Genomic DNA, 54,680 nt, shown 5'->3' with positions numbered 1-54,680 from the left:
CCCCGGGCGGCCGACCGAAACAGGGCCCCGACCTCCGCGAGCGCGGCCGTTGAACCGCGCCGTACCCGAACCGCGTTCTCCCATCAGGAGGGTCCGACACATGACCGAGCAGAGCGAGAGATTTCCGGGCTGGGACTGGGACGACCCTGACGGGCTGGCCCCCCGGCTGGACGCCTTCAGCGCGCGGGTCGCCACCTGCGACAAGCTGCAGGCGCACCCCGGCGGCCTGCCGCGCGACCACGCGGGCCTCCGGGAACTCGGCATCACCGGCATCGAGTTCGCCGCCTTCCGGACCGCCCACCCGGAGGGCCTCGGCACCGACCTCGCAACCCTGCGCAGCCCCGACACCGCGACCGAGCCCGGCACCCTCTACCGGGTCGACGGCGACCGCTGGTTCACCCGGCTCGACATCGCCGAACCACTGCCCTTCGCCGACGACAGCGTCGACTGGGTGTACGCCGAGCACCTGATCGAGCACGTCACCATGCCCGTCGCCGTCAACTGGCTGCGCGAGGCCCGCCGGGTGCTGCGCCCCGGCGGCGTCCTGCGCCTGACCACCCCCGACCTCGCCCGCTACCTGGTCGGCTACGCCACCGGCGACGGCTTCCTGGCCAGGCACCGGCGCCGGCTGACCACCCTCGGCTTCGGCCCGCCGATGCCCGCACGCCCGGCCTTCCTGGTCAACCAGATCTTCCGGTACTTCGGGCACCAGTGGATCTACGATGTGGACGAGCTGCGGCACGTCCTCACCCAGGCCGGCTTCGAGCCCGACCGGATCCGCCAGTGCGCCTACCGGCAGGGCACCCGTCCGGACGTCGCCGACCTCGACACGGCCTTCCGCACCGACGAGACCATCTACGTCGAGGCGGACAGCTGACACCCCCGCACCGAACGGACCCGCCCATGCCCCTGCACCCCCAGGCCGAGGCGCTGCGCGCCCGGCGCGCCGGCAGCGGTACCCCGCCGCTCTACACCCTGACCCTCGCCGAGGCCCGGGCCGCCGACCTCGCGGACATCCGCGCGGCGGCCGGCACGCCTGAACCGGTCGCCGCCGTCGAGGAGCACCGCATCCCCGGCCCCGGCGGCGAACTCGCCCTGCGGCTCTACCGCCCCGAGGCGTCCGGCCGCCGACTGCCCGCCCTGCTCTACCTGTTCGGCGGCGGCTGGACGCTCGGCTCGCCCGACACCAGCGACGCGATCTGCCGCCGGCTCACCAACGCCGTCGGCTGCGTCACCGCCTCCGTCGGCTACCGGCTCGCCCCCGAACACCCCTTCCCGGCGGCGCTGCACGACTGCCGCGCCGCCCTGCTCCAACTGGTCGAACGCGCGGAGGAGTTCGGCATCGACCCGGACCGGCTGGCGGTCGGCGGCGACAGCGCCGGCGGCAACCTCACCGCCGCGCTCACCCTCCTGCTGCGCGCCGAGGGCGGCCCCGTCCTGCGCCACCAGCTGCTGGTCTACCCCAACACCGACCACGGCGCCGACACCCCGTCGCTGCGCGCCCACGACGACCCGGCGCTGTTCAACCGCCGCTCGGTGGCCTGGTACTGGGGCCACTACCTGGCCGACCAGGGGGACGGCGCCAGCCCGTACGCCTCCCCGCTGCGCGCCGCCACCCTGGCCGGACTGCCGCCCGCGACCGTCCTGACCGCCGAGTACGACCCGCTGCGGGACGAGGGCGAGCAGTACGCCGAGGCGCTGCGCGCCGCCGGGGTCCCGGTGGAGCTGCGCCGCTACGCGGGCATGCCGCACGGCTTCTTCGCGATGACCGGCACCCTGGACGCGGCGGCCGAGGCCCAGGCCTTCGCGGCCGACCGCCTCCGGAGGGCGCTGCGGTGAAGCTCTCCCTGGACGACCTGCACGCCTCCCTGGCCGATCCGCTGCTGGACGCGATGACCTTCCTCAACGAGGTCACCACCCGCTATCCGGACGCCGTGTCCTTCGCCCCCGGCCGCCCCTACGAGGGCTTCTTCGAGCCCGAGGACGTCGCGGGCCACCTGGAGACCTACCTCGCCCACCTGGCGGACCGCGGCCTCGGCCGGGACGCGGTGCGCACCGCGCTGTTCCAGTACGGCCCGACCAAGGGCGTCATCAACGAGCTGGTCGCCCGCTCGCTGGCCAACGACGAGGGCCTGGCCGTCGACCCGGAGGCCCTGGTGGTCACGGTCGGCGCCCAGGAGGGCATGCTGCTGACGCTGCGCGCCCTGTGCGCCGGACCGGACGACGTCCTGCTGGTCAGCTCGCCCTGCTACGTCGGCGTGACCGGCGCCGCCCGGCTGCTCGACCTGACCGTCCGCCCCGTCCCCGAGGGCGGGGACGGCGGCCCCGACCCGGCGGCGGTCCGGGAGGCCGCCCGCGCGGTGCGGGCCGAGGGGCGCCGTCCGCGCGCCCTCTACGTCGTCCCGGACTTCGCCAACCCCTCCGGCGCCAGCATGCCGGTCGCGGCCCGCACCGCGCTGCTGGCGGCGGCGGCCGAGGAGGGCGTGCTCGTCATCGAGGACAACCCGTACGGCTTCTTCTCCCGCACCCCGGGACTGCGGCCCACCCTCAAGGCGCTGGACCGCCGCCGCCAGGTCGTCTACCTGGGCTCGTTCGCCAAGACCTGCTTCCCCGGGGCCCGGGTCGGCTACCTGGTCGCCGACCAGGAGGTGGCCGGCCCCGACGGCCGGCGCGGCCTGCTCGCGGACGAGCTGGCCAGGCTGAAGAGCATGACGACGGTCAACACGCCCGCGCTCAGCCAAGCCGTCATCGGCGGCATGCTGCTGGCCCACGACTGCAACCTGCGGGCCGCCAACGCCCGTGCCACCGCCCACTACGCGGCCGGCATGGACACCCTGCTGCGGGAGCTGGACCGGCACTTCCCGGCCTCCGTGCGGCGCCGGCTGGGCATCTCCTGGACCCGGCCGGACGGCGGCTTCTTCGCCGTGCTGACGGTGCCGTTCCTCGCCGACGAGGCGGCCATGGAGCGCTGCGCCCGCGACTTCGGCGTGCTCTGGACACCGATGGCGCCGTTCTACCCGGCGGGCGGCGGCGAGCGGCGGCTGCGGCTGTCGGTCAGCTCGCTGACCCAGGCGCAGATCATCGACGGTGTGGGGAAGCTGGCGGCGTTCGTGGCGGCCTGAGCCCACGAAGACGGCCGAGGGGCCCGGCTCATCGCGAGCCGGGCCCCTCAGCCGTGTGTCTGCGCGGTGTTCCTGCGCCGTTCCGTCTGTCAGCGCACCCGGGTGGAGAACAGCCGGGCCGACCAGTACACCGCCAGGACGGTCATCACCGCGACCACCAGCAGCCCCTGCCAGACCGCGCTGTCCCCGGCGTGCCCGGAGAACAGCGCGCGCATGCCCTCCACGGCCCAGTAGAAGGGGTTCCACCTGGCCGCCTGCTGCAGCCACTCCGGTGCCAGGGTGAGCGGCAGCAGCACCCCGGAGAGCAGCGCGATCGGCTGCGCGATGGTGTTGACCACCGGCGACATCGCCGCGTCGGTCGGCACCATCAGCGCGATGCCGAAGGAGATCGCCGAGGTCATCAGCGCCAGCAGGCCCAGCAGCAGGTAGGCGAGCAGGAGGTTCAGCGGGCTCACCCGCAGCCCGAACGGCAGCGCGATCAGGGTGATCAGGACGGCCTGCACCAGCAGCGCCACCATCTCCCGCATCGCCCGTCCGAGCAGTAGCGCCAGTCGGCTCACCGGGGTCACCCGGGAGCGCTCGATGATGCCGGCCTTGAGCTCGCCGAGCAGGCTGAACCCGGTGAACAGCCCGCCGAAGATGCACAGCACCGCCAACAGGCCCGGCACGTACACCTGGTAGGCGTCGGCGTAGCTGCTCGCGCCCTCCGGGGCGAGCACCTTCTTCAGCAGCGGGGCGAACAGCAGCAGGTAGAACACCGGCTGGATGATGCCGACGGCGATCCAGATCGGGGTGCGGATCATGAGCAGCAGCTGGCGCTGGAAGACCAGCCAGGTGTCGCGGGCGAGCTTCACGGTCTCCCCAGGGATGTGTGCGGGTCCGGGTGGTTCGGAGGGATCAGGACTGCCGGAGCGAGCGGCCGGTGCGGGCCAGGAACACGTCGTCCAGACTGGGCCGTTGGAGCTGCACCGTGCCGGGCGTCAGGCCCGCCGCGTCCAGGGCGCGCAGCAGCCGCGGGATCGCGGCGGCGCCGTCCTCCAGGTACAGCCGCAGCCCCTCGTCGCCGTTCTGCTCCAGCCGGTGCAGGTACGGCTGCGGGCGCAGCACCTCGGCCGCGCGCTCGAAGGCGGCCTCCCCGCCGTCCAGTCCGACCAGGACGACGTCGCCGGAGATCTCGCGCTTGAGCACCTCGGGGGTGCCCTCGGCCACCACCCGGCCGTGGTCGACGATGGCGACCCGGTCGCAGAGCGCGTCGGCCTCGTCCAGGTAGTGGGTGGTGACGACGACCGTCATGCCCTCGGTGCGCAGCCGGCGGATCTCCTCCCAGACGTACGCCCGGCTGGCCGGGTCCAGCCCGACCGTGGGCTCGTCCAGGAACAGCACCCGCGGCTGGTGGATCACCCCGAGTGCGATGTCCACCCGGCGGCGCTGGCCGCCGGAGTAGGTGGCGCACGGGCGGTCGCCGAACTCGGTGAGGTCGAAGGCCTTGAGCGCGTCCGCGGCCGCCTGGACGGCCTGGGCCTTGGCCGCGCCGTACATCCGGGCCTGGAGCACCAGTTCCTCGCGGCCGCTGACGTTGTCGGTGGTGCCGCCGCCCTGGGCGACGTAGCCGATCCGCCGCCGGACCCCGGCGGGGTCGGTGAACAGGTCGGCCCCGGCGATGACGGCCTGTCCGCCGTCCGGGCGGATCAGGGTGGCCAGCATGCGCAGGGTGGTGGTCTTCCCGGCGCCGTTGGGGCCGAGGAAGCCGTAGATCTCGCCGGCGGCGACCGACAGGTCGATGCCGCGGACGGCGTCGACGGTGGGGTCCCCGCCGCTGCGGCGGGAGGTCTTCTTGCGGTAGGACTTGCGCAGTCCCGTGGTCTCGATCAACCGGAACTCCCGTGCGGGGATGGGCTGCCACGGCACCTGGGAAGGCGGGGCTCGGCACCTGCGGAGGGCGGTGCTGCTGCGACACCCTAGGGCGAACCCCGCCCCGGAAACAATGGCCTAGACCAATGGACGTGCGCTCCGCCGGTCTGCTAAGGGGCGGGGCCGAGGGGCGGGTCCGGGCCGGTCGGAGGCCGGTCCGAGGAGGGGGAGCGTCGGTCCGGGGAGGAAGGCCGACCGGGCCCGGTCAGCCGAGTGCCTCCAGGCGGTCCGCCGCGGCTGCCGCACCGCCCCCGGCCAGCAGCTCCCGCCCGACCTGAACCGCCCGCTCCCGGTACCCCGTGGTGTCGAGTACGGCCCGCAGCGCGTCCCCCAGCCGTTCCGGCGTGACGCGCGCGAACGGCACCTGCGGCCCCGCGCCCGCCGCCGCCACCTGGCGGGCGACGATCGGCTGGTCGTGCCGGATCGGCGCGGTGACCAGCGGCAGGCCGTGCGCCAGCGCCTCGCCCACGGTGTTCATCCCCCCGTGGCAGAGCACGGCGTCCAGCTCGCCGCGCGCCATCAGCTCCAGCACCGGCGCCCGGTCCACCGCCACGGCCCGCGCGGGCAGTTCGGGCAGCAGCTCGCGCGGCCCGGCGAACACCGGCTGCACGTCCTCGCCGGACAGCTCCAGCGCCCGCACGGACCGGGCCAGGAAGTCCGCGCCCAGATCGCCGGCCAGCGTGCCCATGGTGACCAGCACCCGCCGCCGGCCGGGCAGCAGCCGCTGCCACGGGAAGTCCGGATCGTGCGGCCGGGCCGGGATCACCGGCCCGACGAGCGCGTGCCCCGGCGGCGGGGCCGAGCCGGTCAGCGCCGGGCCGGTCGTCGCCAGCAGCAGGTGCGGGGAGAAACGCGGGTCCAGGTACTCCGCGGCGGGCAGTGCGGCGCGCTCCCACAGCCCGCGCAGCAGCCCGGTCATCCACGCCTCGACCTGCGGCAACGCTCGGTAGGGGCGGCCCAGTTCCATCGCCCCGGGGGCGAAGGACGCCCACGGCAGCGCGTGCCGGTGGGCGACCAGCGCTCCCGCCGGGGTGTGCTGGTCGACCAGCAGCACGTCCGGCCGCCACTCCCGCACGATCGCGTCCAGCGGCTTCAGGGTGAAGCGGGTGTACGGGACGATGAAGCCCTCCCAGAGCGAGCGCAGCGCGGCCAGCCCGTGCCCGCCCTGGGCCCGGAACGCCCGGGTGCCGGTGCCGAGCACCTCGGCGCGCGGGCCGAGCAGCGGGCGCAGCACCGACTCGGTGCCGGTCCAGGCCACCTGGTGTCCGCGGGCGGTCAGTTCGGCCGCGATGCCCGCGGCCGGGTTGATGTGTCCGGTCAGGGGTGGCACCACCAGCAGGTACCTGGTCATCGGGTGTCCTCCTCGGGGAGCAGTCGCTGCACGTCGGCGACGGTCAGGGTCTCCAGGGCGGCCAGGTCCAGCCCGGCACGCAGCGCGGCGAGGTCGGCCCGCGGGCCGAACCGCTCGCGCAGCCGCTCGGCCAGGTCGGCGAGTTCGTCCTCGTCCAGCAGCAGGTCGCCGTCCAGCCGGGCGTCCGGGGTGACGTGGCGCGCCCAGCCGGGCGGCGCACCGGCCACCTCGACCAGCAGGGCCACCAGCTCCTGGTTCAACGGGGCTCCGGGGTTGGGGGGTTCAGGGTTCGGCATGAGAGATCTCCCACCTGCTCGACGGCACGGGGGTGAACGCGGCCGCTCCGGAAGGCGGTTGACGGCTTCCGGGGAGCGGCGGCGACGGAGGAGGGCCCAGAGATCACTTGTGCGACCCGGCGGGCGTCGGAATACTAGCCCGCGTGACCGCACTGGAGGCAGTGGCCGTTCACCTCCCCCCGCACGCCGTTCCCATCGAGGCTGCGGGCGAGCGCATCGGCCTGACCCCACGTCAACTCCGTCTCTTCCGCCGCTTCCACGGCCTGGACCAGCTGCGCCTGGACCCGGCCGGGACGCTGCCCGACCTGCTCGACGCCGCCCTGGACGACCTGCCGGAGCTGCGCGGGCGCGAACACGACGTCCGCTTCGTGATCCACGCCCGCAGCATGCCGGTGGCGGTGCCCCATCCGCTCAACCCTCTGCACGACCTGCTCGACACCCGTGGGCTGGCGCACGCCAACGCCTTCACGGTGACCCACCACGCCTGCGCGGTGGGCCTGCTGGCCATCGACCTGGCCGGCCGGCTGCTCGCGTCCGACCCCGACCCGGCGGCGCTCGCCCTGGTGCTGACCGGCGAGAAGACCTTCACCAGGGACGCCCAGGTGGTGCCCGAGACCGGCATCTTCGCCGAGGGCGCGGCCGCCTGCCTGGTCAGCGCCGGTGGCGAGCGCCACCGGATGCTCTCATCCGTGGTGCGCCAGCGTCCGGAGTTCGACGGCCGGCTGGCCGCGGACCCGGACCTGCTCGCCCGCTACCAGCGCGAGTACCCGAACGTGATGGTGGAGACCATCGAGGCCGCCCTGGACCAGGCCGGTCTGGACCTCTCCGACCTGGCCGCGATCCTGCCGCACAACGTCAACCAGGCCTCCTGGCGGATGATCGCGCGCCGGATCGGCTACCCGGTCGAGAAAGTCGTGCTGGACAACGTGCGGTCGGTCGGGCACAGTTTCGCCTCGGACAGCCTCATCAATCTCCACACCGCCATCACACGGGGGCTGCTCCGCCGCGGCGACCACTACCTGATCGCCGCCGCCGGTGTCGGAGCGACCTTCTCCGCGATGGCGATGCGGTACTGACGGCCCGCCGGTCGCGTCGGCGGCCGCCGTCCGCACCGCGACGTCGGATCCCCGCACCACCCCAGAGCCCCCGGGGCGCCCGAAAGCCCCGGAGCACACATCCCACGTACGACGGGACGGGACACCCATGTCAGAAGCCGTGGTCCAGACCACTGACCCCGAACTGCGCGAGCGCGTCCTGCACGGCATCGGCGAGCTCCTGCCGCGCGTGCTCAAGCGCGAACTGCCCGAGATCCCGCAGGACGCCTGCCTGTTCGACGACCTCGGGCTCACCTCGGCCGGCACCATCGAGCTGATCCTGGAGCTGGAGGAGACGCTCGACATCCAGGTCGACGTCGAGCAGATCACCGAGGACGACCTGCGGTCGGTCACCAGGCTGGCCGACTACGTCGCCGGGCACGTCATCCCCGAGGACTGACCGGGTGGCCCCCGGCCCCACCGGCCTGCGGATCACCCGGGCGCTGGCCCGCCGCTCCGACGGCCGTTCGGAGACCTCGCTCGACCCGGACCTGCGGGTCTTCGTGTCCGACCTGGTCCGCCCCTACGGTCTGCCGCTGCGCGAGGACCTGCTGGGCGAGGGCGTCGGCCACTCCTACGAGGAACTGGCCGCCGGACCGCTGCGCGACGCGCTCGCCGAGGACGAGCCGGCGGACCTGCTAGTCCTCGCCTTCGACACCCCGGACGTACGGCCCGGCGCGCCGTCCTCGCTGGCGCTCAGCCGGTCCGTACCTGGGAGCCCGCTCGCCTTCGCGGTCTGCGACCAGGGCGGCGCGGCGGCCTTCACAGCCCTGCGGCTGGCCGCCGGCCACCAGCGCACCGGCGGCTGCCGCCGGGCCGTGGTGGTGCTCGCCGAGCAGACCGCCCTGCACTACGAACCACCCGGGCCGGTGCCCTTGCCGCAACGGCACGCGGTGGTGGTGCTGGTCTGCGAGGAGGCTCCCGGCGACGGTCTGGTCGTCCGGCAGACCCGGGGGGCGACCTCCCCGGCGGAGACGGTCCGGGCCGAGGCCGAGGAGCTCGGGCCCGAGGCGGCGCTGCTGCTCGGCCCCGGCTTCGAGGCGGGGGAACCGGCGCCGGCCCAGCCGTTCACCGGACTCTGGGCGGAGCTGGCCGACCACCTGCCGCGCTGGCGGGCGGACGGCCGGCCCGCACTGCTGGCCGGGTACGACCGGCGGCTCGGCGTGCTCAGCACGCTGACCCTGCCGTGACGGCGGTCGACCTCTGGCTGATCGATACGCGTCAACCATCCGCTGTGGCCGCCGAGTTGTGGCGGCTGCTGGCGCCTGACGAACGCGCCCGGGCGGAGCGGATGGCCCGGGAAGCGCGCCAACGCTTCACCGTGGTGCGCGGCGCCGTCCGGCAACTGGTCGCCGCCCGGCTCGGCGTGCGCCCGGCCGAGCTGGCCTGGCGGTACGGGTCGCACGGCAAGCCCGAGCCGGCGGAGGGCGGGGGACTGCGGGTCAACTGGTCGGCCTCGGAGGCGTTCGCGGTGCTGGCCGTCGCCGAGGGGCGGGCGGTCGGCGTCGACGTCGAGCGGCTCCACGATCCCCGGACGGCCGAGCGGATGGCCGCCCGCTGGTTCCCCGCCGAGGAGGCGCGGTTCGTCGCCGAGCCCGTCGAACCGGCCGAGCGGGCGGAGCGGTTCACCGCGCTGTGGTGCCGCCGCGAGGCCTGCGTCAAGGCGTACGGCGGGCGGCTCGCGCAGTCCTTCGGCGTGCCCGTGTCAGGTCCGTCGCCGGTGCTGGTGGCCGATCCGGGTGGGCTCGGCACCGGCCCGGCCCGGCTCTGCGACGTCCCCGTCGCCGAGCCGTTCCGGGCTGCCGTCGCCGCCCTCGGGGATTCGCCGATGCATGTCAAATCTCTTGCGTGGAAACCGAGTTGAGTCCCTGCCCAAGCTTCCGTAGTTGGTCTGGACCAGTTCGCGAGGGCGCTGGTAGCGTCTTGATCACCCCCCCCGCCGAGCCCTCCCGGGCGAGCCGAAAGGCGCGTACGACGTGACACCGCACGACGCCACCCCATGCGACGCCACCGCCGCCGACGCCACGGCGGATGCCGCCGCCCCGCACGAGCCGGCGTCACTCGCCGCGACCCCGGGCGGCCCGCGGCGGACCGCCCGGCGGGTCACCGTCCGGTTCGCCGCCGAGGGCGGCGGGTCCGGCCCGCTCACCCGCGGCCAGGACAACATGGTCCGCTGCATCCGGTCGAGCGCCCCCGAGCAGATCAACCGGGAGTCCGTCTGGCCGGTGCCCCACGGCACCTCGGTCCCCGCCGGACTGGCCGCCCTGCGCCTGCTGGTCGAGCGGCACGAGTCGCTGCGGACGTCCTTCCCCGCTGGCCCGGGGGCGGACGGCTTCCCGGAGCGACAGGTGGTGCACCGGGACGGCCGGTTCACCGTGGCCGTGGTCGAGGCCGGCGACCGCTCGGAAGAAGAACTGGACGCCCTGGCCGAGGAGTTGGGTCGCGTCGACGTCGCCGTCCCGGTGGCCCTCGACGCGCCGCCGAGAGTCCGGTTCACCCTGGTCGCCGCCGGTGACCGGCTGCTGCGGCTGGTCGCCGTGGTCTGCCACGCGGGGGCCGACGGCGCCGCCACCGCGGTGCTGATCGAGGACTGGCACGCCCTCGCCGCCGGGAAGGTGCTGCCGCCGGTCACCGCGCCGACCCCGCTGGAGATCGCCGTCGCGGAGCAGAGCCCGCAAGGCCGCCGCAGGGCCGCCGCCGCGCTGCGGCACTGGGCCCGCATCCTGACCACCGGCCCGCAGACCGTCTTCTCCGACGCGCGGGTCACCGGCCCGCCCCGCGGCCACGGCGCCCTGCTGGTCCGCTCGCGCACCGCCGCCGACCATCTCGCCGCGGTCTGCCGGCGCACCGGCGCCAGTCCCTCGGTCGTGCTGCTCGCCGCCTTCGCCGCGCTGGTCGCCCACCGTGCAGGCCGGCGCGGACTGGTGCTCTCGGCGCTCTCCGCCAACCGCCAGCGCGCCGCGCTGGTCGACCACGTCGGGACCCTCGCGCAGGACGCGCTGATCCTCCTCGACACCGGCGCGGCCGACCTCGACCAGCTGATCGGCCGGGCGAAGTCCGCTTCGCTGAACGCCTACTGGCACAGCACCCTGGACGCCGAGAAGGTCTGGCAGCTGGTCGAGGACGCGGCCCACCTGCGCGGAGCCCGGTTCGGCCGCCAGGTGGTCGTCAACGACCTGAGCCTGACCGTCCCGGCCACCGTCGCCGACACCAGGCCGCTCCCGGCCGTCGACCCCGAACTCACCGTGCTGCCCGCCCCGCCGCTGCCGGTGCGGCTGATGTTCACCGTCCTGCGGATCACCGGCAGCCTGGACTTCGTCCTGATCGCCTGCCCCCAGGTGCTCGACGCCGAGGAGGCCGAGATGTTCGCCAGGGCGCTGCCGGCCCTGCTCGCCGCCGCGGCCGAAGGCCCGGTGCTGCTCGCCGACCTGCCTGCGGTGCTCGGCCCGCCGGGTGGCGGCCGGGACGGCGAGTGGCTGCTGATCGACGACTCCTGGATCGACCTCGCGGCCGTCCGCGACCTCCTGCGCACCGCCCTCGGGGACCACCGACTGTCCGTGGTGGAAGGGAGGTTGGTGGCCGAGGTGGCGGCGTCCGACCCCGCCTTCGGCCCCGTCGAAGCGCACCGCGCGGTGGTCGCCGCCCTGCCCGGCCGCGACACCGCGATGGCACCGCACCACTACGTCGTCCGGCACGCCACCCCGGCGGGGGAACGGACCGAGTCCGGGAGCGGACGGGACCCGGCCGTCGTCGCCGCGCTGTCCGCGCTCACCTGAAGGGATGATCACGGCAGCCTGCGGGGCCCTCACCCCCACGGGTCGTCGTGATCGTCCGCCGCTCCGCGGCGAAGGTCCTCCCAGGAGCAGGCGGAGGTCGCCCCCGAGGTGAGCCCCCACGGGCTCGGCACCTCCTCCTCGTCGCCGTCCTGCACCGGCAGCCGGTCGACCACCGCGACCAGCGCCGGTGGCAGCCGCGGGGCCAGCCCCCGGTGCACCCGGGACAGGATGTCCCGCCGTACGCTGTCCGGCAGCAGCGGCCGGTCCATCCGCAACGCCCTTGGCCCGGGCGGGCGTTCGGCCGTCGCCAGCTGCTCCGACCAGGCCCGCCAGTAGTCGGCGTCGTCGGTCTCGCCGAGCATCAGGTGATGCAGGTGCAGGCAGTACGCGGCCGTTCCGCTGCCCGAGCCGGCCGCGAAGCGCCACCAGAACTCGGCGCCCTCCTCCTTGCCGGTGGCGTACAGCAGCGCGCCGAACACCTCGGCCCCCTCCGGCTCGATCCGGCGCGCGTTCACCAGCAGGTCGAGTCCGCGCGAGGCGTCCGGCGTGCCCAGCACCAGGGCCACCACCAGGCCGAGTTCGAAGGCGGCCTGCTGGTGCTCCGAGGGCAGGTGGGCGGGCGCGGCGGTCAGCCGGGCCTGGCGTACGGCGGCGATCCGCTCGGCATGGGGTCGTTCGGGCCGCGGTACGCGGAACGCCGTGCGGCCGCCGTCGGACGGGGCGCCGTCCTCCCGCCCCGCCGTCACAGATCGCCTCCGCCGTCCGGGAGTTCACCCACCCCGAGCCGGCGGGCCAGCCGCTCCCGGGCGTGCCGGAGGTTGGAGTGCACCGTCGCCACCGGCCGCCCCAGGTAGGCCGCGATCACCTTGACGTGCAGGCCGAGCAGGTACCGCAGGATGACCACGTCCCGCTGGCGGTCCGGCAGTTCGAGGATCGCCGCGTACAGCCGGACCTCGTCCGCCTCGCTGTGCAGCAGCCCGCTCGCCACCTGCTTGAACGCCCCGATCACCGCCGCGAAGGTGACCGCCTCCACCTCCACCGGCTCCTCGGCGGCCACCCAGTCCGAGACGTGCCGGTTGACCAACCGCCAGGCGTACGCGGCCGGTTCCTCGAAGCGCAGCACCTGCGGCCAGCAGCGGGCCAGGTCGGACTTCACCGCCCCGACCACCAGTGCCGCGTCGGACCGCTTTCCTATCCTGGTCAACGCGAGGGCGTGCCAGGCGGGTTCATGGGTCTCGCAGAAGGCGGCATAGGTGAGGTCCAGGCGGAGGCCGAACGCGGATCGGAGGCCGGACTCCGGGCCGGCCGGCCGCTCCGACGCCGGCTCCACGGCGGTGCACGCCACGGCCGTCCCGCCCCGGTGCCCACGCGCCGGGGCACACCTGTCGATCGTCATCGATCCTGCTTTCCGTGGCCGTCGGCTGCGCACCGGGCCACCCGAGGGTCGGGCTGTCTGTACCCATCCTCATTCCATCAGGCCTGTCACTCCAGGCTGCAATCCGAATACAGATTGTCATCTCATGCGTCTCGAATGTTCGTCCTTACCCCCGGGGTGACCGGTTCACGGTTGGCCCCCGCCCGTCCTGGGCAGCAAGCGATCGATCAGGAGCGGAACGGAGGGAGAACGCGATGGGCCTCTACGACGGGGTGGACCTACGGCTGAACGTGCCGCACTCGGCCCGGATGTACGACTACTTCCTCGGCGGCTTCACCAACTTCGCCGCCGACCGCGAGGCCGCCGGGCACGCCCTCGCCGTGGCGCCCTGGCTGCTCACCGGCGCCCGGGTCAACCGGTCCTTCATGCACCGCTCGACCCGGATGCTCGCCGAGGCCGGCTTCGACCAGTTCCTCGACATCGGCACCGGCATCCCCACCTCGCCCAACCTGCACGAGATCGCCCAGAGCGTCCGGCCCGGCGCCCGGGTGGTCTACGCCGACAACGACCCGATCGTCCTCTCGCACGCCCAGGCGCTGCTCACCGGCACCCCCGAGGGCCGCACCGCCTACGTCGAGGCCGACGTCACCGACCCGGCCCGGCTGCTCGCCGCCCCCGGCCTGCGCGACACCATCGACCTCACCCGGCCCGTCGCGCTCTCCCTCAACGCCCTGCTGCACTTCGTCCCGGACGCCCGCGGCGCGTACGAGCTGGTCGAACACCTCAAGTCGGCGCTCGCGCCCGGCAGCGCCCTGGTGATGACCCACGTCACCCCCGAGTTCGCACCCCGGGACATCGCCGACCTGGTCCGGATATACGCCTCCGGCGGCACCGAGGTCCAGCCCCGCACCCGGCCGGAGATCGCCCGCTTCTTCGACGGTTGGACCCTGCTCGACCCGGGCCTCGCCCCCACCCCGCAGTGGCGGCCCGCGCCCGGCGAGGTCCCCGCCGCCCCCGGCGAGGCCTCGGCCTACGCGGCGGTGGCCCTCCGGCCGTGATCCGTCGAACCGCGATACGCCCGCTGACGAACCATCGGTGCACGCACCGCGTCCTGGTGATCAAGAAGCGGCTCGCGCCGCGACAGTCGATCAAGGGGGATGCATGCACCCGCAGTCTTCGGAAGTACGCCACAGCCGCCGCGCCGTCCTCGGCCTGGGCCTCGGAGCGGCGGTCGCCGTCACCGCCGCGACCGGCGGAACGGCCTTCGCGACGACCGGCGGAACGGCCTTCGCGACGCCGGCGGGCGACGACCCGGCCACCGGCAACGGCCTCCACCGGGCCCTGGCCGCCCTGGAGCAGGAGCACTCCGCCCGCCTCGGCGTCTACGGCCGCAACCTGGCCACCGGCCGGACGGTCCGGTACCGGGCGGACGAGCTGTTCCCGATCTGCTCGGTCTTCAAGACCGTCGCCGCCGCCGCCGTCCTGCGGGACCTCGACCGCGACGGCGAGTTCCTCGCCAAGCGGATCCGGTACACCGTCGAGGACGTCACGCGGGCCGGCGGCACCGTCGGCGTCGAGGGCGGGGGCGGTGCGCCGATCACGGGCCGGGAGGTGAACCTGGCGAACGGCATGACGGTCGCCGAGCTGTGCGCCGCCACCATCGACTACAGCGACAACGTCGCGGGCAACCTGCTGCTCCGCGAGCTCGGCGGGCCGACCGCCGTCACCCGGTTCGCCCGCTCGATCGGCGACCGCGTCACCCGCCTGGACCGCTGGGAGCCCGAGCTCAACACCGCCGAGCCCGACCGCCGCACCGACATCACCAGCCCGCGCGCCATCGCCCTCACCTACGGCCGGCTCGCGCTCGGTGACGCCCTGCCGCCGGCCAAGCGGGACCAGCTCGCGGCCTGGCTGCGGGCCAACACCACCAGTACCCGCCGGTTCCGCAAGGGCCTCCCGGCGGACTGGGCCCTCGCCGACAAGACCGGCACCGGCCGCCACGGCACCACCAACGACGTCGGCATCGCCTGGACCCCGGCGGGCGCCCCCGTCCTGCTCTCGGTGCTGACCACCAAGCCGGCGGACGAGGCTGCTCCGATGGACGAGCCCCTGGTCGCCCGGACGGCCACGCTGCTCGCGGGCGCCCTCGGCTGACCGGACCCTCCCACCACCCCGTCGGCCCGCACCGCGCGGCGCGGGCCGACGGGGTCGTCCCGGTGGTACCCCTCACCCCCTTCGTCCCACCCGTGCGCCCCGGTTCGGCCGGGCACAGACTGGTGGTGGATCGAAGCTGCCCCGCGAGGCTGGGAGAGGCATGCTGCTGGGACTCGCCACCGCGTTGGCCGCGACCGTCTGCTTCGGCTTCGGGGCGGTCTTCCAGGCGCGCGGGGCGCGGTCGGCCCCGCGCGCCGACCGGGTGCGGGCGGGCCTGCTGGCCGCGCTGGTGCGGTCCTGGCAGTTCGTCCTCGGCACGGTGCTGGACATCGTCGGCTTCGTGCTGAGCATCGTCGCCCTGCGCACCCTCCCGCTCTTCCTCGTCCAGGCCGTCACCAACGCCAGCCTCGCCGTCACCGCCCTGGCCGCCGTCCGGCTGCTGGGTGCGCGGCTGCACCGGAGCGACCTCGCGGGCATCCTCGCCGTGGTCGTCGGCCTGACCCTGCTGGCGCTCGGCTCCGGCCGGGAGGGCCGCGACCACGCCGCGCCCGCCTTCCACTGGGCGCTGCTCGCCGCCACCGCCGTGATGCTGCTGACCACCGTGGTCCTGGCGCGCCGCGAGGGCGGCGCGGCCGCGGCCGGCTTGGGGCTGCTGGCCGGGGTCGGCTTCGGCGTGACCAGCCTGGCGGTGCGGGTCCTGGACGCCTCCGGCCCGGTCGCCGTGCTCACCGACCCCGCGGCCTACGCCCTCGCCGTCGGCGGCCTCGGCGGCTACCTCGCCTACGCCCTGGCCCTGCAGCGCGGCACGGTGACGGCGGCGACCGCCGCTGGGACGGTGACCGAGACCTTCGGCCCGGCGCTGGTCGGCGTGACGGCGCTCGGGGACGCCGCGCGCCCCGGCTTCGAGTGGTGCGCACTGACCGGCTTCGTGGTGGCGGTGGGCGGCACCTTCGTGCTCTCCCGGTTCGGCGAGCTGGAGGGCGAGTCCGCCGAGCTGTCGGCCCCGCGCCGGGGCGCCGGGGCGGAGCCCGCCGTCCCGCCCCGGTAGCCCGGACGGCTCCGCCGTGCGAAGGTGACTTGCCGGACAAAACGGACGGCGACACGGTCACAGAGCGGCAGGTGCCCGATGGCGGAGGAGCCCCACTCCCGACCCCGGCGGTCGGACCCGAAGGACGGCACGGACCCCGCCGGTCCCGTGGACCCCGCGGATACCGGCGGCCCGGCCGACCCGACCCGCCGCCCCGTCGTGCTGATCACCGGCGCCTCCTCGGGGATCGGCCACGCCACCGCCACCCGCCTGGCCGACGCCGGGTGGCACACCCTGCTCTCCGGCACCGACCGCGCCCGCCTCGACGACCTCGCCGAACGCACCGGCGGCCGCGCCCTGCCCGAGGACCTGAGCAAGCCGGACGGCCCGTCCCGCCTCGCCGAGGCCGCGCTGGCCGGGACCGGCCGGGTCGACGCCCTGATCGCGAGCGCCGGCCTGGGCTGGCGCGGCCCGTACGCGCGGACGCCCTCCGATACCCTGGACCGGATGATCGAGGTCAACCTCGCCGCCCCGCTGCGCCTGGTCCGCCTGCTGCTGCCCGGCATGCTGGAGCGCCGGCACGGCCGGATCGTGCTGCTCGGCTCGATGGCCGGCCAGGTCGGCGTGCGCGACGAGGCGGGGTACGCCGCCACCAAGGGCGGGCTGACCATGTTCGCGGAGAGCCTCTGGTACGAGCTGCGCGGCACGGGGGTGGGGGTGCGCCTGGTGCTGCCGGGGGCGGTGGACACCCCGTTCTTCGACCGGCGCGGCACGCCGTACCAGCGCGAGCGGCCGCGCCCCGTCCCGGCGGAGCGGGTGGCGGACGTCGTGGTCGCGACCATCACCACCGAGCGCGACCGGCTCTACGTCCCGAACTGGCTCGGCTTCCCGGCCCGCATCCACGGGATGGCCCCGGGCGTGTTCCGCCGGATGGCGTCCCGCTTCGGGTGAGCGCGAGGTTGAGCACCGCTGCCGGCCGCCCCGGGACGCTCGCCGCCGCGGCGCTCGGCGTCGCCGCCGGCGTCGAGTTCCTGCACCTCGCCCCGGCCGCCGTCCGGCTGCCGCCGCTGCGCCGCACCCTGGCCCGCCGCACCGCCGGCCACGGCACCGCGCCGGGCCACGTCGCCCTCACCTTCGACGACGGCCCCGACCCCCGCAGCACCCCGTACGTCCTCGACGCGCTGGACGGCCTCGGCGCCCGCGCCACCTTCTTCCTGCTCGGCGCCATGCTGGAGCGCGCGCCCGCGCTCGGCCGCGAACTGGTGCTGCGCGGCCACGAGGTGGCCGTGCACGGCTGGCACCACCGGCCGCAGTGGTACCCGGCCCCGGTCCGTGACCTGCGCGAACTGCGCCGCGCCACTGAGGCGGTGACCGGACTCTGCGGGGCGCGCCCGCTCTGGTACCGCCCGCCGTACGGCGTGCTGACCGCCGGCCCCGCCCTGGCCGCCCGCCGTCTCGGCCTGCGCAGCGTGCTGTGGACGGCCTGGGGCCGGGACTGGACGGCGGAGGCCACCGGCGAGTCCGTCTACGCGACGGCCCGCCCGGGCCTCACCGCCGGCGCCACCCTCCTGCTGCACGACTCCGACTGCACCTCCGCCCCCGACTCCTGGCGCGCCACCCTCGCCGCCCTCCCCCTGATCGCCGCCCACTGCCGCACCCACCACCTCACCCTCGGCGCACTCCGCGACCACGGGGTGCCCCCGCCGACCGGCGGGAACCGTCGGATGTGACGGACGCGCCGTCAGAACTGCCGGGCGAGCAGAGGCGCCCGCCCCGGCGCGGCCGCCCGGGCCCCGCCCGCCCCGGCTATCCCAGCCCGACCCGCCGCAGCGCCGCCCCGAACCCCGACTGCCACGCTTCAGGCGTGGCGCCGGGGCTCGGCGCCGGCTCGGGGCGGCCGAGTGCGGCCAGGGCGTTGCGGACCACCTCGGCCGGGTGGGCGGTGGCGACGTCGGCGTGGCCGAGTTCCAGTTCGTGCTGGAGGTTGTCGCGCCCGTGCCCCTGCACCACGTCCAGGAGCAGCAGCCGCCGGCCCAGGGCCCGGGCCTCGCTGCAGGTGTCGCCCGAGCTGGTGACCACCAGGTCCGCGGCGGCCATCAGGGCGGGGACGCGGTCGGTGTAGCCGAAGGGGTGCAGCCGGGGCTCCCGGCGTGCGGCGGCCCGCAGCCGGCGCTCCAGTTCCCGGTTGCGTCCCGCCACGGCGAGCACGTGCGGCCCGGCGGCGGCCAGCGAGGCGGCGGTGCGGGCGAGCGGGCCGAGCCCCCAGGAGCCCGACATCAGCAGCACGCACGCGGCGCCGGCCGGCACGCCCAGCTCGGCGCGCGCCGCGGCCCGCGCCGGCGGCGTGTAGAACGGCTGCCGCAGCGGTGCCGGCACGACGACGATGTCGGCGTCCGGCCGGTACCGCCGCACCGCGCACGCGGCGACCTCCGAGGTGACCAGGAACAGGTCCGTCCGCTCCTGCACCCAGAGCCGGTGCGGCGTCACGTCGGTGCAGAACACGAAGTGCCGGAACTCCCGCACCGGAGCCTGCCGCAGCAGCCGGTCGACCGCCGAGGTCGCGGTGGCGAACACCGACACCACCAGCTGCGGCCGCTGCGCCTCGACCAGCCGCCGCAGCGCCGGGACCAGCCGGCTGCGCGCCGCCGCGTCCGCGAGCAGCGCGAGCCGGGTGCCCGGCCGCAGGGCCGAGAAGTGGAAGGCGTCGTACACCCCGGGCAGGTCGAGCAGTCGGCGGAACACCGCCTCCCCGGCCGCGCCCGAGCGCTGCCCGAGCAGGGCCATGGCGTCGACGGTGCGGGTGGTCCAGCCGCGTTCCCGCAGGGTGTCCGCGCAGGCCTGCGCCATCACGTCGTGGCCCTGACCGAGCGAGCCGGAGACCAGCAGGGCGTGCGGCATCGGGCGGCTCCGTCAGGCGCCGGCGGCCGGGCCGGCGGCGGCCCGGTACCAGTCCGCGTAGCGCCGCACGCCGTCCGTGAAGTTGGTCCTCGGCGACCAGCCCAGCAGCCGCTTGGCCTGCGCGGAGGAGATCCGCCGCCCCGCGTAGTCGGCCTTGCGCCCGTCGATGTGCTCGATGGTGACGGGCCCCAGCAGGCCGTCCACGGTGTCGGCGATGTCCCGCACCGAGACCGCCGTCGAGCCCTCCAGGGCGAAGGTCTGGTCCTCGGCGGCGGGGGAGAGGGCCCGGACGTGGGCGTCGGCGAGGTCCTCGACGTAGACGAAGTTGCGGCTCTGCCGGCCGTCCCCGGCGATGGTGATCGGCCGGCCGGCCAGCGCGGCCTGGACGAACCGGGCGACGACCAGCTCGTCCCGCATCCGGGGCCCGTACGGGATGCCGTAGCGCAGGATGGTGAAGTGCTGCCCGTAGAGCTCGCGGTAGCTGTGCACCAGCATCTCGGCGGCGAGCTTGGTGGCCACGTACAGGTGGCCGCTGTGCTCCAGCTCGATCGGCACGTGCTCGTCCAACTCCTGCTCCCCGCCTTCGAGTTGCTCGTCGGCGAGGGCGGCTCCGTACACCCAGACGGTGCTCGCCAGCACGGTCCGGCTGAGGCCGCTGCGGCGGGCGGCCTCCAGCACGGCCTCGGTGCCGTCGATGTTGGTCCGCACCGCGCGGACCGGGTCCGCGCGAACCTGCTCGACGTCGGCCATGGCCGCCAGGTGGTAGACCACCTCGCTGCCGGCCAGCGCCGCGGTGAGGGCCTTGAGGTCGAGGACGTCGAGCCGCGCGTGCTCGGCGTCCGGGTTGAGGTACTTGTCGGTGGTGTCCACCGCGAGGACGTCGTGGCCGGCCGCGATCAGGTGGTCCACGACGTGTGAGCCGATGAACCCGCAGCCCCCGGTGACGGCTATCCGCACGATCTTGCTCCCTTCGCTCCGGCTGCCCGGCTATCCGGCCAGTCGCCGGTACACCGCGGAGACGGCGTCGACCACCTGCTCCGTCTCGTCCTCGGTCATGTCGGAGTGCACCGGCAGGCAGACCTGCCGGGCGCAGACGTCCTCGGCCACCGGCAGCGGCCCGCGCCGGTACGGGGCCAGGACCGGCTGGAGGTGCAGCGGCAGGTCGTAGACCTCACCGGACAGCCGCACCCCGTGCTCCTCGGCCACCGCCCGCTTGAACTCCGCGCGGTCCACCCCGGCGGGCAGCAGCGCCACGTACTTGTAGTAGTTGCCGCGGCAGCCGGGCGGTTCGAGCACCGGGTCGAGGCCGTCCAGCCCGGCCAGCGCGGCGTCGTAGCGGCGGGCCACGGCCCGGCGGGTCTCGATGAACTCCTTCAGCCGGCGCAGGTGCACCGCGCCGATCGCGGCGTGCGGCTCGCTCATCCGCCAGGAGTAGCCGAGCTTCACGTGGTGGTTGGTGGTGAAGGAGCCCTTGCCCTGGTCGCGGTGGATCCGGGCCTCGTCGCGCAGCTCCGGCGACTCGGTGAGGATCATCCCGCCCTCGCCGCTGGTGGTGACCTTGGTCGGGTAGAAGGAGAAGGCCCCGGCCAGGCCGAAGGTCCCGGCGGCGCGCCCGTCGAAGCTGCTGCCGTGGGCGTGCGCGGCGTCCTCGACCAGCGGGACGCCGCGCCGGTCGCACAGCGCGCGCAGCTCGTCGACCCGCGGGCCGACCAGCCCGCCGATGTGCACCAGGACGACCGCGGCGGTGTCCGGGGTGAGCGCCGCCGCCAGGGTCTCGGGGGAGAGCGCGAGGGTGGCCGGGTCGACGTCGGCGAAGACCGGACGCCCGCCCGCGTGCACCACCGCTCCGGCGGTCGCGTAGAAGGTGACGGCGGGGACGACCACGTCGCGGCCCCGGACGTCGATGCAGCGCAGGATCACCTCCAGCGCCGCCGTGCCGCTGCTCACCGCGACGGCGTACGAGGCGCCGTGCTCGGCGGCGAAGGCCTGTTCGAAGCGCTCGGTCCACGGGCCGAGGGTCAGCGCCCCGGTGGTGAGCATCTCGGTCACCGCTTCGGCGACCGCCGCGCGGTCGCTCTCGTCGAACACGATGCGGGCGGCTGGAACGCCCATGGGGCACCTCCGGCGGCGGGCTGCGAAAGCAGCACCGATCGGGTGGGATCCTCCCGAACCGCACGTCGGCGGACGGGTCAGGTCACATCACGCTACTTCGCCCACCGGTCCGCGGCCCGCCGTCGCGGCCCGCACGGGTGACCGGAACTGCTTCCGCCGCAGGTGGGGGCGCTGCTCCGGGCGCAGGGCGTGCGCTCCTCCGTACGGGGGAGGGGACTACTGCGTCCGTAGTACGCAAACGGCCTGCGCAGGGACGACGACGGAGCAGGGGTCGGCGATCAAGGATTGGCCATGCTGCGGCGGACCGCGTCCATCCGGACGTCAGGCCCGCCGTGGCGCGTCCCGTTTCCGAGACCGCATCCGAAGGAGTCCGCTCTCCCGTGGCCACGTTCCTCTACCGTCTGGGCCGATGGACCTTCGTCCGGCGCCGGCTGGTGACCTTCCTCTGGGTCGCCGTGCTGGCCGCCGTCGGGGTCCTGGCGGCCAAGGCGCCCGCCGCACCCGACGACGGCTTCGCGATGCCCGGCACGGAAGCGCAGAAGGCCTTCGACCTGATGAACGAGCGCTTCCCCGGCGGCCACGCCGACGGGGCCTCGGCGCGCCTGGTGTTCGTCGCCCCCTCCGGCCAGAAGATCACCGCCGCCCCCAACCAGCAGGCGGTCGAGCGGACGGTCGACGAGCTCGCCGGCTCCGAGCAGGTCACCGCCGCGGTGAACCCGTTCAGGACGCCGGGGGCCGTCTCCGCGGACGGCAGCACCGCGTACGCGACGGTCAGCTACTTTGCCAAGGCGGGCGAGGTCTCCGAGGGCGCCACCGACGCCCTGGAGCAGGCCGCCCAGCACGGCCGGGACGCCGGGCTCAAGGTCGAGATCGGCGGCACCGCCCTGACGGCCAAGCCCGAGGCGGGCGGCAGCAGCGAGGCGATCGGCATGGCGCTGTCCGCCGTCGTGCTGGTGATCACCTTCGGCTCGCTGGTCGCGGCCGGCCTGCCGCTGCTCACCGCGGTCGTCGGCGTCGGCCTCGGCATGGCGCTGATCACCGCGCTGGGCAGCACCCTGGGGCTCTCCGCCACCACCGGCACGCTCGCCATGATGCTCGGCCTCGCGGTCGGCATCGACTACGCGGTGTTCATCGTCTCCCGTTACCGCGCCGAGCTCGCCGAGGGCCGCACGCCCGAGGAGGCGGCGGGCCGGGCCGTCGGCACCGCCGGGTCCGCGGTGGTCTTCGCCGGCCTCACCGTCGTGATCGCGCTCGCCGGCCTCTCCGTGGTCGGCATCCCGATCCTGGCCAAGATGGGCATGGCCGCCGCCGGCACCGTGGTGATAGCCGTGCTGGTCGCCCTCACCCTGGTCCCCGCGCTGCTCGGCTTCCTCGGCCGCAAGGTGCTCCCGCGCAAGGTCCGCAGGGCCCGCGGCGCGGCGGCCCCGGCCGCGAAGGAGAACGGCGGTGCCCGCTGGGCCCGCTTCATCCTGCGCCGCCCGCTCGCGGTGCTGCTCGGCGGTGTGATCGGTCTCGGCGTGCTCGCCGCCCCCGCGCTGGACCTACGGCTCGGCCTGCCGGGGGACGAGTCGAAGCCCACCTCCACCACCCAGCGCCGCGCCTACGACCTGCTCTCCGAGGGCTTCGGCCCCGGCTTCAACGGCCCGCTGACGGTCATGGTGGACGCCAAGGGCGTCGCCGACCCGAAGGCCGCCGCGGGCGAGGTCGCCAAGAAGGTCTCCGGGCTGCCCGGGGTCGTCGCGGTGACGCCGCCGATGTTCAACCAGGCGGGTGACACCGCCCTGCTCAACGCCGTCCCGGCGACCGGCCCGAGCGAGGCCGAGACCAAGGACATCGTGCACGCCATCCGTGCCGACGCGGCCGGTCTGAAGTCGGCCACCGGGGCGACGGTCCTGGTCAGCGGCACCACGGCGATGAACATCGACGTCTCGCAGAAGATGTCCGACGCGCTGGTGCCCTACCTCGCCGTGGTCGTCGGCCTCGCCGTCATCCTGCTGATGGTGGTCTTCCGCTCCGTCCTCGTCCCGCTGAAGGCGGCCCTCGGCTTCCTGCTCTCGGTGGTCGCCGCGCTCGGCGCCGTGGTCGCGGTCTTCCAGTGGGGCTGGCTGGCCGACCTGATCGGGGTGGAGCAGACCGGTCCGGTGATGAGCATGATGCCGATCTTCATGATCGGTGTGGTCTTCGGCCTCGCCATGGACTACGAGGTCTTCCTGGTCACCCGCATCCGCGAGGGCTACGTCCACGGGGAGCAGCCCGGCGAGGCGATCGTCACCGGCTTCCGGCACAACGCCCGGGTGGTCACCGCCGCCGCGTTCATCATGATCGCCGTCTTCGCGGGCTTCATCGGGATGAGCGAGCCGATGATCAAGATGATGGGCCTGGGCCTCGCCGCGGCCGTCGCCTTCGACGCCTTCCTCGTCCGGATGACCATCGTCCCGGCCGTCCTCGCCCTGCTCGGCCGCCGCGCATGGTGGCTGCCGCGCTGGCTCGACCGGCTGATACCGGACGTGGACGTCGAGGGCAGCAAGCTGGCGACCACCGCGCCCGAGCCGGCCCCGGCCCGGGAGTCGGTCCCCGTCTAGACCGCCACCGTCCCGGCCTGGCCCCGGCACCGCCCGGGGCCACCGGACGACACCCGGGCCTGCCGCGGTACCGCCGGGGCAGGCCGGGCCCTCTCGGCTCGGACAGCGGTTCGAGCCCAACCGTTACCGTTGCTGTCGGGGGCCACCGCCCGTACGGAGGCCCCCGACGCGCCCCGCCACGGCTCCGCCGGAGCCCGCGCGGCACGAACTGGAGCCGCCCGCCGACGGGCGCGGCCAGCGCCCCCGACCGGAGAGCACGACCATGAGCGAGACCTGGCAGCGCCTGCGCCGCGACCACCCCCGGCTGCTCGACGCGGCCGGAGGCGTGGCCCTGATCACGGTCACCGCCCTCGGCGCCACCACCGACCAGGCCGCCGGGAAGTTCGTCAAGGCCGACCCGACGACCTGCGCCCTCGCGCTCGTCGCGGCCCTCACCGTCTTCTTCCACCGCCGCTGGCCGCGCGCCGTGGTCGCCGTCACCCTGCTCTGCACCATGCTGCTCGCCTGGAGCAGCCCCCGGCTCACCCCGATGCTGGCCACCCCGCTGCTGCTCGCGCTCTACTTCCTCGCCGTCCGCACCGACCGGGCCACCGCCTTCCGCGCCTCGGTCCTCACCGCGGTGCTCCTCACCGGGATCGCCCTGCTGTTCGGCCCCAGCGGCCCGGTCGGCGAACGGATCGGCGTCCTGGCCTGGGCCCTGCTGCCCGGCGCCCTCGGCGACTCCATCCGCAACCGCCGCGCCCACCTCGCGGCCATCGAGGAGCGCGCCGAACGCGCCGAGCGCACCCGCGAGGAGGAGGCCCGCCGCCGGGTCGCCGACGAGCGCATCAGGATCGCCCGCGACCTGCACGACGTGGTGGCCCACCACATAGCCCTCGCCAACGCCCAGGCCGGCATCGCCGTCCACCTCATGGACAACCACCCCGTCCAGGCCCGCGAGGTGCTCAGCCACATCACCGACGCCACCGGCTCGGCCCTCCAGGAACTGCGCGCCACCGTCGGCCTGCTGCGCCGCGCCGAGGAGCCCGCCCCCCTCGAACCCACCCCCGGCCTCGACCGGCTGCCCGAGCTGATCAACACCTTCGAGCGGGCCGGCCTGCCGGTCCGGCTCACCGTGAACGGCGAGGCCCGCCCGCTGTCGCCCGGTGTGGACCTCACCGCCTTCCGGATCGTCCAGGAGTCGCTGACCAACGTGGCCAAGCACGCCCACGGCGCCGACGCCGAGATCACCCTGGCCTACAGCGGCAGCCGGGTCGCGGTCAGCGTCGCCAACGGCCGCCCGACCGCGACCAGCCGCCCCCGCGCCGTGCCCCTGCCCCAGCACCCGCCGAGCGAGGGCGGCTTCGGACTGATCGGCATGCGCGAACGGGCCGGCGCGGTCGGCGGCCGGCTCAGCGCCGACCGGCGGCCCGACGGCGGCTTCCTGGTCACCGCCGAACTGCCGCTGCGCACCGGCGCCCGCGACGACGGCCCGGAGGCCGCCGGAGTCTTCACCGCCGCCGACGTCGCCCGGGCCGCCCGGGCCGTGCGGACCGCCGGTACCGATCACCCGACACCAGCCGAAGGACAGGCCGGCGCCGCCCGAGCGGACGGCGCCGTTCGAGAGGACAGGGACCACGCATGACCATCCGGGTACTGCTCGCCGACGACCAGGCCCTGCTGCGCGGCGCCTTCCGCCTGCTGATCGACGCGGAGGAGGACATGGAGGTGGTCGGCGAGGCCGCCGACGGCCGGGAGGCCGTCGCGCTCGCCCGGGCCACCAAACCCGACATCGTGCTGATGGACATCCGGATGCCCGGCGTCGACGGCCTCGGCGCCACCGCCGAGATCTGCGGCGACGAGGAGCTGTCCGGCACCCGGGTGCTCATCCTCACCACCTTCGAGATAGACGAGTACGTGGCCCAGGCGCTGCGCGCGGGCGCCGGAGGCTTCCTCGGCAAGGGTGCCGACCCGAAGGAACTGCTCGCCGCCGTCCGCACCGTCGCGGCGGGCGAGGCACTCCTCTCGCCCGCCGCGACCCGGGCCGTGATCGACCAGTTCCTGGCCCAGCCGGAGCGGGCCTCCGCCGCGCCCACGAGCGAGCGGCTCTCGGTCCTGACCGCCCGCGAGCGCGAGGTGATGTCGATGGCCGCCACCGGCCTCACCAACGAGGAGATCGCCGAGCGGATGTTCGTCAGCCCCTTCACCGTCCGTACCCACGTCCACCGGGCGATGTCCAAGCTCGACGCGCGGGACCGCGCCCAGCTCGTCGCCATCGCCTACCAGACCGGATTGGTCCCGCCCGGCCGCCCGGCCTGAGCCGCCCGTTCCGAGCCGCCCGGGATGGGCCGCCCGGGATGGGTCCGGGCCGGGGCCGGATCAGGCCTGGGGCCGCTCCGCTCCCGGACGCGGCGTCCGGACACGGGGGAGGCCGAAGGCGGACATCTCCTTCTCCTCGTACGAGAGGAAGCCCAGTGAGCGGTAGAAGGCGTGGTTCCGCACGCCCTCCGGGGTGGACTCGTGGTCGGTGGAGAGCAGGAAGAACCGGCAGTGGGCGTAGCGGTCCATCAGGTGCTCCATCAACGCGCGCCCCACGCCCTTCCGGTGGTGGCGCGGGTGCACCAGTACGTCCTGGACGTAGCAGACCGCCTCGTCGTCCGAGACGGTGCGGGCCAAGCCGAGCAGTTCCCCCGACTCGTCGCGCGCGGTCACGACCAGGTGGGAGTTGGCCAGGCCGCGCAGCAGCTTGTCGACATCGCTGGTGTAGCCCTCCCACTCCACCGCGTCGTACAGCGCGAACACCTCGTCGCGGTCGAACTCCACCTCGCGGGCGATGATCACACGGCCTCCCCGATCACGCGACTCCCCCGGAGCCGCCGTCCTGACGTGCTCGAACCGCCCATCCTTCACGAGCGGTCCGATCCTCTCAACGTGGTCTGGACCACACGGGCCACACGGGCCACACAGACCGAGCGGGCCACGCGGACCACGCGGGCCACACGGGGCGCGAGGGAGAGTCCGTCGGCCGGATTCCCGTGCGACGACGCCGTCCGCCGTCAGGGCTTGCGGGCCACCGCGCCGTACATGCTGACGCGGTCGGCGCCGGAGCCCGGGGCGGTGTCGGGGCGCCAGAGGGGGACGGTGGTGATGCCGGGGGCGAGGAGGTCGAGGCCGTCGAAGAAGGCCCGGACCTCCTCGCGGGAGCGGCCGACCAGGGGCGCGGTCGCCTTGTCGTAGACGCCGGTGACCCGGTCGCGGATCTCGGCCGGGATGAAGTCGGCGGTCCCGTGCGAGAGGACGAGGTGGCTGCCGGAGGGCAGGGTGTCCAGGAGGGTGGCGAGGACCTGGTGGGGCTTGTCCTCGTCCCGCAGGAAGTGGAGGACGGCGGCGAGGACGAGTCCGACCGGGCGGGAGAAGTCGAGCAGCCCCACCTCCCGGACGGCGTCCAGCAGGGCGTCGGGCTCGCGCAGGTCGGCCTGGATGACGGTGGTGCGGCCCGGGCCGGATCCGGCCATCAGGGCGCGGGCGTGGCTGAGCACGATCGGGTCGTTGTCCACGTAGACCACCCGCGCGCCCGGCCGGGCCGTCTGGGCGATCTCATGGGTGTTGCCGACGGTCGGTATGCCGGTGCCGATGTCGAGGAACTGGTCGACGCCGAGGTCGGCGACGCACCGCACCGCCCGGGTGAGGAAGCCGCGGTTCGCGCGGGCGGTGGAGCGGAACTCCGGGTTGGCGGCGAGCGCCTTCTCGGCGGCGGCGCGGTCGGCGGGGAAGTTGTCCTTCCCGCCCAGGTAGTAGTCGTACATCCGGGCCGGGTGCGGCACGTCGGGCCGCAGGTCGGCCGCGATCCCGGCCTCGCCGGACTCCCACATGTCCTCGTATCCCACGGCTGCCGCCTCCTCCGCACAGAAATCACTGGTTGATCCACTCGCGCCCTTGCTGGCGGACAGCCTAAAGCCCAGGTCACGGGCCCGGTACCGGTTGGTCGGGTCACCCCCATATGTCCCTGTTCGTAGGGTGGGGGAGGACGGCGGCTCACCGCGCGCCGCCGCCGCTCCCGTCGCAGGATGGGAGTTCGGGCAGTGGAACAGCCGGGGACGGGAGGTCGGGTCCGTGGTCATCGCAATGGCAGACATCCGCGAGTGGCGCGGCCACGCCGTGGTCGACGAGAAGGGCCACCGCATCGGTTCGTTGGAGTCGGTCTACGTGGAGACGGCCACTGACGAGCCGTTCTTCGTCACCGTCACGGTCGGTTTCGCCGGTCGGCGCCGCCTGGCGTTCGTGCCGCTGGACGGGGCCGTGGCCGGACCGGACTACCTCCGCGTGGCGTACCCGCGCAACCAGGTCAAGCAGGCTCCGGCGATCGGCACCGACGACGTCCTGCCCGCCGAGGACGAGCCCGCCGTGTTCGCGCACTACGAGCTGCCGTACGCGACCGGCGCCGGCGGCGAGCGCCGCCTGGCCCGCCGCTGAGCCGCACCGCTGAGCTCCGCCGCTGAGCCGCGCCGCGCTGCCGCCGGACCAGCCGGCCCCGCCGGGACGGCCGTGCCGGGCGGCGACTCCCGCGATCCGGGAATGAATACCCCGCCGGGTACACTTGTCCATCGACAGTCGATGTGAAAGGCGGCCCGACATGCAGGTGGACGAGGAGGCGGTCGGCGCGGTCCTGAACCGGCTGCGTCGCGCCCAGGGCCAGTTGGCCGGAGTGATCGCGATGATCGAGGCGGGCCGGGACTGCAAGGACGTGGTCACCCAGCTCGCCGCCGTCTCGCGCGCCCTCGACCGGGCGGGGTTCAAGATCGTCGCGAGCGGCATGCGCCAGTGCATGGCCGCCGCCGACGGGGACGCGCCGCCGATGAGCGAGGCCGAGCTGGAGAAGCTGTTCCTCGCCCTGGCCTGACCGCCGGCAGCCCGAGCCCGAGACCACGCCCGCCCGGAGGGCCGCGACGTTTCACCCGTCGCGGCCCTCTGCGGCTGCCCGCGGACGTCCCGTGACGCCCGGTGCCCCGTCACCCGTCCGTCACCCGCCCGTTCACCCAGTGGCCGCTGGCCTTCGGACGAATGAAGCCACCGCAGTTGTCCGGCCAACTGTCCCGGGACAGCCCCGCAGCTGTCCCGTACGGCCGACCGCGGCGTCGGCCGGGGCGCCGATCCGGTGACCCCCGGCCGTGGCTCGGCCGCCCCGTCGCGGCCCGCCGCTACCGTCGGCGCATGCAGAAAATCACCACCTTCCTCTGGTTCGACGACCAGGCCGAAGAGGCCGCCGCCTTCTACACCACGCTGTTCCCGAACTCCCGGATCACCGGCATCACCCGCTACGGCGAGGCCGGCCCCGGCCCGGCAGGCTCGGTGATGACCGTCGGGTTCGAGCTCGCCGGCCGCGAGTACACGGCCCTCAACGGCGGCCCCGAGTTCCGCTTCACCGAGGCGATCTCGCTCCAGGTCGAGTGCGATGACCAGCGGGAGGTCGACGAGCTCTGGGCCCGGCTCACCGCCGACGGCGGCCAGGAGGGCCCGTGCGGCTGGCTGAAGGACCGGTACGGCCTCTCCTGGCAGATCACCCCGCGGGTGCTGCTCGACCTGATCGCCGACGAGGACCGGGACAAGGCGGGCCGGGTGATGGCGGCCATGCTGCGGATGCAGAAGATCGAGATCCAGCCGCTGCTCGACGCGGCCGAGGGCTGAGGCCGTGACCGCCCTCAGCCACCGCGGCGTCACCTACCTGCGGGCCACCCCCGAACGGGTCTGGCACGCGCTGACCAACGCCGACGAGTCCGGCCTCTACTGGGGCCACCGCAACGTCTCCACCTGGCTGCCCGGCGCGCCCTGGGAGCACCAGCGGACCGACGACTCCGGCGTCGCCGACGTGATCGGCACCGTCGAGGCGGTCGACCGCCCGCACCGGCTGGTCACCACCTGGGCCGGGCCGCAGGAGCAGCGCGCCGGCTGGCCCTCCCGGGTCACCTTCGAGCTCCAGGGCTGGCAGGACCTCACCCGGCTCACCGTGACCCACGAGAACCTCGCCGACGAGGCCGAGCAGGCGGACGCCGAACGGGGCTGGTCGGCGGTGCTCGCCAACCTCAAGACCTACCTGGAGACCGGCCACCCGCTGCCCCAGCAGCCCTGGCTGATGCCCTGACCCCCCGCCTCGCTGAGCCCCTGCCTCGCTGACACCTTGAACCCCTGAGCCATGAACCCCTGAGCCCTGAACCCCCCGAGCCCTGACCGCCGCCGCTCCGGGAACCGGCGAACGGCGCCCGGCCTACGCCGCCGGGCGCTCCGCCGGGACGGACGCCCGGCCGCCGCGGACCCGCTCGCCGCGCACCACCCGGCGCAGCCAGGCGTAGCGGGAGAACCGCTCCCGGTTCGCCACCGAGGCCCGGTCCAGTTCCTCCATCAGCCGCCGACTGCGGTGCTCCAGGTCCAGCTCGTCCAGGATGCGGTCCACCTCGGCCAGCATCGAACCGTGCAGCTGCCAGGCCTCCGGGTGCTCCTGGACCTTGCGCAGCAGCAGCTGGGCGACGTTCTCCCGGCAGGCCCAGGCCGCCGTCAGCTCGGCGGTCAGCCGGTCCTCCGCCTCCTCGGCGTTCCGGCTCACCTGGGTGGTCACCAGCACCGCGAAGCTCACCATCGCGTCGCCGACGTGCGCCAGCAGTTCCTCCAGCGCCACCGCGACGTCCGGCGGGAAGAGCCGTTCCTCGGGTCCGCGCTTCTTGGCCAGGTCGGTCAGCGAGCGGGCCAGCACCCGGATCACCACCACGCAGATCTCCAGGGTGTCCAGCCCGGTGCGCAGCACCAGCCGGGACAGCAGCCCCTCGCTGATCCGCGGGTTGAACCGCAGGCTGTCCTCGGCCTGGCGCAGCGCCGCGTCCACGTCCGCGATCGCCTGGTCCAGCCGGCGGGCCTCGTGCAGCCGCTCGGCGGCCCGGGCCACCGGGGTGGGGCGGCCCAGCTCCTCGGAGATGTCGAGCAGCAGTTGGCGGGCCCGCCGGGCGAGGTCCTCGATCGACTCCCCGGCTGTGTCCACCCAGACCGGAGGCGCGAACAGCAGGTTGAACAGCAGGCCGACGGCGGCGCCGATGAGCGTCTCCAGTACCCGGTCCCAGGCCTGCGAGGCCAGCTTGGTCACGCCCAGGATCAGCATCGCGCTGATCGCGACCTCCTGGACGAACTCCTCGACCCGGACGAACCGGCCGACGACCAGCGAGGACAGGATGATCAGTCCGAGGCTCCACCAGGAGAGCCCGACCACGGCGCTGAACCCGATGGCGATCAGCACCCCGACCACCACCGAGTTGACCCGGCGGATGCTGGTCTTGAGCGTCGAGTAGACGGTGACCTGGACGACCAGCAGCGCGGTCAGCGGTGCCGTCAATGGGGCGGGCTCGCTGCTCAGCGCCGTCGCCACGGCATAGGAGATGGTGGCCGCGACGGTGGCCCGGATCGTCTGGACCACGAAGGGTTCTCGGGCGCTGCGGCGGACCAGGTCCGTGAGTCTCTCCGGGAGAAGGGCCATGTCGCCCTTCTTTCCCCGCGGCCGCCCTTCACACCGCCTCCGGAGCCGTTCGGCACCCGTACGCCAGCATCGGACCGTCGTCAGCCCTCGCGGTTGAAGCGCAGCTTCCAGGGCGCCAGCGCGGACTCGACCTGCACGCCCATGCTCATCTTGGAGGCGCCCTCGATCCGCTCCTCGAAGCGGATCGGCACCTCGCGGATCGTCATGCCCTGCCTGACGACCCGGTAGTTCATCTCGACCTGGAAGGAGTAGCCGTTGCTCTGCACGGTCGGCAGGTCGATGGAGCGCAGGGTGCCGGCCCGCCAGGCCTTGAAACCGGCGGTGGCGTCCTTCACCCCGAGGCTGAGGATCGCGTTGACGTAGAAGTTCGCCCAGGTGGAGAGCGCCTTGCGGTGCCAGGGCCACTCCTCGGCGGTCGAACCGCCGTCCACGTAGCGGGAGCCCAGCACCACGGCGGTGTCGTCGGCGAGCAGCGTCTCGACCATCGCGGGTATCGCCGAGGCCGGGTGGGAGAGGTCGGCGTCCATCTGCACCACGATGTCGGCGCCCTCGTCCAGGGCCCTCGCCATGCCGGCCAGGTAGGCCCGGCCGAGGCCGTCCTTCTCGGTGCGGTGCAGCACGCCCACGGTTCCGCCGGAGTCAGCGGCGAGCTTGTCGGCGACCTCGCCGGTGCCGTCGGGGGAGCTGTCGTCGACCACCAGCAGGTGCAGGTTGGGCACCGGGAGCTCCGCGAGCATGCCCGCGAGGACCGGGAGGTTCTCCCGCTCGTTGTACGTGGGGACGACCACAACGACCTTGGGGGAGGCCTCGACCATGTTCTGTTTCCCTCGTGCCTGCTCCGGATGGGACTGTGCGAGTGTATCGGGGGCGCCGGGCGGCTCCGGCCCCGGCTCGGTGGGGCCGATGCCCCGACCCACCGGGGCGGACACCCGTTCGATCACGATGCGGTACCGTGACGGGCCGCAAACGTCGGAACGGCCCCTCCGGAGAGTTCTCATGACGTCCCGTCGCACCACCGCCCTGCCCGCCACCGCCCTGGTCCTCGCGGTGGCCGCCGTGTCGACGCTGACCGGGTGCGCCGCCGGCTCCACGCCGTCGACCGCCCGAACGACCGGAGCGTCCGCCCGAACGACCGGAGCGTCCGCCGGCACCACCGCTGCGCCCGCCGAGGCGACCGGAGCGCCCGCCGACGCGAGCGGCGCCTTCGACCCCGTGGCCGCGATCGCCCACCGCTCCTGGGAGCCGTACGCCGCGACCTTCGAGATGACCGTCGAGACGGGCGAGGGCGACGCCAAGGAGGTGACCACCGTCGCGGGCCGGTCGAACCACAACACCCCGGCCGAGGGCTCCCGCCTGGAGTCCCGAATGGTCCGCGGGTCCGACGTGCTGGCCTGGGAGGAGACGGTGACCATCGACCAGGTCGTCTACCGGCGGGACAAGGCGAACGGCGAGTCCCGGTGGTCGAAGGACCAGAAGTCCCCGGCGGCTGCCGGAAGCAGCGCGGAAGACAAGGACGGCTACGCCAAGGCCCTGTTGGACGCCGGACCCGCCGCTCGCGAGGGCATGGAGACCGAGGCGGGGGTGCCGGTGTTCCACCTGAGCGCCAGTCTCTCCCCGGCCGAGCTGCGCCGCGCGGACCCGAGCTACGGGGTGGAACGGCAGAACCAGGGCGTGGACGCGGGCGACTGCCAGGTGTGGATCGACCGGTTCGGCCGGACGGTCCGGGCCGAGCTGTCGACCGTGGTCGCCGGAAAACCGGTCGTGACGAAGGAGCGGTACTCGGACTTCGGTCCCGCGGAGACCTTCACCCCGCCGGCCGTCGGCTGAGCCCGGCCGGCTACGCCGTGCCGTAGACGGCGGCGAGGTTGTCCCGCGCCGGGCGGGTGCGGCCGGCCGGGCCGGCGGCGAAGGCGCGCAGGACGTTCTCGGTGACCTGGCGGACCAGGTCCCCGGCGTGCGAGTCGATGCCGTGGTCGGCCCTGCCGCCGCCGGGGCCGCGGGCCTCCAGCGCCTCGACCCAGCGCATCGTCCCGGTGGCGAACACCCCGGCACCGCTCGGCACGGTGTGGTAGGCGGTGTCGGAGTGGGAGCGGCGGCCGTCGCAGACCACCGGGGAGTGGGCGATCACCTCGATCGGGCGCGGGGTCGGGAAGCCGGTGTCCACCCGGTCGTACTCGACCCCGACCAGGTGCGGGAAGGACGCCCCCGCCGCGACGCCCGTCCCCTCGAAGGCCCAGTGCCCGGGCGAGGTGACCACGTACGGGGCGTCCACCGGGTAGCCGTCGTAGAGGACGCCGAGCATCGCGCTCTCCGGGTCGGCGTCCGGGCCGACCCGGAAGTCGGTGGTCGCCGGGGCGCCCGCCCGGTGGCCCGGGTCCTGCGCCCAGGCGTCCTTGTAGCAGACCACGGTGCGGTCCGGCCCGAGCTCGGTCGGCTCGAACCGCACCCGGCGGTAGCAGCAGTTGGCGCCCAGGACCGCCAGGTTGGTGCCGGCGTCCCTGGCCGCGACCACGTTGGCCCGCTGCTCGGGCGACCAGTACTCGTCGTGACCCAGGGACAGGACGGCGCTGGCCCCGGTCAGCAGGCCGGGCTCGCGGGCCACGTCGATCCCGGTGGTGTAGGCGAGCGGCAGGCCGAGCCGCTCGGCGAGGGCGACCAGCGGCGCCTCGTAGACCAGGAACAGCCCGGCGCCGTGGTCGTAGTCGTACGGCCGGTCGAAGACGACCCGCAGCGAGCGGGTGGCCAGGCCGCCGGTCGGGCCGTTGTAGAGGCTGTGGCCGCCCCACTCGTTGTAGGCCTGCCAGGTCGCGGGGGCGCTCATGATCACGGTCCGGCCGGCGGTGCTCGGGGAACGGACGGTGAGCGGGACGTAGCACCGTCCGGAGCCGTCCTCGGCGTCCAGCCGCAGCAGGTAGGCGCCCTCGGGCCAGCCGGCGGTGTCCACCGCGAGGGTGCGCTGCCAGCCGGTCAGCACGGTGCGGGTCGCCGGGTCCACGTGCGGCGCGGGCTGGCTGCCGCCGGGCACGTGCTCGCGGCGCCACACCAGCCGGGCGCGGGCGCCGTCGTACCAGCCCATCCGGTAGGCGGAGACGGTGAAGGCGGCGGCGGGGGTGGAGACGTGCAGGCCGAAGGGCTCGCCGGGCAGCACGCTGACCCGGTCGGCGAAGCCCTCGATGGCGCCGTCGGGGCCGGGGTCGGTGATCTCCCAGTCGGGGCTGCCGGGGAGGGAGCGCTCGCTCTCCGGAGCGGTGTGCCCGGCGGGGGCCGCGCCGTCAGGGGCGGGGGCGGGTCGGGGGACGGCCGGTTCGGTGGAGGCAGAGGCAGAGGCAGAGGCAGAGGCAGAGGCAGAGGGTGGGGCCGGGGCCGGGGCGGGGGCCTGCTCCGGGCGGCGGGGGCCGCAGGAGGTGACGGCGGCCGCCATCAGGCCCAGGCCCAGGATCCTCCGCCGGCTCGGCTCCACCACCGCGACCTCCCTGTTTCCGTGTCCGTGCCTGTACCGGCGCCGTGCCGCTGCCCGTGCCCGGGCCGGCGCCCGTGTCGGTGCCCGTGGGTGTGCCGACCCGGTCGTCAGTGGCGCGGACATCCTCGCGTGTTTCGCGAGGTCCGGGCAGACCGCCGTGCCCGCGCCGGCCGGGGCCGCGGGGCCGTCACCGGTGGGAACGGGCAGGTGGGAGGCGGCCCGTCACCGGGGCAGGGCCGTACGGGCGCACCCAGGCGTGTCGGCACGCGCGGTTGACCGGCCCCGGCGAGCCGGTCCCCTAGCCTGACCAGGCCCGCCGTCCGGCGGCCAGAGGGGAATCCGGAGCCGCGCGCCCGGCCGAGTCGTGGACAGGGGTGCACGTGGTTTCGTCGGGGTCGGCCGAACCGGGGGCGGGGCCGGTCACGAAGCGCGAGCGGTTCCGGGCCTGGATGCTGGAAGGCCTCGCGGACATGGCCAAACAGCACCCCGGTCCGCACGCCCAGCTGCCGCAGGTGAAGGGCCAGCGCTGGTGGCGGGTCATGTGCCTGACCGGACTGGACTACTTCTCCACCCTCGGCTACCAGCCCGGCATCGCCGCGCTCGCGGCCGGGCTGGTCTCGCCGCTGGCGACCATCGTGCTGGTGGTCGTCACCCTGCTCGGCGCGCTGCCGGTCTACCGGAGGGTCGCCCAGGAGAGCCCGCACGGCGAGGGCTCGATCGCGATGCTGGAACGGCTGCTGTCGTTCTGGCAGGGCAAGCTGTTCGTGCTCACCCTGCTGGGCTTCGCGGCCACCGACTTCATGATCACCATCACCCTGTCCGCCGCCGACGCCGGCGCCCACCTGGTGGAGAACCCGCACCTGCACAGCGCCCTGACCGGCAAGCAGGTCATGCTGACCCTGATCATGATCGCGCTGCTCGGCGCGGTCTTCCTCAAGGGCTTCAGCGAGGCGATCGGCCTGGCCGTGGTACTGGTCGCGGTGTACCTCTCGCTGAACGTCGTGGTGGTGGCCGACGGGCTCTGGCACGTGCTCCGGGCCCCGCACCTGTTCAGCGACTGGACGGACGCGCTGACCGTGGAGCACGGCAACGCGATCGCCATGATCGGCGTCGCGCTGATCGTCTTCCCGAAACTGGCGCTCGGCCTGTCCGGCTTCGAGACCGGCGTCGCCGTGATGCCGCACATCGAGGGCGACCCGGACGACACCGAGGAGAAGCCCACCGGCCGCATCCGCGGCGCCCGCAAGCTACTGACCACCGCGGCCGTGATCATGAGCGTGTTCCTGATCACCACCAGCTTCATCACGACCCTGCTCATCCCGGCGGACCAGTTCAAGACCGGCGGCCAGGCCAACGGCCGGGCACTCGCCTATCTCGCCCACGAATACCTCGGCAGCACCTTCGGCAGCGTCTACGACCTCTCCACGATCGCCATCCTGTGGTTCGCCGGAGCCTCCGCGATGGCCGGGCTGCTCAACCTGATGCCGCGCTACCTGCCCCGCTACGGGATGGCCCCGCACTGGGCCCGCGCGGTCCGGCCGACCGTCATCGTGCTCACCCTGATCGCCTTCCTGGTGACCTGGATCTTCGACGCGAACGTGGACGCCCAGGGCGGTGCCTACGCGACCGGCGTGCTGGTGCTGATCAGCTCCGCCGCCATCGCCGTCACCATCGCCGCCCACAAGGCCGGGCAACGCCGCTGGCGGGCCGGCTTCGCGGTGATCGCGGCGGTGTTCCTCTACACCACGGCGGTGAACATCGCCGAGCGGCCGGACGGCGTCAAGATCGGCGCCTGCTTCATCGCCGGGATCATGCTGGTGTCCTTCCTCTCCCGGCTCAAGCGGGCCTTCGAACTGCGCGTCACCGACGTGGTGCTCGACGACGTCGCGGAACGGTTCGTCCGGGACTACACCCATCGCCCGCTGCGGCTGATCGCCAACGAGCCGAACAGCCGGGACCTCGCCGAGTACCGCGACAAGATGCACCAGATCCGGCGGGACAACGACATCCCGGCCGAGGACGACCTGGTCTTCGTCGAGGTCACCGTGCTCGACCCGTCCGACTTCGAGGCCGAACTGACCGTGCGCGGCGAGGTGCTGCACGGCCGCTACCGGGTGCTGTCGCTGGAGAGCTCCAGCGTGCCCAACGCCCTGGCCGCCCTGCTGCTCCAGGTCCGCGACCTCACCGGGCAGCAGCCGCACATCTACTTCGAGTGGACCGAGGGCAACCCCTTCGCCCAGTTCCTGCGGTTCTTCCTGTTCGGGCAGGGCGAGATCGCCCCGGTCACCCGCGAGGTGCTGCGCGAGGCCGAGCCGGACCGCTCGCGCCGCCCGGCCGTCCACGTGGGTTGACGGGCCCGGCCTGGCCCGGCGCCGTCGGGTCCGGTCGGGCCGGACCGACGGCGCGGGCCCCGGCCGGTGCTGACGGAGGGGCCACTCCGGCCGGTGGCGACGGAGCGGCCCCGGTCCCGTCAGCGGTTCTGGTGGGACCTGCTCCACGCCGGCGCCACGAAGGCCACCAGGGCCACGGCGAAGGCGACCTGCAGGATGTGACGGATCCAGTCGATGCCCGAGGTGTGGCGGACGCCGATCCAGCCGGCGACGGCGTTGCCGAGCCAGGCCCCGGCGGCGCCGAGCAGCATGGTCAGCCACCAGGGGATCGACTGCGGTCCGCGCAGGATCAGTTTGGCGATCACGCCGAGCACGAAACCGATGAGCAGAATCCACAGGAGCTGGAACATCGCAGTCCACCTTCCGGGCGCTCCCGGGGCCGACGGCCCGGTGCGCCGTATCGCCGATGACGCGGTTCGTCCCATGATCACCCGGATCGGGCGAACGGGCATGTCGACAGCAGACCGCGCAGGTCAGCGGCGTGTCGGCGGGCGGATCGCGGAGGGGAGGGGCGAGATCGCGCCGCAGGTCGGGCCGGAAAGAAGCTGTCCGTCCTCACCGCCGCACGGATAGGAATGGGCGGGACGCGGACGCGCCGCGTCGCGAGAGGAGTCGATCCCTGTGATACGCCTTCGTTCCGTCGGGCTGACCCTGGGCTGTACCGCCGCCGCGCTGACCCTGACCATGGGGACGGCCCAGGCCGCACCCGGCGACACCAGCACCATCTGCTCCTCCTCGCTGACGCCGAGCGGCTTCGTCGACGTCCAGTGGTGGAACAGCGCCGGCTGCGGCTCCGGGTTCAACCCGAACACCAAGAAGATCATGCAGCTCACCGGCTACCCGGTCGGCACCGTGGTCAACGCCTGCGGCTCCACCTGGCCGCCGGACGGCTGGACGATCGTGAGCAGCTTCTACAGCTCCGGCTGCCGGTACTCCGCGGTGCCGAGCCTGGAGAAGAACTCCTGGCAGCTCAAGCGCGTCTCCTGAGACGTGACGCCCGGGGCCTGGGTTCGAAGCCTGGCGCCTGAGGTTTGAGGTCCGACTCCAGGGTCTAGGCCTCGGGCCTGAGCCCTGGGCTCGTCGTGCGAGCTGACGCCGGCCGCGGCCTCAGCGGTCCCGGACCGCCTCGACGGCCTCGCGGACGTACGCGTGCGGGTCGTCCGCCAGGCCGTCCAGGAGGTCGGCGACGCCCGGGGTGGACCAGCGGCCGATCGCCCACACCAGGTCCCCGCGCACTTCCGGGGCCGGGTGGGCGGCCAGTCGGGCGAGGAGGTCCACCGGGCCGCGCCGGCGCAGCCCGAACCAGTGCAGCACGGCCCGCAGTTCGCTCGGATCGCCCGGTTCGCCGGCCGCCGCGATCCGGGCGAGCAGCACGGGAACGGGTGGCGGCGGGCCGTCCAGCGGGTGCGGGTGGCGCTCGCGCAGTCGGCGGCCGCCGTACTCGCCGCGGACGCGGCAGCCGAAACAGGTGCAGGGCCGGGTGCCGTGGGCGCCGGGCAGGTAGCGCCAGCCGGTGACCTGCGGCACTGCGCGGACCCGGTGCACCTCGCGGGCGCCCACCGCGCGCGGCAGGAACACCTCCCAGCCGCGCGGGTCGGCCAGCGAGCCGATCCGCCGGACCGCCTCGGCGGCCGACAGCGGCCGGTGGGCGTGCCGGCCTCGGCCGCCGTAGTGCCCGGCCAGGACCTCCTGCTCGTCGTCCAGCCGGAGGTGCACCGCGATCAGCGGCCCGTTGGGGTGGAACCGGGCGAGCTCGCGCAGCCACTGGTGGGTCAGCGTGTACGAGGGCAGCACGGGGAAGCAGTACACCCCGCGCGCGCTGCCCTGGCCCCGGCTGTCGGCGCGGATTCCGGCGCGGCGGATGCGCGGCGCGTTCGCCGCCGCGGTCAGGTGCACGAACATCGCCATGGGGCGCGATCCTAGCGAGCGCCGGGCGGTGGTCCGAGCGGTTTTCCGGCGTGCCGGGCGGGCCGGCACGGCCGGCTCCGGCGGCCGCGGTGGATCGCACGGTACGCGGCGATCGCGGCGGGTCAGGCGGTCCGCGGCGGGTCAGGCGGTGTTCGCGCGGCGCTCGATCAGGGCGGCCAGCCCGTCCAGGATGCGGTCCAGGCCGAACTCCAGCGCCTGGTCGCGGCCGCCCGGTTCGGCCATGGCGGCGGCGACCGCGGGGAAGCGGTCGGCGTGCTCCTGGACCACGGTGCCGAGGGCGGCGAGGAGTGCGGCCTCGGGGGTACCGACCGGTCCGGCGGCGCGGGACTGTGCGGCGATCCCGCGCACGTGCCCGGTGAGCAGGACGGCCGCGTCCATCCGTTCGGGGCCGGTCAGTCCGTGGCCGTCGAGTGCTGCCACCACCCGCTCCAGCCAGGCGAGTTCCCTCGGGCCGATCGCCCGGGCGCCGACGGTGGCGTCCAGCAGCCACGGGTGCCGCTCGAAGGAGCCGGCCAGGTGGTGGGCCCAGGCGGTGAGCTGCTCCCGCCAGTCGGCGCCCTCCGGTGCGTCCGGCGGTGCGTCGACGGCCGACTCGACCATCAGGGCGATCAGTTCGGCCTTGCCCGGCACGTAGCGGTAGAGCGACATCTTGGTGAAGTCGAGCAGCCCGGCCACCTTCTGCATGGAGACCGCGCCCAGCCCCTCCGCGTCGGCGACCTCGACCCCGGCCGCGGCGATCCGCTCCAGGCTGAGGGCCGGCTTCGGCCCCCGGGTGGGCTTGGCCGGCGGGCCCCAGAGCAACCGCACCGTGTCGTTCGCCGCCTCGGCCATCATCCGCTCCCCTTCTGAGGCCCCTCCCAGGTTCGTTCCACGTACCGCCGGTGTCCCGTCGGCGTTCCGTCCTGGGTTGCTGACCGTGTTTCCGCCGGGGCTTCCCCCTGGGGGTTGCCCTTCCGACCAACTGTGTCTACCGTACACAGCAATGAACAGTGTCCGCGAGACACAGTTTTCTGATCCTCGGACGGAGTGGTTTCCATGAGCACCAAGGTCCTCATCTCGGGCGCGAGCATCGCCGGCCCCGCGCTGGCCCACTGGCTGGGCAGGTACGGCTTCGAGGTGACCGTGGTCGAGCTGGCTCCCGCGCTGCGCGACGGCGGTCAGGACGTGGACTTCCGCGGCCGCACCCACCTGACCGTGCTGGAGCGGATGGGCGTCCTGGACGAACTGCGCGCGCTCGGCACCGGCGGCAGCCCGATGACATTCGTCGGTCCCGACGGACGCCGACTGCTCCACCTGCCGGCCGAGTTCGCCGGCGGCGACGTGGAGGTCCCCCGCGGGGAACTGGCCCAGCTGCTGCACCGGCACAGCAGCGCCCGCGCCGAGTACGTGTTCGGCGACTCGATCACGGCCCTGGAGGAGACCCCCAGCGGCGTCCGGGTCGCCTTCCGGCACGGGGCGCCGCGCGAGTTCGACCTCGTGATCGGCGCCGACGGACTGCACTCCAACGTCCGTCGGCTCGCCTTCGGGCCCGAGCAGCGCTACGTCCGCCACCTCGGCTACTACGCGGCCACCTGGCAGCTGCCCAACACCCTCGGGCTGCCGGTCGGCGGGGTCGGCCTCAACGTCCCCGGTCGGCTGATGTCCGTCGGAGCGGCCCACCGCGACCCGGGCCGGGCCGGTGCGTTCTGCCTCTTCGCCTCGCCCGAACTGCGTTACGACCGCCACGACCCGGGGCAGCAGAAGGCGCTGATCCGGGCCGCCTTCGCGGGCCTCGGCTGGCGGGTGCCGCAGCTGCTGGAGAGCCTGGACGCCACCCCTGAGCTGTACTTCGACTCGATCAGCCGCGCCGACGTCCCCACCTGGTCGACCGGCCGGATCGCCCTGCTCGGCGACGCCGCCTGCGGCGCGACCATCGGCGGGATGGGCACCGGGACGGCGGTCGTGGCCGCGTACGTCCTGGCGGGCGAACTGGCCCGGGCGCGCGGCGACCACCGCGCGGCCTTCGAACGCTACGAGAAGCTGCTGCGCGGCTACGCCCGGGGTTGCCAGAAGGGCGGCGACCGCACCGGCCCGTTCCTCGCGCCGCGCACCGCCGCGGGTCTGCGGTTCCGCAACGCCCTGCTCAACCGGCGCTGGGCGCTGGACAAGATGCTGGAGCTGGGCAAGCAGGTCAGCAGCGTCGAACTGCCGGAGTACGAGGGGGAGCCGGCCCGTGGGCCGAAGGTCAGGGGATGAGCGAGGGCACTCGAGCAGAGACCGCGAACCGGCGGACCTCGGTACTACCCGTCTCGGCCACGGTGTCCGGCTCGATGCGACTGCACTCCCGGCCCGGTCCGCCACCGCCGTGCTGGGGCCTGCCCATCGGCTCGGGCAGGGGAGGTGAGGCCGCCGGGGTGGACCAACGGGTGGGCGAGGAGTGGGGTTGGTCGATCCAACGAGTCGATCAGGTGATGGTCGCGCCGTCGGGGGAGAGGCGGGCGGCGCCGTGGGAGGTCCGGGAGGGCGAAACCGACCTGATAGGGCCGGCCGTCGGGAAGGTGTTCGCAGGTCGGGGCAGAAAGTCCCACCCGTTCGGCCCCTTGGCCCCTGGCGAACGGAGCCGCCGCGCGCGATGCTGCCGGTACGGGCCGGGACGATCCGCGTCCGGTCGGACCAGCATCGTTGGACGAGGTGAACCGGCGTGCGGCATGCCACCGTCGAAACCGTGATGACCAGCCCCGTGGTCCTGGTCTCGCCCGAGACCGGATTCCGGGAGATCGTGGCGCTGCTGAGCGAGTACGACATCACCGGCGTGCCGGTAGTGGACCCGGAGGGGCGGCCGCTGGGCGTGGTCTCGGAGGCCGATCTGCTGCGCACCCTGGCCGCGCAGGAGGACCCGGCCAGCCTGCTGCCCGCGCCGGAGTCGGCGCCGGCGGGCCCGGACGGCGAGGTGACCGCGGCCGACCTGATGACGGCGCAGCCGGTCTGCACCACGCCGGACACCAGTGTGGTCGCGGCGGCGCGGCTGATGAGCCGGCACGGCCTGAAGCGGCTGCCGGTGCTGGACGAGGAGGGGCGCGTGATCGGCATGGTCAGCCGCGGTGACCTGCTGCGGGTGTTCCTGCGCGAGGACATGGTGATCCGGCGGGAGATCGTCGAGGAGGTGCTCGGCCGGATCGAGGGGGTCAGTCCGGCGGAGATCGGGGTGGAAGTCAACCAGGGGCGGGTGGTGCTCAGTGGCACCGTGCCCGAGCCGTACCTGGTGCCGATCGTCCTCAACCTGTGCCGCTCGGTCGACGGGGTGGTCTCGGTGACCGACCGCCTCGCCGCCGGAGGTGCGGCACCGGTCGGCTGACCGGCCGCGTCCCTCGCCCGAAGGTTCGTCCAGGCTCGAACGATCCGCTTCGCATACTGCGGAGGGTATCGGGTAACTCACTCTGTGTGCCTGGCGGTGCGGGCTGCCGGGACGCCGGAGCTTCGGGGAGGCGGCCGTGGCAGTCGTTTTCGACGCGGACTTCACTTCGACCAGTCAGTGGATCGCCGGGCGCAGCAGCGCGTATCCCCGGATGGGGCCGACCAACCGGAGCGACCACAAGCTCGACTACCTCAGCCGCGACTACTGCCCCGACGGGGTCTTCGCGGCGGTCAGGCGGCACAGCGGCGGGCTGTGGAGCTGCAACCTGCTGACCACGGAGGGGAGCCCGGACGGCTTCCAGCTCCTATCCGGGGACGTGTTGTCGGCGAGGGTGACGCTGCCCGTCGAACTGGGGGCCTGGCCGGCGATCTGGACCTGGCGGGACGGCGGCAACGAGGTCGACGTCTTCGAGTACCACCCGGACAACCCGGACCTGCTGGAGATCTCCAACCACGTCCGGGGCGGCTTCCGGTACTGGCACGGCGCGGACGCCGGGATCGCTCCGGGGGCGACCTTCGACCTACGGGTGGTGCTCGGCGCGAAATCGGTGGACTGGTACGTGGCGGACGAACTGGTCTACGCGGACCTGCACGGGGTCGGCTCCGGGTGGCACGCCTACCTGATCGTCAACATGTCGGTGGCGGACGGCACGTACCACGACCGACCGCCGTACGGCGGGCCGGACCGGCTGAGCTGGGTCTGCCACAGCCTCCGGGTCGAGCGCTGAGCCGCGGGTGGGGAGGGGGCGCGGGTCCACCTACGGCTCGTGGGGCGCGAACGCGGCCGTGATGGGGCCGCGGGGGGCGTATCCACCGCGGGGGTCGAGTGGGGTGGGGAGGGCCCGTGGGCCGCTTGGTCCGTAGGGGTCGCTTGGTGCGTAGGGGTCGTGCGGGCGCGGTGAGCCGTGCGGGCCCGGTGAGCCGTACGGGTCGTGCGAGTTGTCCGGGCTGTGCGGGGCGGAGCGCTGGAACCAGACCGCCCGGCGCTGCGGGCCGATGTGGGCGGGGTCGGTCACGTACAGGTCGTCGCGCGGGGCGCGTTCGTTGCCCGGGGCGAATGCCGCGTCCACCGCGCGGTCGGCGATCGAGCGCAGCAGCGCGGTGGCCGTGGTCTCGGCGGCGGCCGGCGCGATGGCCAGGGCGGTGAGCTCGGCCCAGAGGGCGGCGGTGACGTAGTCGATCGGGGAGTGGCCGAGCGCCGGGTGGGGACGCGGGTCCGGGTGGCGCCGCAGCACCCCGGCGGCGACGAGCTGCTCGGGGGAGCGGTCGTCGTCCGGCAGGTGGAGGGCCACGGGTGGCTGCTGGGCCGGGGGCCGCTGGGGGTGGGGCACGGGCGGCGGGTGGTGGGTCACGAGCGGCACGCTACCCCGGGTGGGCGACGGGCCGACCGCCGGATCGTTTTCTCTGGCCGCCCTCACGTTCCTCGGGCCGCCCTCACGCCGCCTTCACGGCTGACGGGCGCACGATGGTGGTAAGGCGCTGCTCACCTCGGCGGGCCCCGACGGGGCCGGAGGAGGAGGTCCTGATGAGGTACTGGCACGGACACGGCCACATGGATGGCTGGGGCGTCGGCCTGATGGCGTTCGGGACGCTGCTGTTCCTGGTGATCGTCGTGCTCCTGGCCGTGGCCCTGTTCCGCTACCTGTCGCACTCGCGGCAGCCGATGCCGCCCGGGCGGGCGACTCCGGGTGCCGGTGGATCCGGGCCTGGCGGCCCGCCGGGTTGGGGCCGGGACGGGCAGGGGAGGCCGGGATTCCAGGGGGTGCCCCCGGAGCAGCTGCTCGCTGAGCGGTTCGCGCGGGGCGAGATCGACGCGGAGGAGTACCGGCACCGACTGGAGACGCTGCGTTCGGCGAACCGGCCGGGCGGCGGTTGACCTCGGGGGCGACCCGGACCGGGCCCGCCGCGGTTCGCGTGCGGCGGGCCCGGCCTGTGGGTCGGCGGGGGCTTCTTCGGCGACCGGGCGATGAGGCTTCGGGGGCCGGTCGGCGGGGCCTCTACTCGACGACCAGCTCGACCGGGATGTTGCCCCGGGTGGCGCGGGAGTACGGGCAGACCTCGTGGGCCTGCTTGACCAGCAGCTCGCCGGTCTCACCCGCGAGGGACTCGGGCAGCTCGACGCGCAGCACGACGGCGAGGCCGAAGCCGGCCCCGTCCTTGCCGATGGACACCTCGGCGGTCACCGAGACCTCGCTGGTGTCCACCCGGGCCTGGCGGCCGACCAGGCCGAGGGCGCTGGCGAAGCAGGCGGCGTAGCCGGCGGCGAAGAGCTGCTCCGGGTTGGTGCCCTGGCCGCTGCCGCCGAGCGCGGGCGGCATGGCCAGCGCGAGGTCCAGCTGTCCGTCGGAGCTGACGGCGCGGCCCTCCCGGCCGTTGGCGGTGGCGGCGGCGGTGTAGAGCGCGTCCATGGTGGCGTCCCCTTCAGGTCCTGGATGTTGTTGCGGTCGGTGTCCGGCGGAAGCCGGTCCGGCGTGCTTCGCGGCGGCCGTCCGGTCGTCGCTGCGCTGCGACAAGTAGAGCACGCAATTCAATTGCGCACAACTCAATGGCGCGATGGCGATCGGTACCATGGGTCCATGACCACCCACCCCGGCATGGCGGACGAGGAACTGCTCCGCCTCGACCAGCAGATCTGCTTCTCGCTCAACGCGGCCTCCCGCGCCTTCGGCGGCGTCTACCGGGTGCTGCTGCGCGACCTCGGGCTGACCTATCCGCAGTACCTGGTCATGTTGGTGCTGTGGGAGGAGGGCGAGCTGGCCGTCAAGCGGATCGGCGAGCGGCTGCGGCTGGACTCCGGGACGCTCTCGCCGCTGCTCAAGCGCCTGGAGGCGGCCGCACTGGTGCGCCGCGAGCGGAGTCCGGAGGACGAGCGGTCGGTCACCGTCCGGCTGACCTCCGAGGGGTCGGCGCTGCGCGAGCGGGCCGGGCAGGTGCCGCGTCGGCTCCTTGCGGCGACCGGCCTGCCGATCGAGGACCTGGCCGCGCTGCGCGGGCTGCTGGACCGGGTGACGGCCGCGCTGGACGTTGCGGAGGTGGAGTCGGCGCCGTAGGGGCGGGGTGGTCGATGGGGTGGGTTCGGGGGCGAGGGGGTGAGTTCGCCGGGGGCCGGTCGCGGGGCGGAGGCGTGAGTCCGCCGGGGGCCCGTCGCGGGGCGGAGGGGCCGGGTGGTCTCGCCGGGCCTTGTCAAGCGGCGCTCTCGACGACTGTGATCTGGGTCACGTTTCGGAGGCTCCGGCGCGATTCGTGAGGGCGGAGCGGCAGGTCAACGGCGCTGTTCAAAAGTGAACAGAACCGTTCGGCAATTGTCCGCCCGATCCGGTCAACATCCCGCTCCTCCCGGACGGTTACACCACGAGCCCCAAGGGGCCGTCGGCGTGCCACCAGGCGGGTCGGCCAGTCGACCCACGAAAGGGGGGCCGCGTGACCACTCCCGGGCCGGGCGAGGAGCGGGGCCTGAGAGCCGACCCGCTCGGCGACCTGCCGAACGACTTCGAGGCCTTCTTCACCCGAGAGAACTCCGGCTACCTCCGCTACGCCCAGCAGCGCCTGCGGCACCGTGAGGACGCCCAGGACGCCGTCCAGAACGCCGGTACCACGCTCTACAAGAACTGGCGCCGGGCCCTGGCCAGCCCCGATCCGCAGGCCTTCGCCTTCAAGATCGTCAAGGACGCGGTGGTGGACGTGCTGCGCGAGCGCCGGCGCATCGAACGCAGACGGCTGCGGGTGATCGCCCAGCGCCGTCCCGACACCAGCCAGGACGAGTTGGACGAGCTCGCCGAGCTGGACGCCCTGGACTGGGCGATGGAGGAACTCGCGCGGGCCGCCCCGGTCCAGGCCGACGTGGTCCGGCTGCGCCAGGCGGGACTGTCGTACCACGACATCGGGCGCTCCCTCGGCATCGCGCACACCACCGCCCGCACCTACTACAGCCTCGGGCGGCGCCACCTGGAGTACCTGCTGGAGCATCCGGACGACGGGGCGCGGACATGAGGATCGTGGACCTGCTGCGCGCGCAAGCCGTCGAGCTGGACCGGGAGTTCGACGACCACGATCCGGTGGACTTCACACGCCGACTGGCCGAGCGGCTCGCCGCCGCCCGACGGCCCGCCCCGACCGTGCGCGAACGTCCCGCCAGGCCGCCCGCCGGCGCCCGTCCGCCGCACGCTCCGCTCTCGGGGCCGAGCCCGGGAACGGCGGCGGGGGCGGGCTGCGGACTCGGTGCGGGGGTGGCGGGCGCCGGCTCCGGCCCGGGATCGGGCGCCGGCCCCGCTGCGGTCCCGGGGCAGCCCCGGTGGGCCGGGGGGCGGGCGGAGCTGCGGCGCGACCTGCGGCACCTGTGCGCGGGGGTCGCGGGCGCGGTGGAGCCGGGGGAACTGGCCCTGGATCTCGAACTCGCCGAGAAGACCGCCTTCCGCACCCTCGGCTGCCTGCTGTACGGCATGGGCCGAACGGCGGACGGCGTCTTCTGGTGGCGGATAGCCGCCCAGTACGGGGACCAGCTGGCCGTGCACTGCCTGGCGGTGCACTACGCCGCCGAGGGCGAGCGGCGTGACGCGGCCCGCTGGGCCGCGCAGGCCCAGGACCTCAGCGCCCCCGGCCGGTTACCGGACCTCGCGCCCGACGTCCGGCCGGGCGGCGCGGCGGAACTGGCGCGGGTGCTGGCGGAGCACTACGACGGCGAGATCCTGCTGACGGTGCGGGAGGCGGTGGCGGCGCGGCAGGCGGCCGACACCGGGCGGCTGGGAGTACGGGCAGTACGGGGGCGGGGGGTGGTACGGATCCGGTGAGGGGGTGGCGGGGGGCGGGAGGGATCGGCTGGGCGGGCCGGCCAGGAGAGTTCACAGGCAGGTCAGGTGAGACCGGAGACGGCGGCACCCAGGTACTCGGCGCCGAGCAGCAGCGGGACGACGGTCATGATCGCCGCGTTGTGCGTGGCCGTCCAGGCGCGCCACTCGCCGAGGGCGTGCCGCGAGCGGTCGTCGGACCGGAGCTGGGCCGCCAGCGGCAGCAGGGTACCCAGCGAGCCGAGCAGCACCAGCACGGCGGCGGCCACCGCCTCTCCTCCGCCACCGGTCGGGGCGGCGGCGATCGAAGCGGCCCCGCCGATGGCCGGAACCAGGGTCTTCGGGTGGGCCACCACCAGGACCACGGCGAGAGCGGCGGACCGGGCGGCGGTCAGCCGGTCGATCGAGAGCAGCCAGACCGGCGGTGCGGTGACCCGGCCGGGCCGCGGCCGTTCACGCCACTGCCGGGCGGCCAGCAGGAGGAGTACGGCGCCGAGCGCGAGCTTCAGCCAGGACGGCCACGTCGGCGTGGCCCCGGCGCGGTTCAGCGCGGTGCCCGCCGCCACGACGGCGGCCGTCACCGCCGCCAGGCCCAGCAGCCAGCCGACCGTGAACGCGATCCCGTTGGCCCGGCCGCGAGGCGAGGCGAGGATCAGCAGGACGGCGATCAGCGGCAGCGGGCTGAGCGCGACCGCCACCGCGGAGGCCAGCATCGGGCCGATCGCCTCACCCATCCCCGGACCTGCCTTCCCGCCGCCGGGCGCCCGTCCGCCATTCAGCTACCGACCGGCGGGCTGCGCACGGCCGGTGCCGCCGTTCGGGTGAGGGCGGGGGAGCGGCGGGCGGGCGAGGCAAGGGTGGACGGCAGTGGAGCCGGGCGGGATGGGGCGGGACGGCGGAGGGCCGCCGCACCCCTGGGGTACGGCGGCCCTCCGCGGGCACGGGGTGCGTCAGTCGGTGCCGGACTCGATCGCCGCGTGGTCGAGCGCGGTGGAGTCCTCCTCGTCACCGGTGCCGGCGGCGATGGGGGCCGCACCGCCCGGGGCGAGTTCACCGATCAGACCGCTCCACGGAGCCAGCTGGCCGTGCACCGCGTACTGCTCCAGCTTGCTGCGCGAGTCTGCGATGTCGAGGTTGCGCATGGTCAGCTGACCGATGCGGTCGTCCGGGACGAACGCCGCGTCGACGCTGCGTTCCATCGACAGCTTCTCGGGGTGGTAGCTGAAGTTGGGGCCCTGGGTGTCGATGACCGAGTAGTCCTGACCGCGCCGTAGCCGCAGGGTGACGCTGCCGGTGACCGGGTGGCCGATCCAGCGCTGGATGCTGTCCCGGAGCATCAGCGACTGCGGGTCGAACCAGCGGCCCTCGTAGAGCAGCCGGCCGAGCCGCCGGCCCTGGGTGTGGTACGTGGCGAGGGTGTCCTCGTTGTGGATGGCGTTGAGCAGCCGCTCGTAGGCGATGTGCAGCAGCGCCATGCCGGGGGCCTCGTAGATGCCGCGGCTCTTGGCCTCGATGATGCGGTTCTCGATCTGGTCCGACATGCCCAGACCGTGCCGTCCGCCGATGGTGTTGGCCTCGTGCACCAGGTCGACGGCGCTGGCGAACTCCTGGCCGTTGATCCGGACCGGGCGGCCGAACTCGAACTCGACGGTGACGTCCTCGGTCTGGATCTCGACCGCGGGATCCCAGAAGGCGACGCCCATGATCGGGCTGACGATCTCCAGGGAGGCGTCCAGGTACTCCAGCCGCTTGGCCTCGTGGGTGGCACCCCAGATGTTGGCGTCGGTGGAGTAGGCCTTCTCGGCGGAGTCCCGGTAGGGGAGGTCCCGCTCGGCGAGCCACTCGGACATCTCCTTGCGGCCGCCGAGCTGGTCGACGAACGCCTGGTCCAGCCAGGGCTTGTAGATCCGCAGGTTGGGGTTGGCGAGCAGGCCGTAGCGGTAGAACCGCTCGATGTCGTTGCCCTTGTAGGTGGAGCCGTCGCCCCAGATGGAAACGCCGTCCTCCTGCATGGCGCGAACCAGCAGGGTGCCCGTCACGGCGCGGCCGAGCGGGGTGGTGTTGAAGTACGTCTGCCCGGCGGAGCGGATGTGGAAGGCGCCGCAGGCGAGGGCGGCCAGGCCCTCCTCGACCAGCGCGGCCCGGCAGTCGACCAGCCGGGCCTGCTCGGCGCCGTACGCGCGGCCCCGGGCCGGGACGTCGGCGAGGTTCGGCTCGTCGTACTGGCCGATGTCGGCCGTGTAGGCGTAGGGGAACGCACCGTGCTCGCGCATCCACGCGACGGCGACGGAGGTGTCCAACCCACCGGAGAATGCGATGCCGATCCGTTCACCGACCGGCAGCTTGCTCAAGACCTTCGACATGGATGCACCCTTGACCCGCGTGGAGCGGGCCCCTGATCTAGCGATGTGTGACGGGATTCGGCGTAATCGATCCGATGCCCGAACTCTGGCATAGATTTGCAGAGTAATGCAAGAGCATGCGGAACCCTGGTCGGCTGCGGAACCCCGACCGGTCGGCGTCTGCCGGCCTCCGGTTCCGTCAACTCGCTTGAAAAGCCCGTTGGTTGTTGTGGATCGGGGGTCGGGCCGGGCGCAGCGGGACCGTGCGGAGTGCGAGGAGGCAGTCGCCGCTGGTTCACCGGATGCAGGTCCTCGCAGTGAGCAGCAGGGGCGTAGCAGGTGGTGAGCAGGTTGGGTGGGCGGCTCCCGATCCCGGCTTCCGCACGCCGGGTGCCGGGAGGCGGCGGAGTCGGGCGGGGGCGAGGGTGAGGGGGAGGAGTGGCGAGGAGGCGTCGATGGCCGGCAGCACCGCCAGGGGTTCCGAGACCCACCGGCGGCCCCGGTGGGGTCATCCCGCCCGCGCGGCGTGGGCCTACGTCCGGCGCGCGCCGGGCACCTACGTCTGGCTGGCGATCCTGCTCGTCACCACCCAGGTGATCCGCCACGTCGATCCGGCGACCGCCGACCACATCCTGGAGCGGCGTTCGACCAACCTCCACCGCCTCCAGGTCTCACCGGTCCGCGTCCTGCTGACCAGCGCCCTGTGGATCGCGGGCGGCGGCTGGCCGTTCTACTTCCTGCTGTACAACCTCTTCCACGTGCCCGCCGAACGGTGGCTCGGCACCCTGCGGTGGATCTCGGTGGCGGCGCTCGCGCACGTCGGCGCCACCTACCTCAGCGAGGGGGTGCTCGGCTGGGCGATCCACCGTGGGCTGGCACCGCCGAGAGCCGTCTACACCCTGGACTACGGCGTCAGCTACGCGCTGGCCGGCGTGGTCGCGGTACTCACCTATCTGATCGCGCGGCCCTGGCGGTACCTGTACGCGGCGGGGGTGCTGGTGGTCTACGGACTGGGCGTGCAGCAGAGCCGGGACTACACCAGCGTCGGCCACCTCAGTGCGGCGCTGATCGGATTCGCGTGCTATCCGCTGACCAGGGACCGCCCGGGCTCCTTCGACCCGGTCGTCTCGGCCCGTACGCTCTGGCGACGCGCCCGCGCCCGCGCCCGCGCCCGGGGGCGGTGGCGGTGGCGGTGAGTGGCGGCTGGTGACGAGGGGCTGGTGACGAGGGGCGGCGACGTCCCGGGCGACCGGAGCGGGCCGTTCGCGCGACGGTGGTCCGGCATTCGGTGAATGCCGACTGTTGGAAACCGTGGGGCTATTACCGCCTTCTTACCGTATGCCCCTTCCCTCTGCCCGGGTGGGCCCAGCAGGCTGACCCCCTGTTTCCGCCGAGTGCGCGCGACCGCGCGACCGGCCCCAGGGGAGGACCTCGACCGTGCCCACCAGGCAACGACGACGGCTGCTGACGAGCGCCGTCACACTCACCGTGATCGGACTGATCACCACTCAGGCGTTCGCCGCGCCGTCGGTGCCGCCGCAGCCGCAACCGTGGCAGGTCCGGCACCAGGCGGACACCGGGAAGGCGCACGCCGAGAAGGTCCGCAGCGGCACCGTCGGCGTGACCGCCGCCCCGAGCCTCGGTCCGAAGGCCGAGACGGAACCCGGGGACGGCGGTGACGAGGCGGAGAACTCCGCCGAGGGCACCGCGCAGTACACCGAGGCCCGCACCGCGCCCGGCGTGATCGCGCCGGGTGCCTACGGCGTGGCCTGGGCGCAGTTGCAGTCCATGCCGCGCACCGGCGGCACCTGGGACCACGTCACCGACAAGCCGTACGACTCCGACGACCCGCGCTACCGGGACGTCAACTCCAACTCCAGCGGCGGCGCCGGCCTGGTGACGGGCCGGATCACCGGCCTCGCGGCCGACAACGACGGCTACGTGTACGCGGGCGGTGCGAACGGCGGGGTGTTCCGCTCCCGCACCGGCGGTGGGCACTGGGAGCCGATCGCCGACCGGCTGCCCACGCTGTCCACCGGGACCCTGAACCTCGACGAGGGCGGCCGGCTCTGGTACGCCACCGGTGAGTCCAACACCGGCGCGACCTCGTACGTCGGTACCGGCGTCTACGTCCTCGCGGACCCGAAGCACGGCGAGTTCCAGCCCGGAAACCGGGTCGGCGGAGCCGAGCTGGAGTCCACGATCATCCACGCGCTGCGCTTCGGTGGCGGCCGGGTCTGGGCGGCCACCAGCCGCGGAGTGTGGAGCCACGCCACGACGGACCTGTCCGGCCCGTGGCAACTCGAGTTCGCGCCCAACCCGGAGTACCTGCCGGGCGGTGCGAAGGCCGGCGACCCGGCCGCGCCGTACAAGAACATCGCCAACGACATCGCGATCGACCCCAAGGACCCGGCCAAGGTCGTCCTGGCGGTCGGCTGGCGCGGCGGTGACAGCTACAACGGCTTCTACGGCAGGGCGGCGGACGGAAGCTGGCAGCGTGTCGGCTCGCTCGGTGAGCTGCCGACGGACGCGGCGAACGTCGGCAACGTGACCTTCGCGCGCTCGGCGGGCGGCTCGCGCTACTACGCGATCGACCAGTCCCCGGAGGTCATGGCCGATGACCCGGACACCGGGCTCAAGGGGATCTACGTCTCCAAGTCCGGCTCGCCGTTCGGCCCGTGGACGCTGGTCGCGGACAAGGAGAAGCTGAGGAACTCCGGCTCCGCGCTCTAGGACGAGGGGTACCAGCCCGGCATCCAGGCCTGGTACAACCAGTTCCTCCAGGTTGACCCGGCCGACCCGGACCACGTCTACGCGGGCCTCGAGGAGGTCTTCGAGACCACCGACGGCGGCTCCAAGTGGGCCACCGTCGGGTCGTACTGGAACTTCGGTTTCCCGTGCTGGAACATCGACCCGGCCAAGCAGACCGGTGACTGCTCGGCCACCCCCCACTCCGACCAGCACGCCGTCGCCTTCGGCAGCTACCAGGGCAAGGTCAACGTCTACGTCGGCAACGACGGCGGCGTCTACCGCCGTCCCGGCAACGGCCAGTCGGACGCGTACGGGCACGCCAGGGACTGGACGCCGCTCAACGACGGCACCATCGACACCCTCCAGTACTACTCGGTCGGCGTCGGCAAGGACCCGGCGGACCGCTCCGGGCGGGGCGTGATCGTCAGCGGCGGCCTCCAGGACAACGGCGAGTCGATCCTGTGGGCCCACGACAAGGTGATGGGCTCCGACTTCGGCGGCGACGGCGCCGACACCATCGTGGACCCCGTCAACGGCTGCAACATCGCCGAGGAGTACGTCTACCTCGACATCTGGGTCACCCAGAACTGTGCGACCAACGACGGAAGCTGGGCGAAGGACCCGGGCAAGGCCACGTCCTACGAGGTCGCCCCGCCGGACAAGGACACCGGCTCCGCCCGCTTCATCGCGCCGATCACGGCCGACCCGAAGGACGGCGACACCTGGATCGCGGGCGGTCGGCACGTCTGGGTGCAGCACAAGGGCTACGCGATCCGCGGCGGCAGCGAGTGGACGAACGCCTACGACCTGGGCGAGGGCCACGTCGCCACGGCGGTGGCGACGGTCGGCGGCACGGTGTACGCGGGCTGGTGCGGCCCCTGCAACAACGTCGGCTTCAGCCGCGGCATCGCGGTGGGCAGGACCGACGGCACCGGCTGGCACCAGCTCGACCTGCCGGTCGACGGCACCCTGCCGAACCGCTACATCTCCTCCTTCGCGGTGGACGAGAACGACGCCCAGCACGTCCTCGTCGCCTTCAACGGCTTCTCGCGCGCCTGGACCGAGGGCCCGGGTGCGGGCGTCGGCCACGTCTTCGAGACCCGTGACGGCGGTGCCACCTGGAGCGACGTCTCGGCCGACCTGCCGGACGTCCCCGCCACCTCGGTCAGGATCCTGCCGAACGGCGGCCTCGCCCTCGGCACCGACCTCGCCGCCTTCTACCGCGCGCCGGGCACCACCGGCTGGCGCGTGCTGGGCCGCAACCTGCCCACCACCGCCGTGCAGCAGCTGAAGACCGGCCCGGACGGCAAGCTCTACGCGGCCACCTTCGGGCGCGGCATCTGGTCCTTCGACCTGCGCCGCCTCGGACACGGCCGCTTCGACGAGACGGACGACTGACCGACGGTCCGCCGCAGGGTGCCGGGCGACCAGCCGGCACCTACCCGGTCCCTGCCGCCGCTGCCCGGCCGCTCATCGTGAGCGTGCCGGGCAGCGGCGCCGCCTCCGAAGAACGCGGCACGGTGGGTGAGATGGGCGGTGTACCGGGGTGCCGGGAGGTCGACGGACGGGTTCCGGGGAACGCCCGCCGGCCGGCCCGGCCGGCGGGACGGCTACTGGTCGACCCGCTGGGCCATGCAGATGATGTTGCCCTCGCTGTCCTTGAACCAGGCCGCGCGCATGCCCTCGCCCTCGGCGACGCCGTTGACGGTCTTCAGACCGGGGAAGTCGTACTCCTCGAAGGTGATGCCGCGGCCGCGGAGGCCGGCCATCTCGCCGTCGAGGTCGGTGACCTTGAAGCTGGCGAGGGTGTGGGCGGCCTGTCCGCCGCTGGGCGTGCGGTAGACGGTGAACTGGGTGCCGCCGCTGTCGCAGGCGAACTCCTCCTCACCTTCCTCGGTGAGCTTGAGGCCGAGGGTGTCGGTGTAGAAGGCCTTGGCGCGGGCGAGATCGGTGGCGGGGATGACCGCTTGCAGTGGAGCGTCTCCAAGCATGGTGTTTCGCCTCCTCCTTCTCACCAGGCTAGGGACGTGCGGGCCGTGTCGCCCGGTGGGCCTGCGGCTGCTTCGGGCCGTGTGCGGCAGGTCGCGGGGAGTCATGCGGGGGCCAGCCTCCAGAGTGAGGTGACCTCGGCGGCGCGGGCGGCGCGGAGGAGGGGGTCGGCCCCTTCGGGGGCGGTGGCCCGGGGGTGGCGGGGGACGGTGTGGAGGCGGCCGGTGACGCGCAGGCCGGCTCCGGCGATGGCGTCGAGCAGGTCGGCGCGGGACCTCAGGCCGAGGTGTTCGGCGAGGTCGGAGAGGACGAGCCAGCCCTCGCCGCCGGGGAGCAGGCGGCCGGCCAGAGCGTCGAGGAAGCCGTGGAGCATACCGCCGTCGCGGTCGTAGACCCCTTCGTCGAGGGCGGAGCTCGGTCGGCCGGGCAACCACGGAGGATTGCACACG

At 74.1% G+C, this 54,680-nt stretch carries 56 protein-coding genes (1 of these 56 cut by a window edge); 33 read left to right on the top strand and 23 right to left on the bottom strand.

The features are described from left to right. The first annotated feature begins 100 nt into the window (after window positions 1-100). The 3 genes from ACIQI7_RS02450 to ACIQI7_RS02440 are packed head-to-tail and all read left to right on the top strand — an operon-like array spanning window position 101 to window position 3,122. On the top strand, window positions 101-877 hold the full coding sequence (locus ACIQI7_RS02450) for a class I SAM-dependent methyltransferase (RefSeq protein WP_401104099.1): 777 nt from the start codon (window positions 101-103) through the stop codon (window positions 875-877). A 26-nt stretch (window positions 878-903) separates the two neighbouring features. Beyond that, window positions 904-1,839: an alpha/beta hydrolase gene (locus ACIQI7_RS02445; protein WP_401104096.1), complete on the top strand. Its 936-nt coding sequence runs from the start codon at window positions 904-906 to the stop codon at window positions 1,837-1,839. Then, entirely contained in the window at window positions 1,836-3,122 is a 1,287-nt protein-coding gene (locus ACIQI7_RS02440; protein ID WP_401104094.1) for a PLP-dependent aminotransferase family protein, read from the top strand. Before ACIQI7_RS02445 ends, ACIQI7_RS02440 begins: the two co-directional genes overlap by 4 nt. Window positions 3,123-3,211: 89 nt before the next feature. Here ACIQI7_RS02440 and ACIQI7_RS02435 read toward each other — a convergent pair whose 3' ends face one another. From ACIQI7_RS02435 to ACIQI7_RS02420, 4 genes are all read right to left on the bottom strand, one after another. After that, window positions 3,212-3,976: an ABC transporter permease gene (locus ACIQI7_RS02435; protein WP_387753385.1), complete on the bottom strand. Its 765-nt coding sequence runs from the start codon at window positions 3,974-3,976 to the stop codon at window positions 3,212-3,214. A gap of 43 nt (window positions 3,977-4,019) precedes the next feature. Then, a complete protein-coding gene (locus ACIQI7_RS02430; RefSeq protein WP_401104090.1) occupies window positions 4,020-4,994 on the bottom strand; it encodes an ATP-binding cassette domain-containing protein in 975 nt (324 codons plus the stop codon). A gap of 244 nt (window positions 4,995-5,238) precedes the next feature. Continuing rightward, on the bottom strand, window positions 5,239-6,384 hold the full coding sequence (locus ACIQI7_RS02425) for a glycosyltransferase (RefSeq protein ID WP_401104087.1): 1,146 nt from the start codon (window positions 6,382-6,384) through the stop codon (window positions 5,239-5,241). Further along, on the bottom strand, window positions 6,381-6,680 hold the full coding sequence (locus tag ACIQI7_RS02420) for a hypothetical protein (protein ID WP_401104085.1): 300 nt from the start codon (window positions 6,678-6,680) through the stop codon (window positions 6,381-6,383). Before ACIQI7_RS02420 ends, ACIQI7_RS02425 begins: the two co-directional genes overlap by 4 nt. Before the next feature lie 143 nt (window positions 6,681-6,823). Here ACIQI7_RS02420 and ACIQI7_RS02415 point away from each other — a divergent pair, with 143 nt between their 5' ends. The 5 genes from ACIQI7_RS02415 to ACIQI7_RS02395 all read left to right on the top strand — a co-directional run bounded on the left by ACIQI7_RS02415 (window position 6,824) and on the right by ACIQI7_RS02395 (window position 11,550). Continuing rightward, window positions 6,824-7,756 (top strand): 3-oxoacyl-[acyl-carrier-protein] synthase III C-terminal domain-containing protein, encoded by a 933-nt coding sequence (locus tag ACIQI7_RS02415; protein WP_401104082.1) that lies wholly within the window; start codon window positions 6,824-6,826, stop codon window positions 7,754-7,756. A gap of 127 nt (window positions 7,757-7,883) precedes the next feature. Then, window positions 7,884-8,174: a phosphopantetheine-binding protein gene (locus ACIQI7_RS02410; protein ID WP_387753373.1), complete on the top strand. Its 291-nt coding sequence runs from the start codon at window positions 7,884-7,886 to the stop codon at window positions 8,172-8,174. A gap of 4 nt (window positions 8,175-8,178) precedes the next feature. Continuing rightward, the gene (locus ACIQI7_RS02405) at window positions 8,179-8,964 is read left to right on the top strand and encodes a hypothetical protein (protein ID WP_401104078.1); all 786 of its coding nucleotides are present in this window, start codon (window positions 8,179-8,181) and stop codon (window positions 8,962-8,964) included. A 44-nt stretch (window positions 8,965-9,008) separates the two neighbouring features. After that, a complete protein-coding gene (locus tag ACIQI7_RS02400; protein ID WP_401104075.1) occupies window positions 9,009-9,638 on the top strand; it encodes a 4'-phosphopantetheinyl transferase family protein in 630 nt (209 codons plus the stop codon). Window positions 9,639-9,750: 112 nt separating this feature from the next. Beyond that, window positions 9,751-11,550: a condensation domain-containing protein gene (locus ACIQI7_RS02395; protein ID WP_401104072.1), complete on the top strand. Its 1,800-nt coding sequence runs from the start codon at window positions 9,751-9,753 to the stop codon at window positions 11,548-11,550. A gap of 29 nt (window positions 11,551-11,579) precedes the next feature. Here ACIQI7_RS02395 and ACIQI7_RS02390 read toward each other — a convergent pair whose 3' ends face one another. Together ACIQI7_RS02390 and ACIQI7_RS02385 are read right to left on the bottom strand one after the other, a co-directional pair. Then, complete coding sequence (locus ACIQI7_RS02390; RefSeq protein WP_401104069.1) at window positions 11,580-12,296, bottom strand: hypothetical protein; 717 nt, start codon at window positions 12,294-12,296, stop codon at window positions 11,580-11,582. Further along, on the bottom strand, window positions 12,293-12,880 hold the full coding sequence (locus tag ACIQI7_RS02385; RefSeq protein WP_401104067.1) for an RNA polymerase sigma factor: 588 nt from the start codon (window positions 12,878-12,880) through the stop codon (window positions 12,293-12,295). Before ACIQI7_RS02385 ends, ACIQI7_RS02390 begins: the two co-directional genes overlap by 4 nt. Window positions 12,881-13,179: 299 nt before the next feature. Here ACIQI7_RS02385 and ACIQI7_RS02380 point away from each other — a divergent pair, with 299 nt between their 5' ends. From ACIQI7_RS02380 to ACIQI7_RS02360, 5 genes are all read left to right on the top strand, one after another. Next, on the top strand, window positions 13,180-13,983 hold the full coding sequence (locus ACIQI7_RS02380) for an SAM-dependent methyltransferase (RefSeq protein WP_401104065.1): 804 nt from the start codon (window positions 13,180-13,182) through the stop codon (window positions 13,981-13,983). A 103-nt stretch (window positions 13,984-14,086) separates the two neighbouring features. Continuing rightward, complete coding sequence (bla, locus tag ACIQI7_RS02375) at window positions 14,087-15,079, top strand: class A beta-lactamase (protein ID WP_401104062.1); 993 nt, start codon at window positions 14,087-14,089, stop codon at window positions 15,077-15,079. 160 nt (window positions 15,080-15,239) lie between these two features. After that, on the top strand, window positions 15,240-16,127 hold the full coding sequence (locus ACIQI7_RS02370) for a DMT family transporter (RefSeq protein WP_401104059.1): 888 nt from the start codon (window positions 15,240-15,242) through the stop codon (window positions 16,125-16,127). Between the two features lie 147 nt (window positions 16,128-16,274). Next, window positions 16,275-17,057 carry an SDR family NAD(P)-dependent oxidoreductase gene (locus tag ACIQI7_RS02365; RefSeq protein WP_401104056.1) on the top strand — a complete coding sequence of 261 codons (783 nt, stop codon included), beginning with the start codon at window positions 16,275-16,277 and terminating at the stop codon, window positions 17,055-17,057. An 8-nt stretch (window positions 17,058-17,065) separates the two neighbouring features. Beyond that, window positions 17,066-17,836, top strand: a complete 771-nt coding sequence (locus ACIQI7_RS02360) for a polysaccharide deacetylase family protein (RefSeq protein WP_401104053.1) — start codon at window positions 17,066-17,068, stop codon at window positions 17,834-17,836. A gap of 76 nt (window positions 17,837-17,912) precedes the next feature. Here the strand turns inward: ACIQI7_RS02360 and ACIQI7_RS02355 are convergent, their stop codons facing one another. The 3 genes from ACIQI7_RS02355 to ACIQI7_RS02345 are packed head-to-tail and all read right to left on the bottom strand — an operon-like array spanning window position 17,913 to window position 21,116. Next, a complete protein-coding gene (locus ACIQI7_RS02355) occupies window positions 17,913-19,004 on the bottom strand; it encodes a hypothetical protein (protein WP_401104050.1) in 1,092 nt (363 codons plus the stop codon). Between the two features lie 12 nt (window positions 19,005-19,016). Continuing rightward, the gene (locus ACIQI7_RS02350; protein WP_401104047.1) at window positions 19,017-19,961 is read right to left on the bottom strand and encodes an NAD-dependent epimerase/dehydratase family protein; all 945 of its coding nucleotides are present in this window, start codon (window positions 19,959-19,961) and stop codon (window positions 19,017-19,019) included. Window positions 19,962-19,991: 30 nt separating this feature from the next. Beyond that, the gene (locus tag ACIQI7_RS02345) at window positions 19,992-21,116 is read right to left on the bottom strand and encodes a DegT/DnrJ/EryC1/StrS family aminotransferase (RefSeq protein ID WP_401104045.1); all 1,125 of its coding nucleotides are present in this window, start codon (window positions 21,114-21,116) and stop codon (window positions 19,992-19,994) included. Between the two features lie 380 nt (window positions 21,117-21,496). On the opposite strand from ACIQI7_RS02345, the gene ACIQI7_RS02340 reads away from it, so the two are divergent. The 3 genes from ACIQI7_RS02340 (at window position 21,497) to ACIQI7_RS02330 (ending at window position 25,996) form a co-directional block, all read left to right on the top strand. After that, complete coding sequence (locus ACIQI7_RS02340) at window positions 21,497-23,698, top strand: MMPL family transporter (protein ID WP_401104042.1); 2,202 nt, start codon at window positions 21,497-21,499, stop codon at window positions 23,696-23,698. Window positions 23,699-23,960: 262 nt separating this feature from the next. Next, a complete protein-coding gene (locus ACIQI7_RS02335) occupies window positions 23,961-25,322 on the top strand; it encodes a sensor histidine kinase (protein WP_401104040.1) in 1,362 nt (453 codons plus the stop codon). After that, a complete protein-coding gene (locus tag ACIQI7_RS02330) occupies window positions 25,319-25,996 on the top strand; it encodes a response regulator (protein ID WP_401104038.1) in 678 nt (225 codons plus the stop codon). Before ACIQI7_RS02335 ends, ACIQI7_RS02330 begins: the two co-directional genes overlap by 4 nt. Window positions 25,997-26,056: 60 nt before the next feature. On the opposite strand, the gene ACIQI7_RS02325 is transcribed toward ACIQI7_RS02330, so the two are convergent. Together ACIQI7_RS02325 and ACIQI7_RS02320 are read right to left on the bottom strand one after the other, a co-directional pair. Continuing rightward, window positions 26,057-26,518 (bottom strand): GNAT family N-acetyltransferase, encoded by a 462-nt coding sequence (locus ACIQI7_RS02325; protein ID WP_401104035.1) that lies wholly within the window; start codon window positions 26,516-26,518, stop codon window positions 26,057-26,059. 215 nt (window positions 26,519-26,733) lie between these two features. Then, window positions 26,734-27,549: an SAM-dependent methyltransferase gene (locus ACIQI7_RS02320; protein ID WP_401104552.1), complete on the bottom strand. Its 816-nt coding sequence runs from the start codon at window positions 27,547-27,549 to the stop codon at window positions 26,734-26,736. A gap of 253 nt (window positions 27,550-27,802) precedes the next feature. Here ACIQI7_RS02320 and ACIQI7_RS02315 point away from each other — a divergent pair, with 253 nt between their 5' ends. From ACIQI7_RS02315 to ACIQI7_RS02300, 4 genes are all read left to right on the top strand, one after another. Continuing rightward, window positions 27,803-28,150: a PRC-barrel domain-containing protein gene (locus tag ACIQI7_RS02315; RefSeq protein WP_387753328.1), complete on the top strand. Its 348-nt coding sequence runs from the start codon at window positions 27,803-27,805 to the stop codon at window positions 28,148-28,150. A gap of 160 nt (window positions 28,151-28,310) precedes the next feature. Next, complete coding sequence (locus ACIQI7_RS02310; RefSeq protein ID WP_380573425.1) at window positions 28,311-28,577, top strand: metal-sensitive transcriptional regulator; 267 nt, start codon at window positions 28,311-28,313, stop codon at window positions 28,575-28,577. A 311-nt stretch (window positions 28,578-28,888) separates the two neighbouring features. Continuing rightward, a complete protein-coding gene (locus ACIQI7_RS02305; RefSeq protein WP_401104030.1) occupies window positions 28,889-29,362 on the top strand; it encodes a VOC family protein in 474 nt (157 codons plus the stop codon). Between the two features lie 4 nt (window positions 29,363-29,366). Beyond that, the gene (locus ACIQI7_RS02300) at window positions 29,367-29,816 is read left to right on the top strand and encodes an SRPBCC domain-containing protein (protein WP_401104028.1); all 450 of its coding nucleotides are present in this window, start codon (window positions 29,367-29,369) and stop codon (window positions 29,814-29,816) included. A gap of 123 nt (window positions 29,817-29,939) precedes the next feature. Here the strand turns inward: ACIQI7_RS02300 and ACIQI7_RS02295 are convergent, their stop codons facing one another. Both ACIQI7_RS02295 and ACIQI7_RS02290 read right to left on the bottom strand, forming a co-directional pair. Then, window positions 29,940-31,193 carry an aromatic acid exporter family protein gene (locus ACIQI7_RS02295; protein ID WP_401104025.1) on the bottom strand — a complete coding sequence of 418 codons (1,254 nt, stop codon included), beginning with the start codon at window positions 31,191-31,193 and terminating at the stop codon, window positions 29,940-29,942. An 80-nt stretch (window positions 31,194-31,273) separates the two neighbouring features. Further along, window positions 31,274-32,008 (bottom strand): polyprenol monophosphomannose synthase, encoded by a 735-nt coding sequence (locus ACIQI7_RS02290; protein WP_401104024.1) that lies wholly within the window; start codon window positions 32,006-32,008, stop codon window positions 31,274-31,276. Between the two features lie 181 nt (window positions 32,009-32,189). On the opposite strand from ACIQI7_RS02290, the gene ACIQI7_RS02285 reads away from it, so the two are divergent. Then, complete coding sequence (locus ACIQI7_RS02285; RefSeq protein ID WP_401104022.1) at window positions 32,190-33,020, top strand: hypothetical protein; 831 nt, start codon at window positions 32,190-32,192, stop codon at window positions 33,018-33,020. Between the two features lie 10 nt (window positions 33,021-33,030). Here the strand turns inward: ACIQI7_RS02285 and ACIQI7_RS02280 are convergent, their stop codons facing one another. Continuing rightward, window positions 33,031-34,614, bottom strand: coding sequence for a N,N-dimethylformamidase beta subunit family domain-containing protein (locus ACIQI7_RS02280; RefSeq protein ID WP_401104549.1), 1,584 nt, complete (start codon window positions 34,612-34,614; stop codon window positions 33,031-33,033). Window positions 34,615-35,123: 509 nt separating this feature from the next. Here ACIQI7_RS02280 and ACIQI7_RS02275 point away from each other — a divergent pair. Beyond that, a complete protein-coding gene (locus ACIQI7_RS02275; RefSeq protein WP_401104020.1) occupies window positions 35,124-37,004 on the top strand; it encodes an amino acid transporter in 1,881 nt (626 codons plus the stop codon). A gap of 119 nt (window positions 37,005-37,123) precedes the next feature. Here ACIQI7_RS02275 and ACIQI7_RS02270 read toward each other — a convergent pair whose 3' ends face one another. Continuing rightward, window positions 37,124-37,393: a GlsB/YeaQ/YmgE family stress response membrane protein gene (locus tag ACIQI7_RS02270; RefSeq protein WP_401104018.1), complete on the bottom strand. Its 270-nt coding sequence runs from the start codon at window positions 37,391-37,393 to the stop codon at window positions 37,124-37,126. A gap of 271 nt (window positions 37,394-37,664) precedes the next feature. Here ACIQI7_RS02270 and ACIQI7_RS02265 point away from each other — a divergent pair, with 271 nt between their 5' ends. Then, a complete protein-coding gene (locus ACIQI7_RS02265; protein WP_401104016.1) occupies window positions 37,665-38,030 on the top strand; it encodes a hypothetical protein in 366 nt (121 codons plus the stop codon). Window positions 38,031-38,150: 120 nt separating this feature from the next. Here the strand turns inward: ACIQI7_RS02265 and ACIQI7_RS02260 are convergent, their stop codons facing one another. Both ACIQI7_RS02260 and ACIQI7_RS02255 read right to left on the bottom strand, forming a co-directional pair. Continuing rightward, on the bottom strand, window positions 38,151-38,951 hold the full coding sequence (locus tag ACIQI7_RS02260; RefSeq protein ID WP_401104014.1) for a HEAT repeat domain-containing protein: 801 nt from the start codon (window positions 38,949-38,951) through the stop codon (window positions 38,151-38,153). A gap of 141 nt (window positions 38,952-39,092) precedes the next feature. Continuing rightward, the gene (locus ACIQI7_RS02255) at window positions 39,093-39,806 is read right to left on the bottom strand and encodes a TetR/AcrR family transcriptional regulator (protein ID WP_401104013.1); all 714 of its coding nucleotides are present in this window, start codon (window positions 39,804-39,806) and stop codon (window positions 39,093-39,095) included. A 201-nt stretch (window positions 39,807-40,007) separates the two neighbouring features. Here ACIQI7_RS02255 and ACIQI7_RS02250 point away from each other — a divergent pair, with 201 nt between their 5' ends. From ACIQI7_RS02250 to ACIQI7_RS02240, 3 genes are all read left to right on the top strand, one after another. Then, window positions 40,008-41,207 (top strand): FAD-dependent monooxygenase, encoded by a 1,200-nt coding sequence (locus tag ACIQI7_RS02250; RefSeq protein WP_401104012.1) that lies wholly within the window; start codon window positions 40,008-40,010, stop codon window positions 41,205-41,207. 472 nt (window positions 41,208-41,679) lie between these two features. Then, the gene (locus tag ACIQI7_RS02245) at window positions 41,680-42,306 is read left to right on the top strand and encodes a CBS domain-containing protein (protein ID WP_401104546.1); all 627 of its coding nucleotides are present in this window, start codon (window positions 41,680-41,682) and stop codon (window positions 42,304-42,306) included. 136 nt (window positions 42,307-42,442) lie between these two features. Beyond that, window positions 42,443-43,093, top strand: coding sequence for a beta-glucanase (locus ACIQI7_RS02240; protein ID WP_387753294.1), 651 nt, complete (start codon window positions 42,443-42,445; stop codon window positions 43,091-43,093). A gap of 30 nt (window positions 43,094-43,123) precedes the next feature. On the opposite strand, the gene ACIQI7_RS02235 is transcribed toward ACIQI7_RS02240, so the two are convergent. Continuing rightward, window positions 43,124-43,717 (bottom strand): hypothetical protein, encoded by a 594-nt coding sequence (locus ACIQI7_RS02235; protein ID WP_401104009.1) that lies wholly within the window; start codon window positions 43,715-43,717, stop codon window positions 43,124-43,126. A gap of 173 nt (window positions 43,718-43,890) precedes the next feature. Here ACIQI7_RS02235 and ACIQI7_RS02230 point away from each other — a divergent pair, with 173 nt between their 5' ends. Continuing rightward, window positions 43,891-44,241 (top strand): SHOCT domain-containing protein, encoded by a 351-nt coding sequence (locus ACIQI7_RS02230; RefSeq protein WP_401104007.1) that lies wholly within the window; start codon window positions 43,891-43,893, stop codon window positions 44,239-44,241. A gap of 121 nt (window positions 44,242-44,362) precedes the next feature. Here ACIQI7_RS02230 and ACIQI7_RS02225 read toward each other — a convergent pair whose 3' ends face one another. Further along, window positions 44,363-44,773: an organic hydroperoxide resistance protein gene (locus ACIQI7_RS02225; protein ID WP_355266881.1), complete on the bottom strand. Its 411-nt coding sequence runs from the start codon at window positions 44,771-44,773 to the stop codon at window positions 44,363-44,365. Window positions 44,774-44,941: 168 nt separating this feature from the next. On the opposite strand from ACIQI7_RS02225, the gene ACIQI7_RS02220 reads away from it, so the two are divergent. The 3 genes from ACIQI7_RS02220 to ACIQI7_RS02210 all read left to right on the top strand — a co-directional run bounded on the left by ACIQI7_RS02220 (window position 44,942) and on the right by ACIQI7_RS02210 (window position 47,152). Then, window positions 44,942-45,415 (top strand): MarR family winged helix-turn-helix transcriptional regulator, encoded by a 474-nt coding sequence (locus tag ACIQI7_RS02220; protein WP_401104005.1) that lies wholly within the window; start codon window positions 44,942-44,944, stop codon window positions 45,413-45,415. Between the two features lie 370 nt (window positions 45,416-45,785). Then, window positions 45,786-46,355, top strand: a complete 570-nt coding sequence (locus ACIQI7_RS02215; RefSeq protein WP_401104003.1) for an RNA polymerase sigma factor — start codon at window positions 45,786-45,788, stop codon at window positions 46,353-46,355. Further along, window positions 46,352-47,152 carry a hypothetical protein gene (locus ACIQI7_RS02210; protein ID WP_401104001.1) on the top strand — a complete coding sequence of 267 codons (801 nt, stop codon included), beginning with the start codon at window positions 46,352-46,354 and terminating at the stop codon, window positions 47,150-47,152. The genes ACIQI7_RS02215 and ACIQI7_RS02210 overlap by 4 nt, the downstream gene beginning before the upstream one ends. A 62-nt stretch (window positions 47,153-47,214) precedes the next feature. On the opposite strand, the gene ACIQI7_RS02205 is transcribed toward ACIQI7_RS02210, so the two are convergent. Further along, window positions 47,215-47,883: a GAP family protein gene (locus ACIQI7_RS02205; RefSeq protein WP_401103999.1), complete on the bottom strand. Its 669-nt coding sequence runs from the start codon at window positions 47,881-47,883 to the stop codon at window positions 47,215-47,217. A 216-nt stretch (window positions 47,884-48,099) separates the two neighbouring features. Further along, on the bottom strand, window positions 48,100-49,512 hold the full coding sequence (gene argG / locus ACIQI7_RS02200; RefSeq protein WP_401103997.1) for an argininosuccinate synthase: 1,413 nt from the start codon (window positions 49,510-49,512) through the stop codon (window positions 48,100-48,102). 434 nt (window positions 49,513-49,946) lie between these two features. Between argG and ACIQI7_RS02195 the strand changes: the two genes are divergently transcribed. The 3 genes from ACIQI7_RS02195 (at window position 49,947) to ACIQI7_RS02185 (ending at window position 53,640) form a co-directional block, all read left to right on the top strand. Then, on the top strand, window positions 49,947-50,687 hold the full coding sequence (locus ACIQI7_RS02195) for a rhomboid-like protein (RefSeq protein WP_401103995.1): 741 nt from the start codon (window positions 49,947-49,949) through the stop codon (window positions 50,685-50,687). A gap of 241 nt (window positions 50,688-50,928) precedes the next feature. Continuing rightward, window positions 50,929-52,224, top strand: a complete 1,296-nt coding sequence (locus ACIQI7_RS02190; protein WP_401103993.1) for a hypothetical protein — start codon at window positions 50,929-50,931, stop codon at window positions 52,222-52,224. A 435-nt stretch (window positions 52,225-52,659) separates the two neighbouring features. Next, window positions 52,660-53,640 carry a hypothetical protein gene (locus ACIQI7_RS02185; RefSeq protein ID WP_401103991.1) on the top strand — a complete coding sequence of 327 codons (981 nt, stop codon included), beginning with the start codon at window positions 52,660-52,662 and terminating at the stop codon, window positions 53,638-53,640. A 212-nt stretch (window positions 53,641-53,852) separates the two neighbouring features. Here ACIQI7_RS02185 and ACIQI7_RS02180 read toward each other — a convergent pair whose 3' ends face one another. Next, complete coding sequence (locus tag ACIQI7_RS02180) at window positions 53,853-54,233, bottom strand: VOC family protein (protein ID WP_401103989.1); 381 nt, start codon at window positions 54,231-54,233, stop codon at window positions 53,853-53,855. A 101-nt stretch (window positions 54,234-54,334) separates the two neighbouring features. After that, window positions 54,335-54,680, bottom strand: the 3' portion of a protein-coding gene (locus ACIQI7_RS02175; protein ID WP_401103987.1) for a methyltransferase. The gene runs 812 nt beyond the window's last position; 346 of the gene's 1,158 nt are visible here — the last part of the coding sequence; its start codon lies beyond the right edge, outside the window; it ends in the stop codon at window positions 54,335-54,337.

This window comes from Kitasatospora sp. NPDC092039, assembly GCF_044756065.1.
Classification (GTDB): domain Bacteria; phylum Actinomycetota; class Actinomycetes; order Streptomycetales; family Streptomycetaceae; genus Kitasatospora.
Note: the sequence above shows the minus strand (reverse complement) of the source record. Positions and strands in the feature narration are given on the sequence as shown.

What these genes read in the sequence shown, in the direction of transcription:
- ACIQI7_RS02450 (WP_401104099.1), top strand. Translation starts at nt 101, where the DNA reads ATGACCGAGCAGAGCGAGAGATTTCCGGGCTGGGACTGGGACGACCCT.
- ACIQI7_RS02445 (WP_401104096.1), top strand. Translation starts at nt 904, where the DNA reads ATGCCCCTGCACCCCCAGGCCGAGGCGCTGCGCGCCCGGCGCGCCGGC.
- ACIQI7_RS02425 (WP_401104087.1), bottom strand. Translation starts at nt 6,384, where the DNA reads ATGACCAGGTACCTGCTGGTGGTGCCACCCCTGACCGGACACATCAAC.
- ACIQI7_RS02420 (WP_401104085.1), bottom strand. Translation starts at nt 6,680, where the DNA reads ATGCCGAACCCTGAACCCCCCAACCCCGGAGCCCCGTTGAACCAGGAG.
- ACIQI7_RS02410 (WP_387753373.1), top strand. Translation starts at nt 7,884, where the DNA reads ATGTCAGAAGCCGTGGTCCAGACCACTGACCCCGAACTGCGCGAGCGC.
- ACIQI7_RS02380 (WP_401104065.1), top strand. Translation starts at nt 13,180, where the DNA reads ATGGGCCTCTACGACGGGGTGGACCTACGGCTGAACGTGCCGCACTCG.
- bla (WP_401104062.1), top strand. Translation starts at nt 14,087, where the DNA reads ATGCACCCGCAGTCTTCGGAAGTACGCCACAGCCGCCGCGCCGTCCTC.
- ACIQI7_RS02370 (WP_401104059.1), top strand. Translation starts at nt 15,240, where the DNA reads ATGCTGCTGGGACTCGCCACCGCGTTGGCCGCGACCGTCTGCTTCGGC.
- ACIQI7_RS02355 (WP_401104050.1), bottom strand. Translation starts at nt 19,004, where the DNA reads ATGCCGCACGCCCTGCTGGTCTCCGGCTCGCTCGGTCAGGGCCACGAC.
- ACIQI7_RS02345 (WP_401104045.1), bottom strand. Translation starts at nt 21,116, where the DNA reads ATGGGCGTTCCAGCCGCCCGCATCGTGTTCGACGAGAGCGACCGCGCG.
- ACIQI7_RS02335 (WP_401104040.1), top strand. Translation starts at nt 23,961, where the DNA reads ATGAGCGAGACCTGGCAGCGCCTGCGCCGCGACCACCCCCGGCTGCTC.
- ACIQI7_RS02330 (WP_401104038.1), top strand. Translation starts at nt 25,319, where the DNA reads ATGACCATCCGGGTACTGCTCGCCGACGACCAGGCCCTGCTGCGCGGC.
- ACIQI7_RS02320 (WP_401104552.1), bottom strand. Translation starts at nt 27,549, where the DNA reads ATGTGGGAGTCCGGCGAGGCCGGGATCGCGGCCGACCTGCGGCCCGAC.
- ACIQI7_RS02315 (WP_387753328.1), top strand. Translation starts at nt 27,803, where the DNA reads ATGGCAGACATCCGCGAGTGGCGCGGCCACGCCGTGGTCGACGAGAAG.
- ACIQI7_RS02310 (WP_380573425.1), top strand. Translation starts at nt 28,311, where the DNA reads ATGCAGGTGGACGAGGAGGCGGTCGGCGCGGTCCTGAACCGGCTGCGT.
- ACIQI7_RS02305 (WP_401104030.1), top strand. Translation starts at nt 28,889, where the DNA reads ATGCAGAAAATCACCACCTTCCTCTGGTTCGACGACCAGGCCGAAGAG.
- ACIQI7_RS02295 (WP_401104025.1), bottom strand. Translation starts at nt 31,193, where the DNA reads ATGGCCCTTCTCCCGGAGAGACTCACGGACCTGGTCCGCCGCAGCGCC.
- ACIQI7_RS02290 (WP_401104024.1), bottom strand. Translation starts at nt 32,008, where the DNA reads ATGGTCGAGGCCTCCCCCAAGGTCGTTGTGGTCGTCCCCACGTACAAC.
- ACIQI7_RS02285 (WP_401104022.1), top strand. Translation starts at nt 32,190, where the DNA reads ATGACGTCCCGTCGCACCACCGCCCTGCCCGCCACCGCCCTGGTCCTC.
- ACIQI7_RS02280 (WP_401104549.1), bottom strand. Translation starts at nt 34,614, where the DNA reads ATGGCGGCCGCCGTCACCTCCTGCGGCCCCCGCCGCCCGGAGCAGGCC.
- ACIQI7_RS02275 (WP_401104020.1), top strand. Translation starts at nt 35,124, where the DNA reads ATGGCCAAACAGCACCCCGGTCCGCACGCCCAGCTGCCGCAGGTGAAG.
- ACIQI7_RS02270 (WP_401104018.1), bottom strand. Translation starts at nt 37,393, where the DNA reads ATGTTCCAGCTCCTGTGGATTCTGCTCATCGGTTTCGTGCTCGGCGTG.
- ACIQI7_RS02260 (WP_401104014.1), bottom strand. Translation starts at nt 38,951, where the DNA reads ATGGCGATGTTCGTGCACCTGACCGCGGCGGCGAACGCGCCGCGCATC.
- ACIQI7_RS02255 (WP_401104013.1), bottom strand. Translation starts at nt 39,806, where the DNA reads ATGATGGCCGAGGCGGCGAACGACACGGTGCGGTTGCTCTGGGGCCCG.
- ACIQI7_RS02250 (WP_401104012.1), top strand. Translation starts at nt 40,008, where the DNA reads ATGAGCACCAAGGTCCTCATCTCGGGCGCGAGCATCGCCGGCCCCGCG.
- ACIQI7_RS02245 (WP_401104546.1), top strand. Translation starts at nt 41,680, where the DNA reads ATGACCAGCCCCGTGGTCCTGGTCTCGCCCGAGACCGGATTCCGGGAG.
- ACIQI7_RS02230 (WP_401104007.1), top strand. Translation starts at nt 43,891, where the DNA reads ATGAGGTACTGGCACGGACACGGCCACATGGATGGCTGGGGCGTCGGC.
- ACIQI7_RS02225 (WP_355266881.1), bottom strand. Translation starts at nt 44,773, where the DNA reads ATGGACGCGCTCTACACCGCCGCCGCCACCGCCAACGGCCGGGAGGGC.
- ACIQI7_RS02220 (WP_401104005.1), top strand. Translation starts at nt 44,942, where the DNA reads ATGACCACCCACCCCGGCATGGCGGACGAGGAACTGCTCCGCCTCGAC.
- ACIQI7_RS02210 (WP_401104001.1), top strand. Translation starts at nt 46,352, where the DNA reads ATGAGGATCGTGGACCTGCTGCGCGCGCAAGCCGTCGAGCTGGACCGG.
- ACIQI7_RS02205 (WP_401103999.1), bottom strand. Translation starts at nt 47,883, where the DNA reads ATGGGTGAGGCGATCGGCCCGATGCTGGCCTCCGCGGTGGCGGTCGCG.
- argG (WP_401103997.1), bottom strand. Translation starts at nt 49,512, where the DNA reads ATGTCGAAGGTCTTGAGCAAGCTGCCGGTCGGTGAACGGATCGGCATC.
- ACIQI7_RS02195 (WP_401103995.1), top strand. Translation starts at nt 49,947, where the DNA reads ATGGCCGGCAGCACCGCCAGGGGTTCCGAGACCCACCGGCGGCCCCGG.
- ACIQI7_RS02180 (WP_401103989.1), bottom strand. Translation starts at nt 54,233, where the DNA reads ATGCTTGGAGACGCTCCACTGCAAGCGGTCATCCCCGCCACCGATCTC.